Origin of the sequence: Franzmannia pantelleriensis, from assembly GCF_900102875.1 — a bacterium.
Lineage (GTDB): Bacteria > Pseudomonadota > Gammaproteobacteria > Pseudomonadales > Halomonadaceae > Franzmannia > Franzmannia pantelleriensis.
Window position 1 is genome coordinate 1 of sequence record NZ_FNGH01000017.1, and the last position, 57,671, is coordinate 57,671.

Annotated in this window: 52 protein-coding genes (1 of these 52 running past the window's edge); 35 read left to right on the top strand and 17 right to left on the bottom strand. The window is 65.3% G+C overall.

What is annotated here, in order from left to right; translation table 11 throughout:
- From BLT16_RS18105 to leuC, 5 genes are all read right to left on the bottom strand, one after another.
- The coding region (locus tag BLT16_RS18105) for a type IV pilus assembly protein FimV (RefSeq protein WP_176817272.1) at positions 1-2,013 on the bottom strand (2,013 nt) is incomplete at its 3' end.
- Positions 2,014-2,190: 177 nt separating this feature from the next.
- A complete protein-coding gene (gene asd, locus BLT16_RS18110) occupies positions 2,191-3,303 on the bottom strand; it encodes an aspartate-semialdehyde dehydrogenase (RefSeq protein WP_089660136.1) in 1,113 nt (370 codons plus the stop codon).
- 199 nt (positions 3,304-3,502) lie between these two features.
- Positions 3,503-4,582, bottom strand: coding sequence for a 3-isopropylmalate dehydrogenase (gene leuB, locus BLT16_RS18115; protein ID WP_089660138.1), 1,080 nt, complete (start codon positions 4,580-4,582; stop codon positions 3,503-3,505).
- 299 nt (positions 4,583-4,881) lie between these two features.
- A complete protein-coding gene (gene leuD, locus BLT16_RS18120; RefSeq protein ID WP_089660140.1) occupies positions 4,882-5,535 on the bottom strand; it encodes a 3-isopropylmalate dehydratase small subunit in 654 nt (217 codons plus the stop codon).
- A gap of 3 nt (positions 5,536-5,538) precedes the next feature.
- Complete coding sequence (leuC, locus tag BLT16_RS18125) at positions 5,539-6,984, bottom strand: 3-isopropylmalate dehydratase large subunit (protein ID WP_089660142.1); 1,446 nt, start codon at positions 6,982-6,984, stop codon at positions 5,539-5,541.
- 383 nt (positions 6,985-7,367) lie between these two features.
- Between leuC and BLT16_RS18130 the strand changes: the two genes are divergently transcribed.
- The 10 genes from BLT16_RS18130 to BLT16_RS18175 all read left to right on the top strand — a co-directional run bounded on the left by BLT16_RS18130 (position 7,368) and on the right by BLT16_RS18175 (position 18,768).
- Positions 7,368-8,273, top strand: coding sequence for a LysR family transcriptional regulator (locus BLT16_RS18130; RefSeq protein ID WP_089660144.1), 906 nt, complete (start codon positions 7,368-7,370; stop codon positions 8,271-8,273).
- A gap of 184 nt (positions 8,274-8,457) precedes the next feature.
- Entirely contained in the window at positions 8,458-9,612 is a 1,155-nt protein-coding gene (locus tag BLT16_RS18135) for an aromatic ring-hydroxylating oxygenase subunit alpha (protein WP_089660146.1), read from the top strand.
- Positions 9,609-10,376 carry an SDR family NAD(P)-dependent oxidoreductase gene (locus BLT16_RS18140; RefSeq protein ID WP_089660148.1) on the top strand — a complete coding sequence of 256 codons (768 nt, stop codon included), beginning with the start codon at positions 9,609-9,611 and terminating at the stop codon, positions 10,374-10,376. Before BLT16_RS18135 ends, BLT16_RS18140 begins: the two co-directional genes overlap by 4 nt.
- 43 nt (positions 10,377-10,419) lie before the next feature.
- On the top strand, positions 10,420-11,346 hold the full coding sequence (locus tag BLT16_RS18145) for an ABC transporter substrate-binding protein (protein ID WP_089660150.1): 927 nt from the start codon (positions 10,420-10,422) through the stop codon (positions 11,344-11,346).
- A gap of 26 nt (positions 11,347-11,372) precedes the next feature.
- Positions 11,373-13,037, top strand: a complete 1,665-nt coding sequence (locus tag BLT16_RS18150; RefSeq protein WP_089660151.1) for a choline dehydrogenase — start codon at positions 11,373-11,375, stop codon at positions 13,035-13,037.
- A gap of 7 nt (positions 13,038-13,044) precedes the next feature.
- Positions 13,045-13,995, top strand: coding sequence for a PDR/VanB family oxidoreductase (locus BLT16_RS18155; protein WP_089660154.1), 951 nt, complete (start codon positions 13,045-13,047; stop codon positions 13,993-13,995).
- A 12-nt stretch (positions 13,996-14,007) separates the two neighbouring features.
- Positions 14,008-15,492 (top strand): aldehyde dehydrogenase, encoded by a 1,485-nt coding sequence (locus BLT16_RS18160; RefSeq protein WP_089660156.1) that lies wholly within the window; start codon positions 14,008-14,010, stop codon positions 15,490-15,492.
- A gap of 20 nt (positions 15,493-15,512) precedes the next feature.
- Entirely contained in the window at positions 15,513-16,250 is a 738-nt protein-coding gene (locus BLT16_RS18165) for a class II aldolase/adducin family protein (RefSeq protein WP_089660158.1), read from the top strand.
- A complete protein-coding gene (locus tag BLT16_RS18170) occupies positions 16,250-17,278 on the top strand; it encodes a GlxA family transcriptional regulator (protein ID WP_089660160.1) in 1,029 nt (342 codons plus the stop codon). The genes BLT16_RS18165 and BLT16_RS18170 overlap by 1 nt, the downstream gene beginning before the upstream one ends.
- A gap of 113 nt (positions 17,279-17,391) precedes the next feature.
- Positions 17,392-18,768, top strand: coding sequence for a hypothetical protein (locus BLT16_RS18175; protein ID WP_089660162.1), 1,377 nt, complete (start codon positions 17,392-17,394; stop codon positions 18,766-18,768).
- Positions 18,769-18,776: 8 nt separating this feature from the next.
- Here BLT16_RS18175 and BLT16_RS18180 read toward each other — a convergent pair whose 3' ends face one another.
- A complete protein-coding gene (locus BLT16_RS18180; RefSeq protein WP_089660164.1) occupies positions 18,777-19,292 on the bottom strand; it encodes a zinc ribbon-containing protein in 516 nt (171 codons plus the stop codon).
- A 210-nt stretch (positions 19,293-19,502) separates the two neighbouring features.
- Between BLT16_RS18180 and leuS the strand changes: the two genes are divergently transcribed.
- The 6 genes from leuS (at position 19,503) to BLT16_RS18210 (ending at position 26,577) form a co-directional block, all read left to right on the top strand.
- Entirely contained in the window at positions 19,503-22,085 is a 2,583-nt protein-coding gene (leuS, locus tag BLT16_RS18185; protein WP_089660166.1) for a leucine--tRNA ligase, read from the top strand.
- 34 nt (positions 22,086-22,119) lie between these two features.
- Positions 22,120-22,638, top strand: coding sequence for an LPS-assembly lipoprotein LptE (locus BLT16_RS18190; protein WP_089660168.1), 519 nt, complete (start codon positions 22,120-22,122; stop codon positions 22,636-22,638).
- Between the two features lie 25 nt (positions 22,639-22,663).
- Complete coding sequence (gene holA, locus BLT16_RS18195) at positions 22,664-23,722, top strand: DNA polymerase III subunit delta (RefSeq protein WP_089660170.1); 1,059 nt, start codon at positions 22,664-22,666, stop codon at positions 23,720-23,722.
- A 63-nt stretch (positions 23,723-23,785) separates the two neighbouring features.
- The gene (locus BLT16_RS18200; RefSeq protein WP_089660172.1) at positions 23,786-24,781 is read left to right on the top strand and encodes a TRAP transporter substrate-binding protein; all 996 of its coding nucleotides are present in this window, start codon (positions 23,786-23,788) and stop codon (positions 24,779-24,781) included.
- Positions 24,782-25,321, top strand: coding sequence for a TRAP transporter small permease (locus BLT16_RS18205; RefSeq protein WP_245701762.1), 540 nt, complete (start codon positions 24,782-24,784; stop codon positions 25,319-25,321).
- Entirely contained in the window at positions 25,318-26,577 is a 1,260-nt protein-coding gene (locus BLT16_RS18210) for a TRAP transporter large permease (RefSeq protein ID WP_089660174.1), read from the top strand. Before BLT16_RS18205 ends, BLT16_RS18210 begins: the two co-directional genes overlap by 4 nt.
- Positions 26,578-26,606: 29 nt before the next feature.
- Here the strand turns inward: BLT16_RS18210 and BLT16_RS18215 are convergent, their stop codons facing one another.
- The 7 genes from BLT16_RS18215 to BLT16_RS18245 form a co-directional block, all read right to left on the bottom strand.
- Complete coding sequence (locus tag BLT16_RS18215; RefSeq protein ID WP_089660176.1) at positions 26,607-27,206, bottom strand: pyridoxamine 5'-phosphate oxidase family protein; 600 nt, start codon at positions 27,204-27,206, stop codon at positions 26,607-26,609.
- Between the two features lie 67 nt (positions 27,207-27,273).
- The gene (locus BLT16_RS18220; RefSeq protein WP_089660178.1) at positions 27,274-27,594 is read right to left on the bottom strand and encodes a cytochrome C oxidase subunit IV family protein; all 321 of its coding nucleotides are present in this window, start codon (positions 27,592-27,594) and stop codon (positions 27,274-27,276) included.
- A gap of 9 nt (positions 27,595-27,603) precedes the next feature.
- Positions 27,604-28,311: a heme-copper oxidase subunit III family protein gene (locus BLT16_RS18225; protein ID WP_089660180.1), complete on the bottom strand. Its 708-nt coding sequence runs from the start codon at positions 28,309-28,311 to the stop codon at positions 27,604-27,606.
- Positions 28,312-28,321: 10 nt separating this feature from the next.
- The gene (locus tag BLT16_RS18230; RefSeq protein ID WP_245701763.1) at positions 28,322-29,011 is read right to left on the bottom strand and encodes a cytochrome c oxidase subunit 3; all 690 of its coding nucleotides are present in this window, start codon (positions 29,009-29,011) and stop codon (positions 28,322-28,324) included.
- Positions 29,008-30,795: a cytochrome c oxidase subunit I gene (locus BLT16_RS18235; RefSeq protein WP_089660182.1), complete on the bottom strand. Its 1,788-nt coding sequence runs from the start codon at positions 30,793-30,795 to the stop codon at positions 29,008-29,010. Before BLT16_RS18235 ends, BLT16_RS18230 begins: the two co-directional genes overlap by 4 nt.
- A gap of 3 nt (positions 30,796-30,798) precedes the next feature.
- A complete protein-coding gene (locus tag BLT16_RS18240) occupies positions 30,799-32,202 on the bottom strand; it encodes a c-type cytochrome (protein WP_089660183.1) in 1,404 nt (467 codons plus the stop codon).
- Between the two features lie 156 nt (positions 32,203-32,358).
- A complete protein-coding gene (locus BLT16_RS18245; RefSeq protein WP_089660185.1) occupies positions 32,359-32,895 on the bottom strand; it encodes a DUF1269 domain-containing protein in 537 nt (178 codons plus the stop codon).
- A 291-nt stretch (positions 32,896-33,186) separates the two neighbouring features.
- On the opposite strand from BLT16_RS18245, the gene hutC reads away from it, so the two are divergent.
- On the top strand, positions 33,187-33,903 hold the full coding sequence (hutC, locus tag BLT16_RS18250) for a histidine utilization repressor (protein WP_089660187.1): 717 nt from the start codon (positions 33,187-33,189) through the stop codon (positions 33,901-33,903).
- Positions 33,904-33,975: 72 nt separating this feature from the next.
- Here hutC and BLT16_RS18255 read toward each other — a convergent pair whose 3' ends face one another.
- Positions 33,976-35,313 (bottom strand): YjiH family protein, encoded by a 1,338-nt coding sequence (locus BLT16_RS18255; RefSeq protein WP_089660189.1) that lies wholly within the window; start codon positions 35,311-35,313, stop codon positions 33,976-33,978.
- 331 nt (positions 35,314-35,644) lie between these two features.
- Between BLT16_RS18255 and hutI the strand changes: the two genes are divergently transcribed.
- From hutI to BLT16_RS18330, 15 genes are all read left to right on the top strand, one after another.
- Positions 35,645-36,865, top strand: a complete 1,221-nt coding sequence (hutI, locus tag BLT16_RS18260) for an imidazolonepropionase (protein WP_089660191.1) — start codon at positions 35,645-35,647, stop codon at positions 36,863-36,865.
- Entirely contained in the window at positions 36,858-37,802 is a 945-nt protein-coding gene (gene hutG, locus BLT16_RS18265) for a formimidoylglutamase (protein ID WP_089660193.1), read from the top strand. Before hutI ends, hutG begins: the two co-directional genes overlap by 8 nt.
- 18 nt (positions 37,803-37,820) lie before the next feature.
- Positions 37,821-39,509, top strand: coding sequence for a urocanate hydratase (gene hutU, locus BLT16_RS18270; protein WP_089660195.1), 1,689 nt, complete (start codon positions 37,821-37,823; stop codon positions 39,507-39,509).
- A 223-nt stretch (positions 39,510-39,732) separates the two neighbouring features.
- Entirely contained in the window at positions 39,733-41,280 is a 1,548-nt protein-coding gene (gene hutH, locus BLT16_RS18275; protein WP_089660196.1) for a histidine ammonia-lyase, read from the top strand.
- Between the two features lie 90 nt (positions 41,281-41,370).
- On the top strand, positions 41,371-42,717 hold the full coding sequence (locus BLT16_RS18280; protein WP_089660199.1) for a Na+/H+ antiporter family protein: 1,347 nt from the start codon (positions 41,371-41,373) through the stop codon (positions 42,715-42,717).
- A 134-nt stretch (positions 42,718-42,851) separates the two neighbouring features.
- Positions 42,852-45,605 (top strand): cation-transporting P-type ATPase, encoded by a 2,754-nt coding sequence (locus BLT16_RS18285; protein ID WP_089660200.1) that lies wholly within the window; start codon positions 42,852-42,854, stop codon positions 45,603-45,605.
- Positions 45,606-45,701: 96 nt separating this feature from the next.
- Positions 45,702-47,588, top strand: a complete 1,887-nt coding sequence (locus BLT16_RS18290; protein WP_089660202.1) for a putative bifunctional diguanylate cyclase/phosphodiesterase — start codon at positions 45,702-45,704, stop codon at positions 47,586-47,588.
- Positions 47,589-47,797: 209 nt separating this feature from the next.
- Positions 47,798-48,463: an ABC transporter permease gene (locus BLT16_RS18295; RefSeq protein ID WP_089660204.1), complete on the top strand. Its 666-nt coding sequence runs from the start codon at positions 47,798-47,800 to the stop codon at positions 48,461-48,463.
- Between the two features lie 36 nt (positions 48,464-48,499).
- Positions 48,500-49,651, top strand: a complete 1,152-nt coding sequence (locus BLT16_RS18300) for an ABC transporter ATP-binding protein (RefSeq protein ID WP_089660206.1) — start codon at positions 48,500-48,502, stop codon at positions 49,649-49,651.
- Positions 49,652-49,655: 4 nt separating this feature from the next.
- On the top strand, positions 49,656-50,387 hold the full coding sequence (locus BLT16_RS18305) for an ABC transporter permease (protein WP_089660208.1): 732 nt from the start codon (positions 49,656-49,658) through the stop codon (positions 50,385-50,387).
- A 43-nt stretch (positions 50,388-50,430) separates the two neighbouring features.
- Positions 50,431-51,312 (top strand): glycine betaine ABC transporter substrate-binding protein, encoded by an 882-nt coding sequence (locus BLT16_RS18310; protein WP_089660209.1) that lies wholly within the window; start codon positions 50,431-50,433, stop codon positions 51,310-51,312.
- A gap of 116 nt (positions 51,313-51,428) precedes the next feature.
- On the top strand, positions 51,429-52,283 hold the full coding sequence (locus BLT16_RS18315; protein WP_089660211.1) for a nitrilase-related carbon-nitrogen hydrolase: 855 nt from the start codon (positions 51,429-51,431) through the stop codon (positions 52,281-52,283).
- A 122-nt stretch (positions 52,284-52,405) separates the two neighbouring features.
- Positions 52,406-52,804, top strand: a complete 399-nt coding sequence (locus BLT16_RS18320) for a PA2779 family protein (RefSeq protein WP_089660280.1) — start codon at positions 52,406-52,408, stop codon at positions 52,802-52,804.
- A gap of 9 nt (positions 52,805-52,813) precedes the next feature.
- Positions 52,814-53,797, top strand: a complete 984-nt coding sequence (locus BLT16_RS18325; RefSeq protein WP_089660214.1) for a PA2778 family cysteine peptidase — start codon at positions 52,814-52,816, stop codon at positions 53,795-53,797.
- Positions 53,798-53,858: 61 nt separating this feature from the next.
- Entirely contained in the window at positions 53,859-54,794 is a 936-nt protein-coding gene (locus tag BLT16_RS18330) for a 2-dehydropantoate 2-reductase (protein WP_089660217.1), read from the top strand.
- A gap of 11 nt (positions 54,795-54,805) precedes the next feature.
- On the opposite strand, the gene BLT16_RS18335 is transcribed toward BLT16_RS18330, so the two are convergent.
- Positions 54,806-55,282: a YbhB/YbcL family Raf kinase inhibitor-like protein gene (locus BLT16_RS18335; RefSeq protein ID WP_089660218.1), complete on the bottom strand. Its 477-nt coding sequence runs from the start codon at positions 55,280-55,282 to the stop codon at positions 54,806-54,808.
- A gap of 68 nt (positions 55,283-55,350) precedes the next feature.
- On the bottom strand, positions 55,351-55,989 hold the full coding sequence (locus BLT16_RS18340) for a hypothetical protein (protein WP_089660220.1): 639 nt from the start codon (positions 55,987-55,989) through the stop codon (positions 55,351-55,353).
- A 70-nt stretch (positions 55,990-56,059) separates the two neighbouring features.
- On the opposite strand from BLT16_RS18340, the gene BLT16_RS18345 reads away from it, so the two are divergent.
- Positions 56,060-56,479 carry a secondary thiamine-phosphate synthase enzyme YjbQ gene (locus tag BLT16_RS18345; RefSeq protein WP_089660222.1) on the top strand — a complete coding sequence of 140 codons (420 nt, stop codon included), beginning with the start codon at positions 56,060-56,062 and terminating at the stop codon, positions 56,477-56,479.
- A gap of 8 nt (positions 56,480-56,487) precedes the next feature.
- On the opposite strand, the gene BLT16_RS18350 is transcribed toward BLT16_RS18345, so the two are convergent.
- Positions 56,488-56,844, bottom strand: coding sequence for a zinc ribbon domain-containing protein YjdM (locus tag BLT16_RS18350; protein ID WP_089660225.1), 357 nt, complete (start codon positions 56,842-56,844; stop codon positions 56,488-56,490).
- 132 nt (positions 56,845-56,976) lie between these two features.
- Between BLT16_RS18350 and BLT16_RS18355 the strand changes: the two genes are divergently transcribed.
- Positions 56,977-57,180, top strand: a complete 204-nt coding sequence (locus BLT16_RS18355; protein ID WP_089660227.1) for a putative motility protein — start codon at positions 56,977-56,979, stop codon at positions 57,178-57,180.
- A 69-nt stretch (positions 57,181-57,249) separates the two neighbouring features.
- Positions 57,250-57,671, top strand: the 5' portion of a protein-coding gene (locus BLT16_RS18360; protein WP_089660229.1) for a DsbA family oxidoreductase. 220 nt of this gene lie beyond the right edge of the window; 422 of the gene's 642 nt are visible here — the first part of the coding sequence; its start codon is at positions 57,250-57,252; the stop codon falls past the right edge of the window.

Below are 57,671 nucleotides of genomic sequence, written 5' to 3' on the forward strand. Positions count from 1 at the left end.
CTCGGGCTCGGGCTCGGGCTCGGGCTCGGGCTCGGGCTCGGGCTCGGGCTCGGGCTCGGGCTCGGGCTCGGGCTCGGGCTCGGGCTCGGGCTCGGCAGGAGGATCGACCTGCGTCGGCTCCTCGGCCATGGCGACGTCATCGAGTCGCTGGCGGCGTGCCATCAGCCGCTCGACGTCGGCCTTGAGCGCCGGATCGTCGACGCCGCGCAGTGCCTCGGCCTCGCGCTCGGCCGCCCCCCAATCGCCCTGTTCGACGTGAACCGTGAGCAGCTTGAGGCGCAGATCGTGGCGCTCGGGCTGCTCGTCGAGGCTCGTCTCGAGCAGCTCGCGGGCCTGATCATAGCGGCCGTAGGCCATGAAGATATCGGCCTCGCTGATCGCCTCAGCCTGAGGCATCGGCCGTGCAACGGGTGGCTCCTCGGGCGTTGCGCCCACCGCCGGCGCCTCGGGGGCAGCGGCTTGAACGTGACTCTGCGCATAGAGGCTGGGCATCACCGCCGCGCCGTCGACGTAGCGCTGCCCCGCCCGCGGCGCACTGCCGCCTTCGCGCCGGCGGCGCACCAGCGCCCATAGTGCCAGCAGGGCCGCCAGGGCCAAGCCGGCCACGGTCAGGCTACCGTCGCGCACTTGCTGCCACAGCGCCCCCCACCAGGGCTCGGGCTCCGGCGCGGGGCTTGCCGTCGGCGGCGTGACGCCGCCGGCACCGGCCACCTCGCTGGGCGTCCCGCCGGCACTCAGCTGCGCCAGCTGCTCGCGCATGGCCGCGAGTTCATCGCGCATCTCGCGCATCTCCTGCTGCAGCTGGTCACGCTCGACCTCGACGTTGCTGAGTGCCTGCTGGCTGGCCAGCAGCTCGTTTTCCACGCGCAGCAGGCGCTCATCCTGATCGGCGCTGCCGTGGGAGGCCTCGCCGCTGGCCGGACCATCGCCGCCGTCCTGCCCTGTCTCAGCGTCGCCGGCCACGGCCAGGCCAGCCATCTGGGCCGCGTCGTCCAGCACCATCTCCTCGACGTCAGTCGCCTGCTGCTCGGCGGCCAGCTCTTCGTCGCTGAGCAGCGTCAGCCGCGGGGTCTCCGCAGCCACTCCACTGTCGGCAACATCGGCGCTGTCGGCCGTTTCGTCAGGCTCGGTAACCTCGGCCACCGCAGCAGGCTCGACCCCAGCGTCAGTTGGGCCTGCCGCGGCCGGCGCCGACAACGCACTCGCGGCCACCGCGGCACCGCCGTCGCTCTGGCGAGCCGCCCAGGCCTGGTTCTGGGTCTGCACCAGCGCGCTGGCGTCGCTGGGGGAGCGTCGGGTGATCGCCTGGCGAGAGGGCACGTTGAGGGTCACGCCGGCGCGCATCGAGTTGATGTTTCCAGAAGGGAAAGCATCGGGGTTGGCCTCGACAAGTGCCAGCATCATCTGGTTGATGTCGATATCGTCGCCGGGGCGCAGCCGCGAGGCGATTGCCCATAGGGTATCTCCGCTTCGCACTACCGCAGGATCGCTGCTGCGACTGGCAGCCGAGGCCGTGGACGACTGGGTGGGGGGCTCAGCGGGCGGCGAGATCGGGGGCGGGGCACTGGCTGCAGTTGCCTCGACGGAAGCCCCTGCCACCAGCACCGGGCTGTCTTCGTAGCCGGGTGGGTCGAACAGCAGCGTGACCTGGCGCAGCACGCGGCCGTCAGGCCAGTCGATATCCAGCAGCAGATCGAGGAAGGGATCGCGCACCGGCTGCTCGGAGCGCATTGCCACCACCAGCTCACCGGCCTGGCGCTCGATGCTGAAGTCGATACCACGCGCCAGCAGGTCGCGGCTCAAACCGGCCTGTTCGAAGGCTGCTTCATCGGCCAGCGACACTCGCATGCGCCGGGGGTCGACGCCATCGACGTCGGTTAGCGGCAGCGTTGCACGCAGCGGTGCGCTGAGACGCGAGTGCACCTCAACCTCACCCACCCCGAGTGCCAGAAGCGGCGAGCTGGTTGCTGCCGTGAGCGTCAGTGCGATGACCAGTGGGAGCTTGCGGTTCATTTTTTTGATTGACCCTGCGATCTGGAGCAGCATTGGCGCTAACGCATCGTTTTGTCTCAGCAGAAAGCATCAGGCAGCGCCTGACAAGCCTGATTATTCAACGTATGCCAGTTTTCATCCCGCTGACAAGACGACGCCTCCCCGGAGGGAGGCGTCATGACGCACAGGAGGGAGCGCTTATTGCTCGCGCAGGATCTTGAGCATGCGCTTGAGCGGCTCGGCGGCGCCCCACAGCAGCTGGTCGCCGACGCTGAAGGCGGACAGGTATTCACCGCCCATGGCCAGCTTGCGCAGGCGTCCTACGGGCACCTGCATGGTGCCGGTCACCGCAGCTGGCGTCAGCCCATCGATGGTGGCGTCCTTGTCGTTAGCAATCACCTTCACCCATTCGTTGTGCTTGGCCAGGCGATCCTCGATCTCGTCTAGCGGCACGTCGCGCTTGAGCTTGATGGTGAACGCCTGACTGTGTGAACGCATCGCACCGATACGCACGCACAGGCCGTCGATGGGGATCGGGTTATTGTCGAGGCCGAGGATCTTGTTGGTCTCGACGCTGCCCTTCCACTCTTCCTTGCTCTGACCGTTGTCGAGTTTGGTGTCGATCCACGGCAGCAGGCTGCCGGCCAGCGGCGCGCCGAAGTTGTCGGTCGGGAAGTCGCCCGAGCGCATCGCCGCGGTGACCTTGCGGTCGATGTCGAGGATCGCACTGGACGGGTCGGCCAGCTCGTCGGCGACGCTGTCACGCAGGCTGCCCATCTGGTTGAGCAGTTCACGCATGTGCTTGGCGCCGGAGCCGGAGGCCGCCTGGTAGGTCATGGAGGTCATCCATTCGACCATGTCGGCCTCGAACAAACCGCCCAGGCCCATCAGCATCAGGCTGACGGTGCAGTTGCCGCCAACGAAGGTCTTGGCGCCATTGGCCAGTTGGGCGTCGATCACGCCACGGTTGACCGGGTCGAGGACGATGGTGGCATCGTCAGCCATGCGCAGGGTGCTGGCAGCGTCGATCCAGTAGCCTTTCCAGCCTGCCTGGCGCAGGTCCTGGTAGACCTCTTTGGTGTAGTCGCCGCCCTGGCAGGTGACCACCACGTCGAGGGCCTTGAGCTCGTTCTGGTCGAAGGCGTCCTTGAGGGGAGGCACGTCGACGCCGATGTCGGGGCCGGGCTTGCCGACCTGGGAGGTGGTGAAGAAGACCGGCTCGATGCCGTTGAAATCTCCATCATCCACCATGCGCTGCATGAGCACCGAGCCCACCATGCCGCGCCATCCGACGAAACCGACTTTCAACATGTGAAGTCCTCCAGAAATCAAATGAGGCCAATATTATACATGAATCAGCGCCGAGCGCCGAGCGCCGAGCGCCGAGCGCCGAGCGCCGAGCGCCGAGCGCCGAGCGCCGCAGGATGGTATCGCCACTTGTGACGGTATCAATCGCTAGACTGGCTGCCCGTCGCTCTAAAGCTTGGTGCTGGGCGCTTACAGCTTGGCGCTACAGGGCCTCGAACGCCGCCAGCACAGCGTCACCCATCTCGCTGGTGGAGACCTGGCGAGTGCCGGGGTAGGCGATATCGGCGGTGCGTAGGCCGTCGTCGAGCACCTTGCCCACCGCCGCTTCGATACGCTCGGCCAGGGCCGGCTCGTCCAGCGAGTAGCGCAGCATCATCGCCACCGAGAGAATCGTCGCCAGCGGGTTGGCGATGTTCTGCCCAGCAATGTCCGGGGCGCTGCCGTGGCACGGTTCGTACATGCCCTGCCCGCTCTGATTGAGCGAGGCCGAGGGCAGCATGCCGATGGAGCCAGTGAGCATCGCCGCGGCATCGGAGAGGATATCGCCGAACATGTTGCCGGTGACGATCACGTCGAACTGCTTGGGCGCACGCACCAGCTGCATGGCGGCGTTGTCGACGTACATGTGCGACAACTCGACGTCGGGATACTCCGGCGCCAGCCGCTCCATGACCTCACGCCACAGGATGGTGACCTCGAGCACGTTGGCCTTGTCGACGCTGCACAGCTTCTTGCCACGCTTCTGGGCCATCTCGAAGGCGACCCGGCCGATGCGCTCGATCTCGCTCTCGGAGTAGACGTAGGTGTTGTAGCCGACCCGCTCGCCGTCACGCTCCTCGATGCCGCGCGGCTGGCCGAAGTAGATGCCGCCGGTGAGCTCGCGCACGATCATGATGTCGAGCCCCGACACTACGTCGGGCTTGAGGCTGGAGGCCTCGGCGAGCTGCGGGTAGAGGATCGCCGGACGCAGGTTGCCGAACAGGCCGAGGTTCTTGCGCAGGCCAAGCAGGCCCTTCTCGGGGCGTTTACTTAGGTCCTCGATGGTGTCCCACTGGGGGCCACCCACGGCGCCGAGCAGAATCGCGCGGGCACCTTCGGCCTTGGCCAGGGTCTCGGCGGGCAGCGGCTCGCCGTGGGCATCATAGGCGGTGCCGCCGACCAGCGCTTCCTCGACCTCGACGTCCAGGCCGCGGGCCTGGCAGGCGGCCAGCACGCGGCTGGCCTGGGCAGTGATTTCCGGGCCGATACCGTCGCCCGGGAGAACCAGAATCTTGCGTGTCATATGTTTCTCAATCCTTGTCAGCCGCCATTTCCAAACAAATGGTGGCGGGCTGTACAGCGATAGGCCTGCGAGGAGGCGCTGTGAACCCATCCCTGGGCGCTACCTTGCGCCCTGCTGCGCTCTCGCATCCTGCTCCGCTTGCAGGACCGGGGCTGGCCATCCATGGCCAGCCCGTTCGGAGCAGTGCTCCGAACCCATGGCGCAAACCTCCTCTTCGACCTATCCCCTACGCCCTTCAATCTCATATGAGCCTGCCGCCGGATCAGCCTCGCGGCCACCAACGCAGCGGTTTTAAAGCCTCAGGCCGGGGCCTTGTCGCGGAACAGCCACGGCCGCGCGACGCGGTGCTTCTCCTCGAAGGCGCGAATGGCATCCTCGTCCTGCAGGGTGATGCCAATATCGTCGAGGCCGTTGAGCAGGCAGTGCTTGCGGAAGGCGTCGACCTCAAACTCGATGATCTCGCCTTCCGGGGTGGTCACCCGCTGGTTCTCGAGGTCGACATCGAGGCGATAGCCCTCGTTGGCCTCTACCGCCTTGAACAGCCGATCCACGGTGTCCTCGTCGAGGGGCACCAGCAGGATCCCGTTCTTGAAGGCGTTGTTGTAGAAGATGTCGGCGAAGCTCGGCGCGATCACCACCCGGAAGCCGAAGTCCTCGAGCGCCCAGGGGGCGTGCTCGCGGGAGCTGCCGCAGCCGAAGTTGCGCCGTGCCAGCAGCACGCTGGCACCCTGATAACGCGGCTGGTTGAGCACGAAATCGGGGTTGAGCGGACGCTGACTGGCATCCTGGCCCGGGTAGCCCTCATCGAGGTAGCGCAGCTCGTCGAACAGATTGACGCCGAAGCCTGTACGCTTAATCGACTTGAGAAACTGCTTGGGAATGATCAGGTCGGTATCGACGTTGGCGCGGTCCAACGGCGCAACCAGGCCCTGCTCACGTTCGAACTGTCTCATGGCTCAGGCCTCCTGTGCGGTAGGTTGGGCGTCGAGCTGACGCACGTCGACGAAGTGGCCGGCGATGGCGGCGGCGGCAGCCATCGCCGGGCTGACGAGATGGGTACGGCCGCCGTAGCCCTGGCGCCCCTCGAAGTTGCGGTTGGAGGTCGAGGCGCAGTGTTCACCGGCGCCGAGCTTGTCGGCGTTCATCGCCAGGCACATCGAGCAGCCCGGTTCGCGCCATTCGAAGCCGGCCTCGGTGAAGATCTTGTCGAGCCCTTCTGCTTCGGCCTGGCGCTTCACCAGCCCCGAGCCGGGTACCACCATGGCCAACTGGATGGAGCTCGCCACCTTCTTGCCCTTGGCGACCTTGGCCGCTTCGCGCAGGTCCTCGATGCGCGAGTTGGTGCAGGAGCCGATGAACACCTTGTCGAGGCGGATATCGGTGATCTTCTGCTTGGGCGCCAGGCCCATGTACTCCAGCGCCCGGGTGTAGCTGCGCTGGACGGTGTCGTCGGCGGCGTCCGCCGGGTCCGGCACTTCGCCGGAGATACCGGTGACCATCTCGGGGCTGGTGCCCCAGCTGACCTGGGGTTCGATGGAGGCGGCATCGATTTCCACCACCTTGTCGAAGGCGGCATCGGCGTCGGAGACGAGATTGCGCCAGTCGGCGACGGCGGCGTCCCACTGCTCGGCGGTCGGCGCGTAGGGGCGCTCGGCAAGGTAGTCGATGGTGGTGTCGTCGACGGCGATCAGACCGACCCGGGCACCGGCCTCGATGGCCATGTTGCAGACCGTCATGCGGCCTTCCATGGAGAGGCTCTGGATCGCGCTGCCGGCGAACTCGATGGCGTAGCCGGTACCGCCGGCGGTGCCGATCCTGCCGATGATCGCCAGCACCACGTCCTTGGCGGTGACGCCAGTGCCGAGCTCGCCTTCGACGCGCACCTGCATGTTTTTCATCTTCTGCGCCAGCAGGCACTGGGTGGCCAGCACGTGCTCCACTTCGGAGGTGCCGATGCCGTGGGCGAGGGCCGCGAAGGCGCCGTGGGTGGCGGTATGCGAGTCGCCGCAGACCACGGTCATGCCCGGCAGAGTGGCGCCCTGCTCCGGCCCGACGACGTGCACGATGCCCTGGCGGGCGTCATTGATCTTGAACTCCTCGATGCCGAAGGCCGCGCAGTTGTCATCCAGGGTCTGGACCTGGATCAGCGATACCGGATCCTTGATCCCAGCATTGCCCTCGGCGCGCTCGATTACCGTGGTCGGCACGTTGTGGTCCGGCGTCGCCAGGTTGGCGTCGAGCCGCCACGGCTTGCGGTTCGCCAAGCGCAGGCCCTCGAAGGCCTGGGGCGAGGTCACTTCGTGGAGCAGCTGGCGGTCGATGTAGATCAAGGCGGTGCCGTCGTCGCGCTCCTTGACCAGGTGCTGCGACCACAGCTTGTCGTAAAGGGTCTGGCCTGCCATATCGTTCTCCCGGGCTCGGGGCCCTGTTCTCATCATCTGGTCGGTCTTAGATAATGTCGCTCACGTACGGTTCTAATCTCGCGGCTTGTCGGCGACAGGCCTGCGAGGAGGCGCTGTAAATACTTCCCTGTACGCTACCGATGCCCTACTGCGCTCTCGCGTCCTGCTTCGCTTGTAGGGCCGGTGCTGCCCATCCATGGCCAGCCCGTTCGGAGCAGTACTCCGAACCCATGGCATCGAACCTCCTCTTCGGCCTGTCCCCTGCGCCGCTATACGGTGGCGCTGGGGCTTGGCGCTTATTTCGTACCAGCAGTGTCCTGCGGGTCGCCCATAAAATCAATTCATGTTATTTATGCTTTGAATTCCTCCAAGGAATACATTGCATGGACACGCAAAGCCTCCAAGCCTTCCTCGCCGTGGCCGACCATGGCTCCTTCTCGCTGGCCGGCGAGCAGCTGCATCTGACCCAGCCGGCGGTGAGCAAGCGGATCGCCAGCCTCGAGGAGCAAGTCGGTGCACGGCTGTTCGACCGTATCAACCGCCGCGTGTCGCTGACCGAGGCGGGCCACCTGCTGCTGCCGCGGGCGCGACAGATCCTGGTAATGGTCGACGACAGCCGCCGTGCGCTTTCCAATCTCAGCGGTGACGTGGCCGGCAGCCTGACCATGGGCACCAGCCACCATATCGGGCTGCATCGCCTGCCCCCACTGCTCAAGCGCTATACCCGCGCTCACCCCGAGGTGCGCCTGGACATGCGCTTCCTCGACTCCGAGCAGGCCTACCAGGAGGTGCTCGACGGCGAGCTGGAAATCGCCGTGGTGACCCTCGCCCCGGTACCTGACCCGCAGTTGATGGTGGTGCCGGTGTGGGTCGACAGGCTGCGCTTCGTGTGCGCCCACGATCACCCATTGGCGCAGAATGCCACGCCGCCGCTGACGTCACTCTCTGCCCACGATGCGGTGCTGCCCGGACCGCAGACCTTCACCCGCGGCATCGTGATCGACACCTTCGCCCGCGACGGCTTGCAGGTGAAGGTCGCGCTCTCCACCAACTACCTCGAGACGCTGAAGATGATGGTCAGCATTGGCCTGGGCTGGAGCGTGCTACCGGAGTCGCTGATCGACGATAGCCTGCACGTGCTGGATATCGCGCATCGCCCCATCGAGCGGCCGCTGGGCTACCTGGTGCACAAGAGCCGCACCCTCTCCAACGCCGCACGTTCGATGTTGGCGTTGCTGGATAACCAACGCACCGCATTCGGCCACGGCGACACGCCTAACACCTACTGATGTCGCTATTTATCAGAATTCCTTTGCGGGCAGGTACCCTGTAGTGGCGATAATTTGATTTATAACGACAAATATTCGTCTTAAATAATCAAATATCTGATAACGCAGTGTCGTAAAACCTCATGCCTCTGCGACGTAGCGGCCTAGCCTGAGGGCTACCGTTACAGCATGAGGAGCCAGACCCATGACGGACCGGATTCCGATCCAGCAGTGGGACGAACAGTCTGCCGAGACAGCCGTCACCCTGCCCTCCCGCTACTTCCACGACGCAACCATCTTTGCCGAGGAGCGCGAGCGCATCTTCATGAAGGCCTGGCACTTCGGCTGTCATGTCAACGAGCTCAGCGAAGCCGGCGCCTTCGTCGTCCGGGATATTTTCCGGCAGAGCGTGATTCTGATGCGCGACCGCCAGGGTGAGATCCACGCCTTCCACAACGTCTGCCAGCACCGCGGCAATCGCCTGCTGAACGAGACGCGCGGCGTCAACAAGGGCGTGATTCGCTGCGCCTACCACTCCTGGTGCTACGGCCAGGACGGCGCGCTACGCAGCGCCCCGCGCAGCGATCGCCTGGCCGGCTTCGACAAGCAGCAGCACGCCATCCCGGCCGTGCGCATGGAGGTCTTCGCCGACTGCGTGTTCTTCAACTTCGATCCCGATGCGGACTCGATGCAGACGCTGTTTCCCGGTGCCGACCAGGCCATGCGCGAGGCGATTCCCGATCTCGACAAGATGCAGCTGGTCGAGGAGGACGATGTCATCGTCCCCGCCAACTGGAAGGTCATCATGGACAACTCCATCGAGGGCTATCACTTCCAGCTCTCGGGGCCTTGCCACGTCGATCTTGCGTCGCTGATCGATTTCGCCGGCTATCGGCTGCGTCAGTTCGACCACTGGTGGACCTACGGCGCCCCGCCCAACCCCGACGCCATCCAGGCCTATGGCAAGCCGCTATCACGCCCCCCCGAGCCGGGTGATGGGTTCTTCAACATTGGCATCTGGCCACACAACACCTTCTATCAGTTCCCGTTCACCCAGTGCCTGGGCACCTTCATGATGATCCCGCTGGACAGCGAACGCAGCCTGCTGCGTTTCGGCTACTACAGCGCCCAGCAGCCGATCTCCGAGGTCTCCCGAGCCAGCATCGCGTGGATGAACGATGAGCTCGGCCCGGAGGACATCGACCTCAACGTCACCGTGCAGCAGGGCTTGCACTCGCTGGGCTACAACCAGGGGCGCTACATGATCGATGCCGAGCGCAGTAACGAGAGTGAGCACCTGGTGCATCACTTCCACCGTCTGGTATTCCGCGCCCTGCACCCCGAAGCGAGTCGCTTATGAGCGATGCCCCTGACGGCGAATTCCGCGGCCGTCGCGTGCTGGTCACCGGCGGCGCTCGCGGCATCGGCGCCGCCACCGCCGAGTTGCTGCTGATGCGTGGCGCACGGGTTGCCATCGGCGCACGCAGCGAGGCCTCGGTGGACGCGTTCAACGCCGAGCGTGACACCCCGGCCCTGGCGGCGGTGAGTGAACTGCGCGACCGCGCGAGCTGCCAGCGGGTGGTGGACACGGCCTGCGAGCGGCTCGGCGGCCTCGACTGCCTGATCAACTGTGCCGGGGTGTTCGAGGAGGTGCCCTTCGAAGCGGTCACGCAGCAACACTGGGACGATCACTACCAGATCAACGTTGCCGGTACCTTCTTTGCCATTCAGGCGGCGCTTCCGGCACTCGAGGCGAGTGGCGGCAACGTGGTCAACCTCGGCTCCGATGCCGGACTGATCGGCTATCCCCCCAGCAGTGTCTACTCCGGCGCCAAGGCGGCCGTGGTCAACCTGACCCGCGCCCTGGCACTGGAGCTGGCCGGGCGCATCCGCCTCAACTGCGTCTGCCCCGGCAACGTGGCCACCGAGATGATCGATCACGCCGCACAGCGCAGCCCCGATCCCGCCGGCTATCTGGCCGACGCCCATGCCCGCGCCCCGATGGGGCGCATGGCACGGCCTGGCGAGGTCGCCGAGGCGATTCTCTACCTCGCCTCGCCCCGCGCCAGCTTCACCCACGGCGCCATTCTCAGCGTCGATGGCGGGGGTGTGTGCGGCTTCTAGCATCGCCCCGCAAGACAACTGATAACACCAGGAGACCCTGACCATGCGTAGCCCATCACTGCCTACCCTCTTGTCACGCTTGACAGCCAGCGCCCTGCTGCTGGCGCCGCTCGCCGCCCAGGCCGAGACGATCCGCTTCGCCACGCCGCAGTGGCCCGGCGCAACGGTCAAGTCCGAGGTCACCCGCCAACTGGTCGAAACCCTTGGCTATGACGCCACCCTCCAGGAAGCCAGCTCCTCGATCATCCTCGGCGGCATGGCCAGCGGAGACCTGGATATCAATATGGCGCTATGGCGGCCCTCACAGGGCGGCATGCTCGACCCGCGCCTGGAAGCCGGTGAGCTGGTCGAGCTGACCGAGAATATCGAAGGTGCGCGTTTCCAGCTGGCGGTACCCGGCTACGTCTGGGAGGCTGGCGTGCGCTCGATGGCCGATCTGGCCGAGCACGGCGAACGCTTCAGCCACACCTTCTACGGTATCGAACCCGGCAACGTCGGCAACGAACTGATGCAGGAGGCCGTCGACAACGACACCTATGGGCTGAGCGACTGGCGGGTAGTGGCCTCCAGCGAGGCCGGCATGATGTCGCAGGTGGAGACCAGCATCGCCGACGACGAGTGGATCGCCTTCCTCGGCTGGGAACCGCACTGGATGAACGTCGACTTCGATATTCGCTACCTGGAAGACCCGCAGAATCTGTGGGGCGATGCCAGCTCGGTGTCTACCGTGGTCGCCGCCGATTTCGTCGAGCGCCACCCCAACCTGACCCGTCTGCTCGAGCAGATCGTGCTGCCTATCGACGTCCAGGATGCCTGGGTCTATGACTACAGCCGCCGCGACATCCCCCTCGAGGAAGTGGCCAGCCAATGGCTCGCTGACAACCCTGACGTGGTGTTGGGCTGGCTCGAAAACGTGACCAGCGCCGACGGCCAGCAGGACGCCGCCGACCGTTATCGCAATACCTACTGAATCCATCAGCGTAGCGAGACCCTGGCATGACTGACCCCGCGTCATACGACTACATCATCGTCGGCGCCGGCTCGGCCGGCTGCGTGCTGGCCGATCGGCTCAGCGCCGACGGCCGCTACCGGATACTGCTGATCGAGGCCGGTCCGCGTGACGCCTCCTGGACCATCGACATGCCCGCCGCCATGGGCGCGGCCATCGATGGCCCGCGCTTCAACTGGCACTATCATTCCGGCCCGGAGCCCTATCTGGACGATCGCTATATCGCCACCCCGCGTGGCAAGACCCTGGGCGGCTCGTCGTCGATCAACGGCATGGTCTACATTCGCGGTCACGCCCGCGACTATGACCACTGGGCCGCCAGCGGCTGCCCCGGCTGGGGGTATGCCGAGGTACTGCCCTACTTCCGCCGCGCCGAATCCCACGAGCTGGGCGGCGATGACTACCACGGCGAGGATGGACCGCTGCGAGTCAGCGCCGGTCGGCCTCATGATCCCCTGGCGTGCGCCTTCCTCAATGCCGGCGTAGAGGCCGGCTATCCCTATACCGAGGATCCCAACGGCTACTGCCAGGAAGGCATGGGGCGCGTCGATCGCACCACCTATCGCGGCCGGCGCTGGAGTACCGCCCGGGGCTATCTGGCCCGCGCCAGGTCGCGGAATAACCTCAGCGTGATCACCGGCGCCCTGGTCGAACGGGTGCTGCTCGACGCCGGTTGCGCCCGGGGCGTGAGCTATCGCGTCGCGGGCGACACGCGTCACGCCACCGCCACACGCGAGGTGATCCTCGCCGCCGGGGCCATCAACACCCCGCAACTGCTGATGCTCTCCGGGATCGGTCCCGAGGAGGCACTGGCGGCGCATGGCATCGACTGCCAACATCCTCTGCCCGGGGTCGGCCAGCGTCTCAGCGACCACCCGGACAGCGTGGTCGCCTATCGTGCCGAGCAGCCGGTCTCCATCGCCCCCTGGACGCATGCCCCGCGCAAGTGGTGGCTAGGCTTGCAGTGGTTCTGCCGCCATACCGGACTCGCGGCCAGCAATCAGTTCGATGCCGGCGCCTTCATCCGTTCCCGCGCCGGGGTCGAGCACCCCGACATCCAGCTCACCTTCATGTCGGCGGCGGTGCCGCCGGGCTCGGTGGCACCGCTGCGCGAGCACGCCTTCCAGGTGCATATCGACCTGATGCGCCCCACCAGCCTCGGCCACGTCAGGCTGCGCAGCGCCGATCCGGGCGAGGCGCCGGAGATCGTCTTCCACTACCTGGCCAGCCAACGCGACCGAGCCGATATGCGCAGCGCCGTGCGCCTGGTGCGCGAGATCATCGCCCAGCCCGCTTTCGATGGCCTGCGCGGTGAAGAGATCTCCCCCGGCGCGCATATCGACAGCGACGCCGACCTCGACGCCTGGGCGCGACGCACCACCGAGACCGGCTACCACGCCGCTGGCACCTGCAAGATGGGGCCCGCGGAGGATCCCGAGGCGGTGGTCGACCCCGAACTGCGTGTCCACGGCCTGGAGGGGCTGCGCGTGGTCGATGCCTCGATCATGCCGCGCATCGTCAGCGGCAATACCAATGCCCCCACGGTGATGATCGCCGAAAAGGCCAGCGACCTGCTGCTCGGCAAGCCCCCCTTGCCGCCCAGCGAGGCGGCGACCTGGATTCACCCCGAGTGGCAACATCGGCAACGCTGAGGTTCTCATGCACGACGCTCTATGCCTGGAAATCCGCCACCACCAAGCCCTCGGCGAACGCCTCTACCGGCTCGATCTGGCGGCAAGCGACGGGGCCACCCTGCCCCCGGCCGCGCCGGGGGCTCACCTGGCGCTCACGCTTCCCAACGGCATGACGCGCCACTATTCACTGCTCGATGGTGCCGACGACGGGATCTACCGCATCGCCGTGCTCCACGAGCGCGATTCCCGCGGTGGCTCGGCGTGGCTCGCCGAGCACGCCATGCCGGGCACTCGACTGACCGCCAGCGGCCCCCATGATCGCTTTCCCCTCGACGAGAGCGCCGCTCACCACTGCCTGGTCGGCGCCGGGATCGGCATCACCCCGCTGGTCGCCATGGCGAGGCGCCTGCACGCGCTGGGCGCCAGCCGCGAGCTGCACTATCTGGTGCGCCATCGCCGGCAGGCGCTGTTCGCCGCAGCGCTGGCACCGCTGTTTCCGCCCGGCAAGCTGCACCTGCATATCTCCAGCGAGCATGGGCGCACTCGCCTCGACACTCTCGTGAACACGCCTCGTGCCAGCACCCGCGTGTATGCCTGCGGCCCCGCCTCGCTGCTCGACGAGCTGGAGTGTCTCGCCGCCGACTGGCCGGCGGGCTGCCTGCGTCTGGAGCGCTTCCATAACGACACCGTGCCCAGCGACGCCCCTCAAGACAGCTGCGAGGTGATCCTCGAGGCCAGCGGCAGACGCTTCACGCTAGCCCCGGGCCAATCCCTGATCGACGCCCTGGAGGCGCACGGCGTGGCCCCGCCCCGCCTGTGCTGCGAAGGCGTTTGTGGTACCTGCGCCACACCGCTGCTGGATGGCGAGGTGGAGCACCTCGACGCCGTGCAGTCCAGCGCCGAGAAGGCCCTCAACGACCTGATCTATCCCTGCGTGTCGCGCCCACGCGGCCCGCGTCTCGTTCTCGATCTCTAAGTGGAGTTCCACATGCCCCACAGCCACCATGACTGGCAACGTCTCGCCGCCGAGCTGACAGCCGACGGTCGTGCCTTCATCGACGGCCAGCGCCAGGCGGCCCAGGCCGGCGACTGGCTCGACTCCCTCAATCCCATGGGCGGGCCACCCGTCGCACGCATCGCCGCCGGCACCGCCGCGGATATCGATCTTGCCGTGGCCGCTGCACGTCGCAGTTTCAGCGCCGGCGACTGGTCGCAGGCCGCGCCGACCCGGCGTCGCCAAGTCTTGCAGGCGATCGCCACGAGGCTGCGCGAGCACGCCACGACGCTGGCCCTGCTCGACTGCCTGGAAGTCGGCAAACGTATCGACGAGGCCCTCGACGATGTCGAGGAGTCCGCGCGACTGTTCGACTGGTATGCCGAGGTGCAGGACAAATGGTACGACGCCCTGGCCGCCTCGCCGCCCGGCGTGCAGGCCAGCATGCGCCATGAGCCACTGGGCGTGATCGGTGCAGTCGTGCCCTGGAACTATCCGCTGCACAACGCCTGCGTCAAGCTGGCGCCGGCGCTGGCCGCCGGCAATAGCGTGGTACTCAAACCCGCCGAGGAGTCATCGCTTTCGGCACTGCGCCTCGCCGAGCTGTGCGAAACCGCGGGTCTTCCCCAGGGCGTGGTCAATGTGGTGCCCGGGCATGGCCATCAGGCCGGCGAAGCACTGGGCCGCCACGCCGACGTCGATGCCATCGGCTTCACCGGCTCCAGCGAAATCGGCAAGCGCTTCATGGTCTATGCCGGCGAGTCCAACATGAAGCCGGTGTGGCTGGAGTGCGGCGGCAAGAGTCCGCATCTAGTGTTCGCAGACGCAGGCGATCTTGAGGAGGTCGCCGATGCCGTGGCCGGCGCTATCTTCACCAATGCCGGCCAGGTCTGCTCGGCTCATTCACGGCTGCTGGTGCAGCGCGAGCTGGCCGAGCCATTGCTCGACGCGCTCTGCCGCCGCGCCAATGCGCTGACCCTGGGCGATCCGCTCGATCCCGCCACTACCCTGGGGCCGCTGGTCAGCCAGGCCCAGTTCGACAAGGTCTGCGACTATTTGCGCCTGGGTCGCAGCGAAGCGCGGCTGGCCTGCGGAGGCGAGCCCCGCGAGGCAGACGGCGGACGGCTGTTCGTGGCGCCGACGATCTTTGCCGACGTCACCCCCGACCGACGCCTGTTCCGCGAGGAGATCTTCGGCCCGGTCTTGACGGTAACCCCCTTCGACGACGAGGAGCAGGCCGTGGCCCTGGCCAATGACAGCGAATATGGCCTGGCGGCCTCGCTGTGGACACGCGACCTGGGGCGTGCTCACCGTCTGTGCGACCGCCTGCAGGCGGGCACCGTCACGGTCAATGGCGTGGATGCCGTGAGCCTGCAGACCACCTTCGGCGGCGTTAAGCAGTCGGGCATCGGTCGCGACTACGCCCTCGCCGGTATGCAAAAATACATGGCCGTCAAGACGCGCTGGATTCAGTATTGAGTCCCCGACAGGAGATTTCCATGCAACAGCACGACGTGTCGCGCCCCATCCTCGATGCCAGTCCGCGCCAGCAGCTGGCCGCCGCCTTTCGCTGGATGGCCCGTCTCGACATGCACGAGGCCACCGCCAACCACTGCAGCCTGGCGCTGGACGAGCGACGCTTCCTGATCAACCCGCTGGGTCATCACTTCTCGGAGCTGCGCGCCAGCGACCTGCTCGAGGTGGATCGCCACGGGCAAGCGCCGGCGGACATCGACCCCACCGCCTGGGCGATTCACGGCGCCATGCATCGCCAGGGCGAACACATTGGCTGCATCCTGCATAGCCACGCACCCTATGCCACCGCGCTGTCCTGCCTGGAATCGCCCCATCTACCCCCGGTGGAGCAGAACAGCATGCGCTTCTTCGAGCGTCTCTACGTCGATCAAGGCTTCGATGGCATGGGCCTCGCCGACGAGGCCGAACGCCTCGGCGGGCTGGCCAACCGTGCCTCGGTACTGCTGCTCGGCAACCACGGCGTGGTGACCACCGGCGCCGATGTCGCCGAGGCGTTCGATCGCCTCTACTACTTCGAGCGCGCCTGCCGCACCTATCTGATCGCCCGCGGCAGCGGCCTGCCGCTCAAGCCGGTCAGCGACACGGTGGCGCGCAAGACGGCGGCACAGTGGGACGACTACATGGCCGAGGGGGCAGCCCAGCAGCACTTTGCCGCGCTGCTGCGCATCCTCGACCGTGATGCCCCCGACTATCGTCACTGATGCGTACGCCTGGCCTGCCTGATAGCGCTCCCTCGACCCCACCCTACCGGCTCAAGCTGATGCTGATGCCGGCGTTCTCCTTCGCCGGCCTGGGGACCATTCTGGATAGCCTGTTCATCGTCAACTGGCTCGCCCAGGAGCCGCGCTTCGAGTGGCAGTTGCTGGGGCTGGAGGAGAGCGTCATGGCCTCCAATGGCACGCCGCTGGCCGTCGAGCCTGAGTGGCCGGCTCCGCATACGCTGGATGAGGTGTGGGTGCTGGCCAGTTTCGCCACCAAGAGCTACCGCGACGACACGCGCCTGGCCATGTGGCTGCGCCACTGTGCCGCCGCGGGGACCAACCTCGGTGGCATCGAGGTAGGCAGCGACATGCTCGCCGCCGCCGGGGTCATGCAGGGCCATCGTGTCGCCATGCACTGGGACAACCGCGAGGGCTTTGCCGAGCGTTACCCACAGCTCGAAACCAGCAGCGAGCTCTACTGCCTCGACCGCGACCGGCTGAGCTGCGCCGGGGGCACCGCCATCGTCGACCTGATGTTCGCCTGGTTGGCGCGCCATGTGGAGCCCGCCCTGCTCGAGGAGCTGCGCAATCATCTCCTCGAACGCCGTCAACGCGACGGCGCTCGCCAGCAGCTTGCCGCCGACCCGCTCCACCATGCCGAGACGTCAGCCCAGATTCGACGGGTACTGCGTCATATGCGCCGCCATATCGAAGCGCCGCTCAGCACTGCCGAGTTGGCCAGCCATGCCGGCCTCTCGACGCGTCAACTGGAGCGACGCTTCAAGCAGGAGCTGGGGGTGACGCCGATGCGCTATTACCTGTGGCTGCGCATCAACCGTGCCCACCGGCTGCTACAGCAGACAGACCTCAGCGTGGCGTCCGTCGCCAGTGCCGCCGGTTTCGGATCCCTGGAGCATTTTTCACGCAGCTATCGCCGCTTCTTCGGCTGTGCGCCCAGCAGCGATCGCCTGCAGTCGCCCGAGGCGCCGGTACTGCCACTGCGCTACCTGCCCTACCGTCGGCGCTGACGTTCGCGGCCGCCCACCCGCGGACGGCATGCTTAGGCCCGCTTGAGCCTCGTCGACAATTTACCTAGGATGCTAACTTTCCCCTTACGCGAGGTCGCTCGCTCAGGATACTCATGTCCGCTCAGGATGCGCCGCCCGCCGCCCCCACTCGCCCCGACTCGCCCTCGCTGCGTCAGGTGATCGCCGGCGTCGCTATTCTCGCCGGGCTGATCTGGCAGATCCTGCTATTTACCGGCGCGGCCGTGACGCCGCTGCCAGTGGGCTATCTGCTGTGGTTCTCGGTCGTACTGCTGTGGCGCGACATCCCTACCCGCTCACGGCGCCAGGCCGGCGTGCTGATCGCGCTGGGCGCCGGCATGCTGCTGGCGGCCCGACTGGGCTACGCCGCCGAGGTGGCCTGGCCGTGGATTCTGGACGGCAACACCTACGTGGTGGCGATGCTGGTAGGCGTCAGCTTCATCAGCCTGATCGGCAGTCAAAGCCCCAGTCGCAGCGGCACCCATCTGACCGGCTGGCGCGGCGTGCTCAGCACCTGGTTCAGCGTTCACCTGCTGGGGTCGATCCTCAATCTCTCCACGGTATTCATGGTGGGGGACCGGCTGCGCGGGCTTAATCCACCGCCCCCTCAGCCGGCCAGCGCACCGCTTAGCCCGCCACAAATCCTGGCCCTCAATCGGGGGCTCTCCAGCGCGGCCTTCTGGTCGCCGTTCTTCGCCTCGATGGGGGTGGTGATGAGCCTGGCGCCGCAGATGAATTTCCTATGGATTCTGGCCTTCGGCCTGCCGCTGGGGGTGCTGTCGGGGCTATTCACCAGCGTGGAGCTAAATCGCCGATTCGATCTGTCCAATACCCCCGGTTTTGCCATGTCGCCGGCCAACCTGCTGATGCCGGTCGCCATGGCAAGCCTGGTGATGCTGTTTCACTACGGCCTTACACCGAGGCTGTCGATCGTCAGCATCATCACCTTTCTGCTGCCGGCCGCAGCGCTGGCAACCAACCTCCCCCAGGGGCTGCGCTGGACCCGGCGACGCATCGTCGAGCACACCCGCAGGCGGCTGCCGAGCATGCGCGGCGAGATCTCGCTGTTCTTGGCGGCGGGGCTCTTTACTCAAGGATTGTCTACGTTGATTGCCGCCGTAACCGGCGGCGAGTGGGTGCTGTTCGAGCACTTCGGTGCCGCCCAGGCCATGTTGAGCTATGCGGTGATCGTGGTCAGCGCCATCGCCGGCCTGCATCCGATCATCGGCGTCTCGACACTGGCCTCGATGCTCGACCTCGAGGGTAGCCGCTACACGCTACTGGCCTTCGTGGCACTGGCGTCATGGGGAGTGGGCACGGCGGTGGGGCCGTTATCGGGGATCAATCTCTCGCTGCAGGGGCGCTACGGCGTCAGCGGCTACCGCACCATGCGCCTCAACGCCCCGTATGCCGCGATCATGTCGCTGGCGGTGCTGGCCGGCATACTGCTGCTCGACCAACTGATCGCCTGATCGCCTGATCAGTCGGAAGCACGGGCGAAATAGCGATGCCCGCACTGGTGGCAGGGATCGATACGGGTCACCGTCTCGAGGGTGACCTGGGCATCGCAGTGCACGCAGGCCATGCGCCCGGGAGCGGCGATCTCGCCCTCGCAGTAGTCGGCCTGAGCCGCCTCGAGGTCGTCCTCGAGCCGTTCACGGTCGACGATGCTGCGATCGGCCACCGACAGCAACGCCTCGCTGACTTTGCGCGACAGCACCGTGAGGTCGATGCCCAGCCAACTTGCCACGCTATTACCACCGGCGGCGAGATAGCGGCGCATGTCCTTGAGGTCGCGCTCGACCCAGGCGCGCAGCAGCGCCAGCTCATCCTTGGTGAACTCCTCGAACTCGGCTTCGAACTCCACCGCCTCATCGAGATCCTTCTGCAGCGCGTCCCATGACAGCTCGTCGGCGCCCTCCTGAAGGCGCGCCAGCATGCGTTCGTACCCTTCGCGCAGGCGATGCTCCTGCGTTGTCTCCTTGCGATCGCTCATGGTGCACTCCTTGTTCATCACTAACCGGTCTCACGGATGCTCCGCAGCGCGTGGCCCTACCTGATGGCGCGCTGCTGGGGTATGCTTGTGCCCCATTGCCGTCATCTTCCTTTGGCTTCAATGCGCTACGACCTTTCTAGCATATTGTAGGCGCTCAGGACGATGACCCCTACTTTCGCCACTGCCAACGCAAGGTGCCTGTTGAGACCGATGGACGCACAGTACACGCCCTTTGAGATCGAACGCGACGCCCAGCAGTACTGGGACAAGAACCAGTGCTTCAAGGCGGTAGAAGACGCCAATCGCGAGAAATTCTACTGCCTGTCGATGTTCCCCTACCCCAGCGGCAAGCTGCACATGGGGCATGTGCGCAACTACACCATCGGCGACGTGGTCTCGCGCTTCCAGCGCATGCAGGGCAGAAACGTCATGCAGCCGATGGGCTGGGACGCCTTCGGCATGCCCGCGGAGAACGCCGCGATCAAGAACCAGGTGCCGCCCGCCAAGTGGACCTACGAGAACATCGACTACATGCGCGAGCAGTTGAAGGCGTTGGGTTTCGCCTACGACTGGAACCGCGAGTTCGCCACCTGCGACAGCGACTATTACCGCTGGGAGCAGTGGTTCTTCACCAAGCTGCTGGACAAGGGCCTGGTCTACAAGAAGATGTCGACGGTCAACTGGGATCCGGTCGACCAGACCGTACTGGCCAATGAGCAGGTGATCGACGGCTGCGGCTGGCGCTCGGGTGCCCCGGTGGAGCGCAAGGAGATCCCGCTGTGGTTCTTGAAGATCACCGACTACGCCGATGAGCTGCTCGCCGACCTCGACAAGGTCGAGTGGCCCGAGCAGGTCAAGACCATGCAGCGCAACTGGATCGGCAAGTCGCGTGGCGTGGAACTCAGCTTTGATATCAAGACTGCCCACGGTGCCCCGGCCGAACCGCTCGCGGTCTATACCACCCGTCCCGACACCTTGATGGGCGTCACCTACATGGCCGTGGCCGCCGACCACCCGCTGGCGAAGCAGGCCGCCGAGGGCAATCAGGCGCTGGCCGATTTCTGCGCTGAATGCGCCCGCGGCGGCACCTCCGAGGCGGAGCTGGCCACCAAGGACAAGAAAGGCATGCCCACCGGGCATGTTGCGGTCCACCCGCTGACCGGTCGCGAGGTGCCGGTCTATGTGGCCAACTTCGTGCTGATGGAGTTCGGCACCGGCGCGGTGATGGCGGTGCCCGGCCATGACCAACGCGACTGGGAGTTCGCCACCAAGTACGGCCTGCCGATCGAGGCGGTGATCGCCTACGAAAACGGCCAGGCGCCTGACCTCTCGGAGGGCGCCTACGTGGAGTACGGCGCCCTGATCAACTCCGGTGAGTTCGACGGCCTCGGCTTCGAGCCCGCGTTTGATGCCATCGCCGCCAAGCTCGACGCGCTTGGCCGCGGCGAGGTCAAGATCAATTTCCGCCTGCGTGACTGGGGCGTGGCCCGCCAGCGCTATTGGGGCGCGCCGATCCCGGTCAAGTACGGCCCCGAGGGCCAGACCGTGCCGCTCACCGACGACGAGCTGCCGGTAGCGCTGCCGATGGAAGTTACCGTCGACGCCTCCGGCTCGCCGCTCAAGAAGATGCCCGAATTCTCCGAGCTGGGCGACGGCTGGGTGCGCGAGACCGACACCTTCGACACCTTCATGGAGTCCTCCTGGTACTACGCGCGCTTCTGCAGCGCCGACAACCATGAGGCAATGCTCGACGAGCGCGCCAACTACTGGCTGCCGGTGGATCTCTACATCGGCGGCATCGAGCACGCCATCCTGCACCTGCTCTACGCACGCTTCTTCCACAAGCTGATGCGCGACTTCGGCCTGGTCGATAGCGACGAGCCCTTCCAGCAGCTGCTGACCCAGGGCATGGTGATCGCCGAAACCTTCTATCGGCTCGAAGCCAACGGCGCCAAGACCTGGTTCAACCCCGCCGATGTCGAGGTCAAGCGCGACGACAAGGGCCGCCCAATCAGCGCGGTGCTGGTCGAGGACGGCCAGCCGGTGGAGATGGGCGGCATCGAGAAGATGTCGAAGTCGAAGAACAACGGCGTCGACCCGCAGTCGATGATCGACCGCTTCGGCGCCGACACCGTACGCCTGTTCATGATGTTCGCTGCCCCGCCAGAGCAGTCACTGGAGTGGTCCGACTCCGGTGTCGAGGGAGCCCACCGCTTCCTCAAGCGGCTGTGGCGGCTGGTTCACGAGCATCTCGCCGCCGGCACGCCGGCCCAGCTCAACACCGCGTCACTGAGCGACGCCCAGCGCGACCTGCGCCGCAAGACCCATGAGACGATCAAGAAAGCCAGCGACGACATCGGCCGGCGCACCACCTTCAACACTGCCATTGCCGCGGTGATGGAGCTAACCAACGCGCTGGGTAAGTTCGATGATGCGAGCGCCGAGGGGCTCGCCGTGGCCCGCGAAGCGGTGGAGGCCAGCGTGCTGCTGCTGGCCCCCATCACCCCGCACATCTGCCATGCGCTGTGGGCGGCGCTGGGCCATGCCGAGCCGGTCATCGACGCGGCCTGGCCCGGTCTCGACGAGTCTGCACTGGCTCGCGACAGCATCGAGCTGGTGGTGCAGGTCAACGGCAAGCTGCGGGCGCGCCTAGAGGTCCCCGCCGACGCCGACAAGGCCAGCATCGAGGCCCAGGCACTGGGCAACGAGAACGTTCAGCGCCACACCGAGGGCAAGACGCTGCGCAAGGTCATCGTGGTGCCGGGCAAATTGGTCAACATCGTCGCCAACTGAGCTCGAGCCACCCTCTACGTACAAGGAGCGCCTCATGCAGCGTCGCCGCTTTCTCCATCTGTCGCTGGCTGCCGGTGCCGGCCTGGCGCTGGCCGGCTGCGGCTTTCACCTGCGCGGGCTGGACACCCCGGTGATGTCGCTCGACAGCATCGCGCTGGTGGCCGCCGACAGCGACCTGACTCCCGCGGTGCAGGCAGCGCTAGAGCGTGCCGGCACCGCAATTCGCGACGACGCGCCGCTGCGTCTCAACCTCGGCGATGAGTCGTTCCGCGAGAGCCGCCGCACCTTCGGCAGCGCTGCCAGCCGCGAAATCGAGATGACGCTGCGTGCGCCCTTCTCGGTGCAGCGCCAGCGCGACAATGCTTACCTGCTCAACCAGCAGCAGCTCGAAGTGAGCACCAACTTCAGCATCAGCGACGATAACCTGCTGGCCCAGGAGGATCTCCGCGAGGAAGCCCGCCAGGAGCTGCGAGAAGAAGCGGCGCGCCGCCTGTTAGACCGACTGCGCGCCCTCGACAGCCAGCCTGGTTCATTAGAGGCCACTGATGTGTGACGCGACTCACTTGTAAGGTGCTCACGTGAAGATCTTCCCCGACAAGCTGCCCGAGGCGATTTCCAGCAAGCTGCCGCCGGTGGTGATGGTGACCGGCGATGAGCCGCTGATCCATATGGAAGCCTGCGATGCCGTGCGCGCCGCCGCGCGCCAGCAGGGCATCGAGGAGCGCGAGGTGCTGCACGTCGAGAGCGGCTTCCAGTGGGGGCGACTCACAGAGTCTGCCGCCAGCATGTCGCTGTTCGCCTCGCGCAAGCTGATCGAGCTGCGCCTCGGCAGCCAGGCCGCCGGACAGGAAGGAGGCCGGGCGCTGGAGGCCTATGCCGAGCAGGCCAAGGGTGGCGACAACGTGCTGCTTCTCAGCGCCGGCAAGCTCGACCGCAAGCAGCAGCAGAGCAAGTGGTTCAAGGCGCTGGACAAGATCGGGCTGTTCGTCCCGGTATGGCCGGTGGACCACCAGCGACTGGGGTTCTGGATGCGCGACCGCGCCAGTCGCCACGGCCTGCAGCTCGACATGGAAGCGGCCAAGCTGCTCGGCGAGCGCACCGAAGGCAACCTGCTTGCCGCCGATCAGGCGCTGCAGAAGCTGGCGCTGCTGATGCCTCCCGGGTCTCGCCTCAACGCCGAGGCGATCGCCAGCGGTGTCGACGATAGCGCCCGCTACGATGTCTTCACGCTGAGTGACGCCTGCCTGCGCGGCGAGCGCGAGCGGGTCTCGCGGATCGTGCGTGGCCTGCGCCAGGAGGGCGTCGAGGCGCCTATCATACTGTGGGCGCTGACCCGCGAGCTGCGCATCCTGCTGTCGCTCTACCAGCATCTCGACCAGGGCCAGAGCTTCGAACACGCCTGCAAGGCCCAGAAGCCGCCGATCTTCGACAAGCGCCGCCCTGCCTACCAACAGGCGCTCAACCGACTGCCGCTCAAACGTCTGCATAAGCTGCTGCTGTTCGCCCAGCGCCTCGACCTGGCGATCAAGGGTGCCGCTCCATTGCCGCTGTGGGACGGCATCCACGACCTGGCGCTGACACTGGCCGGTGGTCGTGGGCTGCTGGCCGAATCACCACTATCGTACAAGGTAGGCTGAATTGACCCCGACAGTAGCCCTCGGGCATGCTTCAAGGGTTTGATCACAAGAAGGAAAATCATAATGAATCGCTTTGCACGCTGCACACTGGCCGCGGGTATCTCGCTGGCCGTGATCACATCCGCCCAGGCCTCCGACTTCGCCGACATGGATCCCGTGACCCTGCGCCTGGCCCATGTGGTCAACGAGCAGGATGGGTTTCATATCGCCGCAGTGAAGTTCCAGGAACTGGTCGAGGAGCGCACCCAGGGCGCCGTCAGCATCGATATCTATCCCAACGCCGCGCTGGGCGACGAACGCACCCTGCTCGAAGGCATGCAGATCGGCAGCATCGACATGGGCGTGATCACCAACGGCCCAGTGGCCAACTTCGTCGAAGAGATGGCGGTCTTCGAGCTGCCCTTTCTGTTCCCCTCGCCCGAGGCTGCCTACGACGTCCTCGACGGCCCCATCGGCCAGGAGCTGCTCGACAAGCTCGCCGACGTCAACCTCAAGGGACTTGCCTACGCCGAGCGCGGCTTCCGCAACCTGACCAACAGTCAGCGTCCGGTCAACTCTCCCGACGATCTCGACGGCCTGCGCATCCGCGTGATGGAGAACCCGGTCTACACCGATACCTTCCGCGAACTCGGCGCCAACGCCATTCCCATGGCCTGGACCGAAGCCCTGACCGCCATGCAGCAGGGCACCATCGACGGCCAGGAGAACCCGGTCAACGTCATCCACTCCTTCAATCTCGACGAGACCCAGGCTTACATGACGCTGTCGCGCCACACCTATGCCCCGGCGATCTTCGTCATGGGCATGCCGGTGTGGAATCAGTTGCCCGAGGCCGCGCATGAGGTACTGCGAGATGCCGCTCAGGAGGCCGCCGAGCATGAGCGGCGCATGAATGCCGAGATGGAGGCCGATCAACTCGCCGCACTGCGCGATGCCGGCATGGAGATCAATGACACTCCCGATCTCGAGGCCTTCCAGGCCGCCGTGGCGCCGGTTTACGACAAATACGGCGAGCAGTTTGGCGACTACCTGGAACGCATCCAGGCGGCGCTCGAGTAAGTGAATCTGCTGCGCGCCCTGCTTCCCCGGCTCCAGCGTATCGAACGGGCCGTCGACGCCGTCATCCAGCCCCTGGTGTTTGCGGGTATGGCGGCGTTGATTGCCACCATCACGCTGCAGATCGTCTCTCGCGTGCTGTTCAGCGCGGTGGGCTGGACCGAGGAAGTGTCGCGTTTCCTGCTGATCTGGATCACCTTCCTGGGTGCTACCCTGGCCTTCCAGCGCGGTCGGCATATCGCCGTGACCTTCGTCGTCGAGGCCCTGCCACGCCGCCTGCAGCGGCTGGCGCGCATTGCTGCCCTGCTGGTCGCGCTGGGTTTCATGATCACGCTGGTGGTGATCGGCTATGAGTACATGCACGCCCAGAGCTTCCAGCGCTCGGCCTCACTGCGCCTGTCGATGACCTACATCTATGCGGTGATACCGCTCACCGCGGCGCTGATGAGCTGGTATGCCCTGGTCGACCTGGTCGAAGTGCTGGTGAGGGATCCCGACGACATCGACTCGGGTAGCGTCAACGCCGAGGAACCACCCGCATGACCGGTCTGCTGTTCGCGCTGTTCTTCGTGTTCATGCTGCTCGGCGTTCCCATCGCCCTGGCCATCGGCGCCAGCACCCTCGTCGCCATGCATGCCCAGGGCGTCCCTCTGATGGTGGTCACCCAGCAGATGTTCCAGGGCATCAACTCCTTTGCGCTGGTGGCGATCCCCATGTTCATCCTGGCCGGCGACCTGATGGCCCAGGGCAAGGTCAGCGAAAAGCTGGTGGATTTTGCCGATGCGCTGTTCGGCTTCCTCAAGGGCGGACTCTCGCTGGTCTCGGTGGGCGCAGGCATGTTCTTCGCCGCCATCTCCGGTTCCGGCGCTGCCACCACCGCGGCGGTGGGATCGAGCCTGGTACCAGAGCTCAAGCGCAAGGGCTATGACCCGGCCTCTGCCGCCAGCCTGATCGCCGCCAGTGGCACCATCGGCGTGGTGATCCCTCCCTCGGTACCCATGATCATCTATGCGGTGATCGCCCAGCAGTCGGTCTCGAAGCTGTTTCTCAACGGCTTCATTCCCGGCCTGATCATGGGGCTGGGGCTCGCCGCCATTGCCATCACCCAGGCCTATCGTCGCAACTATCCCCGCGGCACGGCGCTGTCTATGGCGACTATCTGGCGGACCCTGAAGAGCGCCAGTTGGGGCCTGATGACGCCGGTGATCATCCTCGGCGGCATCTTCTCGGGAATCTTCACCCCCAGCGAGGCCGCCGTCGTGGCGGTCAACTACGCTCTGCTGGTGTCGCTGTTCGTGTATCGCGATCTGCGCCTGGCCGACGTCTATCGCATCCTGATTCGCTCGGCGATCACCACCTCGGTGATCATGCTGGTGATCGCCACTTCCGCGGTATTGAGTTGGACGCTGTCCAGCTGGCAGGTGCCTGGCGCCATCGCTCAGGCGGTACTGTCACTGTCCACCGATCCCTACGTGATCATGCTGCTGATCGTGGCGGTCATCCTGCTCACCGGGGTGTTCATCGAAACCGCCAGCGCACTGATCATTCTCACCCCGGTATTGCTGCCGCTGGTCACCCAGCTCGGCATCGACCCGATCCACTTCGGCATCATCATCGTCATGGGCCTGGCGATCGGCATGATCACGCCACCGGTGGCGATCAACCTCTATGTCGCCTCCTCGGTTACCCAATTGCCGCTGGAGCGCATCACACGAGCGATCCTGCCCTACCTGCTGGGACTCATCTGCGTGCTGGTGCTGGTGGTCTACGTACCGATTCTCATGGGCTGGTCGGGATGACTCTCCGCCATGCCGCGGTGATGGGGACCTCATAGCTCGTCCCGGTAACGCGCCAGCATCGCTTCCTGGCTCTCGGGTTCGCCGCTCCCGCCGGCTTGATCCTGGATCATCTTACCCATGCTCGGCAGCTCCGAACGTTCGCGGCGACTGTCATCGGCCCACAGGCGCGAGCGCATCAGTGCCTTGGCACAGTGCAGGTAGGCCTCCTCCACCGTCACCCGAATCACCACCCGCGGCTCACGACGCTCACCTTCCACCTGTGCCAGCAGCGCCTCGTCCACCGAGACCTCCGCCGCGCCGTTGATACGCAGGCTCTCATCGACCCCAGGGATCAAAAACAGCAGCCCGACGCGTCCGCTGAGGATGATATTGCTAAGCGTGTCGAGGCGATTGTTGCCCGGTGAATCGGGAATCAGCAGCGTGGTGTCATCGACGACCTTGACGAAGCCTGGCGCACCACCCCGCGGCGAGGCATCGTGCTGGGCGCCATCGCCGCTAGCCAGGACCACGAATGGCGACAGCGCGATGAAGCGTCGGCAATGCTTATCCAGGTGGTCGAGTTGCTTTTGTAGGGCACGCGGCTTGGCAGGCGGGTAGAGCGCGCGCAGTTCCTCGATGGAGCGGATCATCGTTGTCTCTCTGACTGGTTGAACGATGCCCAGTGTCGCACGCCTCGATGACGACGTCGTGTCGCTGTCATCCGGCCAGATTAGCGAGCCGTGACACGAGCGTGTAGTTGGCCTCCATCGCCATCAGCACGGCCAGGAACAGCAGTACCGCCGGTGGTACCAGCACGGTATAGATGAGCGACAGCCGCTCCCACGCCATATGCATGAAAAAGGCCACGATCAGGCCGGCCTTTAGCAGCATGAACAGGGTGATCAGGCCCCACTTGGGCAGCCCCTCGATTCCTGAAATATCGACCAGATAGGAGAGCACGCTGAGCACGAACAGCCAGAGCCATACTTTCAAGTAGACGCGTAGCTCAGGCTGATGATGGCTGTTGTGTTGATCCATGCCGACCCCCTACCACAGATAGAAGAACGCGAAGATAAAGACCCACACCAGGTCGACGAAGTGCCAGTAGAGCCCCAGGCTCTCGACCATTCCGTAGTTGCCCTTGCGCCCGGTGAGAAAGCCGGGGCGCTGCCCGTCCAGCGAGCCGCGCATCACCTTGACCGCCATGATCACGATGAAGATCACGCCGATGGTGACATGGGTGCCGTGAAAGCCGGTGATCAGGAAGAACACCGCACCGAACTGCGCCGCCCCCCAGGGGTTCTCCCAGGGTCGTACGCCCTCACCGATCAGAATCGCCCACTCGAAGGCCTGCATGCCGACGAAGCTGGCCCCCAGCAGTGCCGTGATCAGCAGCAGCACAGCGGTCTTGCGACGGTCGTTGGCATAGCCGTACTTCACCGCCAGCGCCATGGTGCCGCTGCTGCTGATCAGGATGAAGGTCATGATGGCGATCAGCAGCAGCGGTATCGACTGCCCGGCGATGGTCAGCGCGAATACCTCACTGGCATCCGGCCAGGGCTCCACCGTCGACATGCGCAGCACCATGTAGCCGACCAGGAAACAGGCGAAGATGAACACGTCGCTGAGAATGAACAGCCACATCATCGCCTTGCCCCAGGGCACGTTGAACACGCGCCGCTCCGCCGACCAGTCGTGGATAAAGCCGGGTGCGCCCTGGCGGGGCGACGAGACGTTGGGTTCGTTAGACGCCATGCTCATGCCCTCATGTCATCAGCAGCAGGGCAAACAGAATGCCCCACACCACCAGCAGGAAGTGCCAGTACAGCGCACACAGCTCGACGCTCTGTCGAACGGCAGCGGGCGTGGCGCCCTGCTGCAGGCGAAACAGGCTACGCGACCAGGCGAACAGCCCTCCCAACAGGTGCACGGCGTGCAGTGCCGTCAACAGGAAGAAAAACGCATTGGCCGGATTCGCCGCCAGCGTGATGCCGCCACTCTGAAGCTGCCACCAGGCCAGCGCCTGGCCGAGAATGAAGGCGATGGTAAAGCCGCCCCCCACCAGCAGCCCGCGCCACAGTCGTGGCAACTGATCGCGTCGCGCGGCCTGCCAGGCCAGCTGCAGCGCCACGCTGCCCAGCACCAGGCAGGCCGTGTTCCACCACAGCAGCCCGGGCACCGCCAGCGGCCGCCAATCGTGGGCCATCTCCTGGCGCATCAGGTAGGCGCTGACGGTCAACGCGAACAGCGAGGTGGCCACTGCCAGGAACACCGCCAATCCCACCCGGGGCGCAGTCGCCGCCGCCGGCAGTTGGCCGCCGCCCAGACCCTGCCGTTGGCCGCTACCCGCGGCCTGTGCCTCCCAGGGGCGCACGCCTACCGAGTGGCTGAACAGCCAACCACCGAACACGGCCATCAGCACTGCCAGGAAGACCAGGGATACCGTCATGCTCATGACCGCCTCCCGGGTACTGTGTCATCGGCCTCGACCGCCTCGGGCGGCATGTTCTGAGGGAGAAAATCGTGTTTGGCGCCGGGTACGCCGTAGTCATAGGCCCAGCGATAGACTACCGGCAGCTCGGCGCCGAAGTTGCCATGCCGCGGCGGGGTGTGCTCGGTCTGCCACTCCAGGGTGGTGGCCTGCCAGGGGTTGGGGCCCGCCTCACGGCCGTGGAAATAGCTACGCACCAGGTTGTAGAAGAACACCAGCTGCACCAGCGCGACGATGATCGCTGCCACGCTCATGAAGGCGTTGAGGGCCTGCATCGAGTCGGGAATATAGGACGTCTCGCCATAGCCATAGTAGCGCCGCGGCACCCCGGCAAACCCCATGAAGTGCATCGGGTAGAAGATCGCGTAGGTGCCCAGGAAGGTGACCCAGAAGTGGATCTTGCCCAGGGTGTCATCCAACATCCGGCCGGTGATCTTGGGATACCAGTGGTAGATCGCCCCGAACACCACCAGCACCGGGGCTACCGCCATCACCATATGGAAATGGCCGACCACGAAGTAGGTGTCCGCCAGTGGCACGTCGACGGTGACATTGCCCAGGAACAGGCCACTGAGCCCACCGTTGACGAAGGTGAAGATGAAGCCGATGGCGAACAGCATCGGCACCGTCATACGGATGTTGCCGCGCCACAGGGTGAGCACCCAGTTGTAGACCTTGATCGCGGTGGGCACGGCAATGATCAGCGTGGTGGTGGCGAACAGGAAGCCGAAGTAAGGGTTCATCCCGCTGATGAACATGTGGTGAGCCCAGACCACGAAGCTCAGCACCGCGATGATGATGATCGCCCACACCATCATGCGGTAGCCGAAGATGTTCTTGCGCGCGTGGGTGGCGAGGATATCGGAGACGATGCCGAACGCCGGCAGCGCGACGATGTAGACCTCGGGATGCCCGAAGAACCAGAACAGGTGCTGATAGAGCAAGGGGCTGCCGCCCTCGTGGGCAGACGGCTCGCCGAGATTGAGCATCTCCGGCATGAAGAAGCTGGTACCCAACAGCATGTCGCAGAGCATCATCAGGATCGCCACCAGCAGCGCCGGAAAAGCCAGCAGCGCCATCACCGTGGCCATGAAGATGCCCCAGATGGTCAGCGGCAGTCGCATCAGCGTCATGCCCCGGGTGCGCGCCTGGAGTACCGTGACCACGTAGTTGAGCCCGCCCATGGTGAAACCGGCAATGAATACTGACAGCGAGGCGAACATCAGCAGGATACCGCCGTCGATGCCCGGCGTGCCGGGGCTGATCGCCTGGGGAGGGTAGAGCGTCCAGCCGGCGCCGGTGGCGCCCCCCGGCACGAAGAAACTGGCCATCAGAATCAACACCGCGGCCAGATAAAACCAGTAGCTGAGCATGTTGAGATAGGGAAAGGCCATGTCCCGGGCACCGCACATCAGCGGGATCAGGTAGTTGCCGAAGGCGCCCAGGAACAGTGCGGTGAGCAGGTAGACCACCATGATCATGCCGTGCATGGTGACGTACTGCAGGTAGCTGGCCGGATCGATCAGCGAGAAGGTGTTGGGAAAACCCAGTTGCAGGCGCATCAGAATCGACAGCACCAGCGCCACCAGGCCGATGGCGATGGCCGTCACGCCGTACTGGATGGCGATCACCTTGGCGTCCTGGCTCCACACGTACTTGCCAAGAAACGTCTTGGGGTGCACCAGCTCCATATTGTCGAATTCGCCCGCTGCCGCATGCTGCACGCTGTGCTGTCCATGTTCAGCCATCGCTTACTCCTCCCCGTCGCGGGCATTAGCCGCCGCGACCGCCATGGCGGGTTGCGGCAGTGTGGCGATATAGGCCACCACGTCGCTGACCGCACGGTCGTCGACCAGCACCTGGGCCATCTCGATCATCTGGTTGCCGTAGGGATCCTCGCGGTGGCGCCCGCGAATCCCTTGCCGGAAGTTCTGCAACTGGCGCTCCAGGTACCAGTCCGGCATGCCCGCCAGGCGCGGGCCGTTGGTGGCGCGGATGCCCTGCCCCTGCTGGCCATGGCAGTTGGCGCAGGTGCGATAGCGGCGTGCGCCGCGCTCGGGGTCGCCGGCATCGAGGGTGGCCTGAAGCGGCCGCTCGGGCAGGGTTTCGATATAGGCCGCCACGTCGGCTATCGCCTGGCGGTCGGGCAGCATGCTGGCGAAGGGACGCATCTGCTGACCGAGGACATCATCCTCATGGGTACCACGAGCCCCGCTGCGGAACAGCTCGAGCTGACGCTCCAGATACCAGGCATCGAGCCCCGCCAGCTTGGGTGCATTGAGGGCCTGATTGCCCTGTCCTTCGGCACCATGGCAAGCGGCACAGCTGGTATACCGCGACTCCCCCGCCTCGAGGTTGCCAGGGTCGCGGGCGGCAATCTCGGCGTAGGTGAGCTGATCATCGAGCCAGGCGTCGAACGTCGCCTGCTCGACTACCTCGACTCGCCCACGCATGGCGAAATGCGCGATGCCACAAAGCTGGGCGCAGACGATTTCGTACTCGCCGAGTTCAGTGGGCGTGAACCAGAAGTACGAGGTCTGGCCCGGCACCATGTCCATCTTGGCCCGGAAATTGGCCACCTTGACGTTGTGCAGCACGTCCTTGGAGCGCAGCACCATCTTCACCGGCCGATCGACCGGCAGCAGCAGGTGTGGCGCAGTGATCAGGATGTCATCCTGGCCTGCCGGGTCGTCGATCAGCCCGAAGGGGTTGTGCTCATCGATGAACCGGTTATGCGCCGAGCCGAATCGGCCGTCTTCCCCCGGAAAACGGAAGCTCCAATGCCACTGCTGCCCCACCACCTCGACCTCATGGGCATCCTCCGGGGGTGACACGAACGCTGCCCACACCACCAAGCCAGGGGCCAGCAGGCCGGCGATACCCAGCGTGGTCAGGCCGGTCAGCCACAGCTCCAGCGACTTGTTCTCAGGATCGTACTGGGAGCGGCGGCGCTGGTTGTACCGATAGCGAACGATCACATAGGCCAGGAACAGGTTCACCGCCAGGAATACCGCGCCGGTGACCCACAGGGTGATCTGGATGGTGTCGTCGATCGCTCCCCAGTTGGAGGCCAGCGGGGTGAGATACCAGGGGCTGAAAAAGAAGAACAGCACCGAACCAACCGCCAACACGATCACTGCAATCGCCATTGCCATCGGCAGCCCCCCTTCCCTACGACCATCTATTGTTAGTCAGACATCGCACTTATTTATTCAATGTCTGATATCAATGCACGACCGGCGTCGTACTCTTTTCATTCATATGAAAAGTTGCTACTAAAACTCATCAAATAGCATATCGAGTATGGGCACTTAAATGCCGGTACCGCAGTGGTGGCGTCGCTCTTCTGCCGTGACCTTGTCGATGATCACCTCGGGATGGTGGCGGTGAATCGCCGAGTAGACCTTCGACTCCTGCTCGTTGGCGACATCGACCATCATCAGGAAAGCACCGCGCTCGATATCTTCCTCATACTTGTCGATTTTCACATCGTGAACCGATACGCCGATCATGGTGCTGGTCCAGACACCGAACAGGCCGCCGAAGATGCCCATGCCGGCAATTACCACGCTGATACCGATGTCCCCGAAGCCCCCACCCAGCACGTAGTAGACCAGTACCCCGAGGGCACAGCCGAGTGGGATGCCGTACAACAAGCCGCGCACAGCAGCATGCCCCACGTCGGAGGTCTGGCGCAGGGTAGCGTTGTTGACGCCACGCTCCTGGAGGTGCACCCAATCCCGTCCGGTAACATGCACTTCGTTACGGGATAAACCCAGCTCATCCAGCTCATGGGCGATATTGACCGTGGTATCCAGGTCGGGAGTGAGAAAATAGAGGCGCTGCATATGATGCCCTCCTCAATCAGGTGCGGGCGACTCAACGCGACATCAGGCACCGTAAACTAGTGCAGTCGCTTACTTGATAATTCATCCCTAAACCATCACATCGTCATTAACGACCCGCTTAGTTGGGTTTGTCCTTATCAAGGTTGTCTATCTTTTGTTTTCGAGCAAGTTTCTTTTATGTCGATTAAGACTAAGGCGATGCGGGTGACTCATCTCCTGGGGTGTAACCACCGCCCGGGGTAGGTAAACTGCTGACTGACAGATCACCCGATACAGGACCCAGCGCCGACCATGGGCAGCTCACCCCCGCTCTACCTGCAGATTCAGCAGCACCTGCTGGAGAAGATCCACAGCGGCGTCTGGCCGACGCACTACCAGATTCCCCCCGAGGAGCAGCTGGCCCGCGACTTCGGCGTCAGCCGCATGACCGCTAACAAGGCGATCCGCGACCTGGTTCAGCAGGGCTACCTGACTCGCCAGCCGGGGCTGGGTACTTTCGTCACTGATCGCAAAGCCGAGTCATCGTTGGTCGAGGTCCACAACATTGCCGAGGAAGTACGCAGCCGCGGGCACCAATATGCCAATCGAGTGCTGACCAGCGAAGCCATTGCCGCCGACGATGAGGTGGCGCTGCGCCTCGGCGTGCGCCTCGCCACCCGGGTCTTCCACACCCTGATCGTGCACTGTGAAAACGACGTGCCGATCCAGCTCGAGGACCGCTACGTCAATCCACGCTGGGTGCCCGACTACCTGACCACCGATTTTTCCCGACAAACCCCCAACGAGGTGCTGGTCGCGGCCTGCCCGATCACCGATATCGAACATGTGGTAGAGGCGGTGCTGGTGGATGCCGCCACCGCCGACCATCTCGACACCGATACCCAGCGCCCCTGCCTGAGCATGATTCGGCGTACCTGGTCCGGCGAGCACCTGATCAGCTACGCCCGGCTGATTCATCCCGGCGAGCGCTACAAGCTGCGCTCCTCGGTGCACCGCAACGGCTCGTGACCTGGCGCAGCCTCTAACGCAGTTCGGCCGGGCTTATGCCCGACCAAATCGTCACCCGGCAGCGTCGACGGATCAGCCTGCGGAGAGCGCCAGGACCAGATATCCTGCCGGCACCGCCAGCAGCAGGCTCAGCGCCACGCGCATGAACCACACCACCACGATGCGTGTCACCGACAGCGGAATGCTGGTGGAAAGAATGCAGGGAATCGACGCCGAGAAGAACAGCACCGACGACACCGATACCACCCCGGCGGCGAAGCGCGCCACGAACTCGGCCTCGGCCATCAGTAGCGCCGGCAGGAACATCTCGGCCAGCCCCGCCGCAGAGGCCTGGGCCAGCGCCGCACCGTCCTCTAGCCCCCAGATCGCCACGAACGGATAAAACAGCCAGCCCAACCACTCGAACAGCGGCGTGTACTTGGCCAGCAGCAGCCCCAGCAGACCTACCGACATGATCGACGGCAGGATGCTGATCGCCATCACCAGCCCCTCACGCACGTTGAGCGCCACGCTGCGGTGCAGGCCCGGCGCCTGCTCGGCGACGCCGAGCCCGGTGCGCCAGGCGGTAGAGAGCCGCTTGCCGGGCAGTGCCTCGGGCTCGCCATCGGGCTTGCCGTCATCCATCCGCGACAGCGGCGGCAAGCGCACGGTCACCGCGGTGACGATGAAGGTGATGGCCAGGGTCAGCCAGAAGTACAGGTTCCAGACGCTCATCAGATCCAGGGTGCGCGCCACGATGATCATGAAGGTCGCCGACACCGTGGAAAAGCCAGTGGCAATGATTGCCGCCTCGCGCGCCGAGTACTGCCCAGCCTGATAGACCCGGTTAGTGATCAGCAGGCCGATGGAGTAGCTGCCGACGAAAGACGCTACCGCATCGATGGCGCTGCGTCCCGGCGTACGCCAGATGGGACGCATGATCGGCTGCAGCAGTACACCGATCAGCTCCAGCAGCCCGTAGCTGATCAGCAGCGCCAGAAATACCGCGCCAATCGGTACGATCAGTCCTACCGGAATCACCAGCCGCTCGAACAGAAACGGCAGCATATCCGGCTCATGCAGGAAGCCAGGGCCCCAGCCGGTCATGGCCATCAGCGCCGCGGCCACCCCGGCGATCTTGAGCACGCTGAAGATGCGCTCGGTGAGGCTACGGTTCCAGTATCCCTTGATCAGTGGGTAGGCGGCACCGGCGATGATCAGCGCCAGGGCGTAGAAGCCACTTAGCTCACCCAACAGCGTGCGCGCGCCGGTGACCATATGGTCGAGCAGGATGGTGGTATTGCCGGCGATGGTGACCGGCACGAAGAAGATCAAGATGCCCAGCGCACTGGGCAAAAACAGTTTGAGCACGGTAGCGGGCCGGGCGGCCCCAGCGTGGCGCTGATCGGCCGTCGAATGGTGATGTGGCATGGGGAGTGCCTCCCTCTGGTTGTCTGATTAGGCAGTAAGGGGAAATCGCATGGGCGGCAATGACACCGTCAATATGTATATACAATAGATAGCCCAACCTCGCCAATCCCGCCTGGCCTCCAGCGACTATACTTTGGTCTTACCAAGACTCGAGAGAGCCATTACCCTGCGTCCGAAATGGCAAATATATTCGATTAAAATCAATGTATTATAAACTTAACGGCAATCTTGAACGCCACCCTGCGAGGAGAGGTACCAACACCGCACTTGACGCCGCTTCCGGGCTCGGCTAAATGTATATACAAATACAGCATCCCATCAGGAGGCCAACATGCCAGCGCACCCGACCAACGCCCTGCTGTGGCGCGACGTCACGCTCTTCGACGGCCATCGCACCCACCCCGAGCCAATGGCGGTAATTGTCGAGGGCAAGCGTATCGCCCAGGTGATGCCAATGGCCCAGGCGGACGATGCACGGCTTGCCGCGTGCCGCGAAATGGCCCGCGGCGGTGTCATGACCCCCGGCCTGGTGGACTGCCATACCCACCTGGTCTTCGGCGGCTCGCGAGCCGATGAGTTTGAGCAGCGCCTCGAAGGGGTCAGCTATGAGGAGATCGCCCGCCGCGGCGGCGGCATCCTCAGCACCGTCAACGCCACCCGCGCGGCCAGCGAGGATGAACTCTTCGCCGCCGCGCTGCCGCGCCTAGAAGCACTGATGGCCGAGGGCGTGACCACAGTGGAGATCAAGTCCGGCTACGGCCTCAACGTGGATGATGAGCTGAAGATGCTGCGCGTGGCGCGTCGCCTGGGCGAGGCGCTGCCGGTGCGAGTGGTCACCACCCTGCTCGGCGCCCACGCCCTGCCACCGGAGTACAAGCACGATAGCGACGGCTATATCCGCCTGGTCTGCGAGGAGATGATCCCCGCCGCCGTCGCCGAGGGCCTGGCCGACGCCGTCGACGTGTTCTGCGAGAAGATCGCCTTCTCGGTGGCCCAGTGCGAGCGGGTCTTCGCCGCCGCCAAGGCCCATGGCCTGCCGATCAAGGCCCACGCCGAGCAGCTCTCCAACCTCGGCGGCAGCGCCGCCGCGGCGCGCTTCGGCGCCCTCTCCACCGACCATATCGAATACCTCGACGAGGCCGGCGTGGCCGCGCTGCGCGAGGCCGGTAGCGTCGCCGTGCTGCTGCCTGGAGCCTTCCATACCCTGCGCGAGACCCAGCTGCCGCCCATCGAGGCACTGCGCCGCGCCGGGGTACCCATGGCCGTGGCCACCGACGCCAACCCGGGCAGCTCACCGATCTTTGACCCGACGCTGATGCTCAACTTTGCCTGCACCCTGTTCCGCCTCACGCCTCAGGAAGCGCTGGCCGGGATGACTGCCCACGGTGCCCAGGCGCTGGGACTCGCCGCACAAGGCCTCGGCCGCATCCAGGCCGACGCCCCGGCGGATCTGTGCCTGTGGGACGCCGACACCCCGGCGGCCCTCGCCTATGCCGTGCAGCCGGGACGCCTGCGCCAGCGGATCTTTAACGGAGCGCTTGGTCATGACTAATCCCATCGATATGTCGGCCTGGGCCGGCCGCGAGGACCCCGAGGCCGACAGCCTGCGTTGGCATCAAGCGATCCAGCCACTGATGCCGGACAGCCCACCTGGCGTGGCCCTGCTGGGTTTCGCCTGCGATGCCGGCGTGGCACGCAACAAGGGGCGTATCGGCGCCGCCAAGGGGCCTCGTGCACTACGCCGCGCCCTGGCGTCACTGGCCTGGCACCGCCAGGCGCCGGCCTATGACGCCGGCGACGTGACCTGCCACGGCGATACCGACATGGAAGCCGCCCAGGCACGACTCGCCGAGCGGCTAGCTGCCCTGATCGCGGCAGGCCAGCGCCCCATTGCCCTCGGCGGCGGGCACGAGATCGCCTTTGCCAGCTGGTCCGGGCTGGCCCGCCACCTCGACGCCAGCGGCGAAGACAAGCCGCGGGTCGGCATCATCAATCTCGATGCCCACCTCGACCTGCGCTACCCGGCGCATGTGCGCTCCTCCGGCACGCCTTTCGCGCAGATCGCCGAGGCCTGCGAAGCACGCGGCTGGCCGTTCCGCTATGCCTGCCTGGGGGTGAGCCGCGCCGCCAATACCCGGGCGCTGTTCAACCGCGCTCGGGAACTGGGCGTGCTGGTGCGCGAAGACCGTGAGATCGATGCCAAGAGGCTGGATGCCGTGGTCAGGGACCTGCAGCGCTTTATGGCGCGCTGCGACCACCTCTACCTGACCATCGACCTCGACGTGCTGCCCGCCGCCGAAGCTCCCGGGGTCAGCGCCCCGGCAGCCCGCGGCGTATCGCTAGCCCTGCTCGAGCCGCTGATCGAGGAAGTGCGCGACAGCGGCAAGCTGCGCCTCGCGGACCTCGCCGAGCTCAACCCCGACCACGATATCGACGAGCGCACCGCCCGCGTGGCGGCGCGCCTGATCCATCAACTGACACTGGACTGACGTCCCCAGGAGCCCAACATGAACAGCCATCAGCCCCTAGACCCGCGCCACGACGCCAGCCGTCGGATCGCCGCCCCCACCGGCAGCGAACTGAGCTGCAAGAGCTGGCTCACCGAAGCCCCCATGCGCATGCTGATGAACAACCTTCATCCGGATGTGGCCGAGCGCCCCGAGGACCTGGTGGTCTACGGCGGCATCGGCCGCGCCGCCCGCGACTGGCAGTGCTACGACACCATCGTCGCGACCCTCCAGCGCCTCGAAGACAACCAGTCGCTGCTGATCCAGTCCGGCAAGCCGGTGGGGGTGTTCGAGACCCACAAGGACGCCCCGCGGGTGCTGATCGCCAACTCCAACCTGGTGCCGGCCTGGGCCAACTGGGAGCACTTCAACGAGCTGGATAAGCAGGGCCTGATGATGTATGGCCAGATGACCGCCGGCTCGTGGATCTATATCGGCTCCCAGGGCATCGTCCAGGGCACCTACGAAACCTTCGTCGAAGCCGGGCGCCAGCACTATGACGGCAAGTTGGCCGGCCGCTGGATCCTCACCGCCGGCCTCGGCGGCATGGGTGGCGCCCAGCCGCTGGCGGCGACCCTGGCCGGGGCCTGCTCGCTGAACATCGAGTGCCAGCAGACCAGCATCGACTTCCGCCTGCGCACCCGCTACCTCGACGAGCAGGCCGACGACCTCGACGACGCACTTGCGCGCATCGAGCGCTACACCGCCGAGGGCAAAGCGGTTTCCATCGGCCTGTGTGCCAACGCCGCCGATATCCTGCCGGAGCTGGCCAAGCGTGGCGTGAAACCCGACATGGTCACCGACCAGACCAGCGCCCACGACCCGCTGCACGGCTACCTGCCCGCCGGCTGGAGCTGGGACGAATACGTGGCCCGCGGCAAGCGCGAGCCCGCCGCGGTGGTCAAGGCCGCCAAGCAGTCCATGGCGGTGCACGTGCAGGCCATGCTCGACTTCCAGAAGATGGGCGTGCCGACCTTCGACTACGGCAACAATATCCGCCAGATGGCCCAGGAAGAGGGCGTGGATAACGCCTTCGACTTCCCCGGTTTCGTGCCGGCCTATATCCGCCCGCTGTTCTGCCAGGGCATCGGCCCGTTCCGTTGGGTGGCGCTCTCCGGCGACCCGGAGGACATCTATAAGACCGACCAGAAGGTCAAGGAGCTGATCCCCGACGACCCGCACCTGCACAACTGGTTGGATATGGCCCGTGAGCGGATCTCGTTCCAGGGGCTGCCGGCACGGATCTGCTGGGTCGGCCTCAAGGATCGCGCCCGCCTCGGCCAGGCCTTCAACGAGATGGTCGCCAATGGCGAACTCAAGGCGCCCATCGTGATCGGCCGCGACCACCTCGACTCCGGCTCGGTGGCCAGCCCCAACCGCGAGACCGAAGCGATGATGGACGGCTCCGACGCCGTCTCCGACTGGCCGCTGCTCAACGCCCTGCTCAACACCGCCGGCGGCGCCACCTGGGTCTCGCTGCACCACGGCGGCGGCGTCGGCATGGGCTATTCACAGCACGCCGGGGTGGTGATCGTCGCCGACGGCAGCGATGACGCCCACGCCCGCCTCGGCCGAGTGCTGCGCAACGACCCGGGCACCGGGGTGATGCGCCACGCCGACGCCGGCTACGATATCGCCAAGCAGTCCGCCCGCGACAACGGCCTCGACCTGCCGATGCTGGATAAGTAAGCGCGCCTCGACGTGCGACGCGATGAGCGCCGGGGATAAGGCGAAGCGAGGGTTTTTTGCCATGGATGGCAAAAGTAGCGCCCAGGGATGGGTTTACAGCGCCCTCGCGGAGGCTTGTTACCGGCAAAGCTCATCGCTTCAGCTGCCAACGCCTGATGCGCTGAGCACCGGAACAGCTCCTAACCAGTCAGCAAAGAACGCACCTTTAAAAGAGATTCACCGCATGCCACATCTCGAGATCCAACCCGGCAAGATGACCCTGGCCCAGGCTCGCCAGGTCTTCGAGGCGCCCATCCAGGTGAGCCTGCCCGAAAGCGCCAATGCCGCGATGCAGCAAGGCGTCGACTGCGTCAACCAGGTGGTTGCCGAAGACCGCACCGTCTACGGCATCAACACCGGCTTCGGCCTGCTGGCCCAGACCCGCATCGCCCATGAGCACCTCGAAGACCTACAGCGCTCGCTGGTGCTGTCGCATGCCACCGGCGTCGGCGAGCCCATGGACGACGCCCTGGTGCGGCTGATCATGGTGCTCAAGGTCAACAGCCTGGCCCGCGGCTACTCCGGCATTCGCCGCGAGGTGCTGGATGGCCTGATCGCCTTGATCAACGCCGAGGTCTACCCGCATATCCCGCTCAAGGGCTCGGTGGGTGCCTCCGGCGACCTGGCCCCACTTGCGCATATGAGCGTGGTACTGCTCGGTGAAGGCAAGGCCCGCCATAACGGTGAATGGCTGCCCGCCCGCCAGGCGCTTGAGATTGCCGAGCTGCAGCCGATCGCGCTGGCCCCCAAGGAGGGCCTGGCGCTGCTCAACGGCACCCAGGTCTCCAGCGCCTATGCGCTGAAGGGGCTATTCGACGCCGAAGACCTCTACGCCGCCGCCACGGTCTGCGGTGCGCTGACCGTCGAGGCCACGCTCAGCTCGCGCTCGCCCTTCGACCCGCGCATACACGAGGTCCGCGGCCAGCAGGGCCAGATCGATGCCGCCGCCGCCTACCGCCACCTGCTCGGCGAACGCAGCGCGATCAGCGACACCCATATCGATTGCGACAAGGTGCAGGACCCTTACTCGCTGCGCTGCCAGCCCCAGGTGATGGGGGCCTGCCTGACTCAGCTGCGCCAGGCCGCCGAGGTGCTGGCCGTCGAGGTCAATGCGGTGTCCGACAACCCGCTGGTATTCGCCGAAGCAGGCGACATCATCTCCGGCGGCAACTTCCACGCCGAGCCGGTGGCCATGGCCGCCGACAACCTGGCACTGGCCATCGCCGAGATCGGCTCGCTGACCGAGCGGCGCGTCTCGCTGATGATGGACAAGCATATGTCGCAGCTGCCACCGTTCCTGGTCGAGAACGGCGGCATCAACTCCGGCTTCATGATCGCCCAGGTGACGGCGGCGGCCCTGGCCAGCGAGAACAAGGCGCTGGCGCACCCGCACAGCGTCGACAGCCTGCCCACTTCGGCCAACCAGGAGGACCACGTTTCCATGGCGCCGGCGGCCGGCAAACGGCTATGGGAGATGGCCGACAACGTGCGCGGGATACTCGCCATCGAGTGGCTAGCGGCCTGTCAGGGCCTCGACTTCCGGGTCCAGGACGGCGAGCGGCTGACCAGCACCGCGGCGCTGGAGCAGGCCCGCAGCAGCCTGCGCGAACGCGTCGCCTACTATGCCAAGGATCGCTTCTTCGGCCCCGACATCGAGGCCGCCAGCGAGCTGCTGGCAGCGCGCACCTTGAGCCCGCTGGTGCCCGCCGGTATGCTGCCCAGCGCTCGCTGAGGCAGCCGGCGCTGGCGCCCGTTTACCCCCGCGGCGCGCAGCCGCGGGGGCATCACCACCCCTGCATTAATCCAACCACAAGAGTGCTACATGAATGCCATCGTGCTGGCCATCCTGGTGATGGTCTCCCTGAGTCTTGCCCGGGTTTCCGTGGTCTTCGCGCTGATCGTCGCCACCCTTGTCGGCGGGCTGTTCGCCGGCATGCCGCTGGGCGAGATCCTCGACGCCTTCAACGACGGGCTGGGTAACGGCGCTACCATCGCCCTCTCCTACGCCGTGCTCGGCGCCTTCGCCGTAGCGCTGTCGCGCTCGGGGATCACCGAGCTGCTGGCCAACCGTGCCATCGCCGGCCTCAACCTCGACAGCGACGGTGCCAATCGTCGCCTGGTGGCCTACACCCTGTTGGCGGCGCTGCTTGCCGCCGCGGTCAGTTCGCAGAACCTGATCCCGGTGCATATCGCCTTCATCCCGGTGCTGGTGCCGCCGTTGCTCAAGCTGATGAACCATCTAAACCTCGACCGCCGGGTGGCGGCCTGCGTAATCACCTTCGGCATCACCGCACCCTATATGCTGCTGCCGGTGGGCTTTGGGGCGATCTTCCTCAACGATATTCTGCTCGCCAACCTAAATGAGAGCGGTGCCGAACTGGGCCTCGAGGTGACCCGTGGCATGGTGCCGATGGCAATGGTCATTCCCATCGGCGGCATGGCACTGGGCTTGGCCGTGGCGGTACTGTTCAGCTACCGCAAGGGGCGCCGCTACGAAGACCGTGACCTGGCCCACGGCGACGAGACGCCCGCCGAAGCGGCACGCCATCTGGCGCCCTGGCAGAAGGCCGTGCTGGCCGCCTCGCTGGTCGGCACGGTGGCCGTACAGCTGCTGACCGGCTCGATGGTACTGGGGGGGATCTTCGGCTTCGCCCTGCTGTCGGTGAGCGGGGTCTTCCGCTGGCACGAACAGGACGGCATTTTCACCGAAGGCATGCGCATGATGGCGCTGGTCGGCTTCATCATGATCTCGGCGGCGGGCTTCGCCAGCGTGATGCAGGCCAGCGGCGAGGTCGAAGGCCTGGTGGCCGGCTCCGCCGAATTGATCGGCGATAACAAGGGACTGGCCGCGCTGGTCATGCTGCTGGTGGGGCTATTCATCACCATGGGCATCGGCTCGTCATTCTCGACCATCCCCATCATCGCCTCGCTCTACGTACCGCTGGCGCTGGGCTTCGGCTTCTCGCCGATGGCCACCATCGCGCTGGTGGGCACCGCCGCGGCCCTGGGTGATGCCGGCTCGCCGGCCTCGGACTCTACGCTGGGCCCTACCGCCGGACTCAACGCCGACGGCCAGCACGATCATATCTGGGACACCGTAGTGCCGACCTTCCTGCACTACAATATTCCGCTGATCGCCTTTGGCTGGATCGCCGCCATGATCCTGTAGCGTGCATCACGCGAGCCCCAGTTGCGGCCACTTCACCGTGCGGGTCATCGATGGCTGGCTTGATATGGATCACTGCAGCGCAGCATTGTCTATGCTACACCTGCGTATCATCGATTCCCGACAAGGAGGCCAGGATGCCTGACCAGCCGTCGTCCCGTTCTGCTAGTGAAGCCAACACCGCCTGGCACGCGCTTTCTGCTGCCGATGCACTGAACGAGCTCGATAGCCAGGCCGAGGGGCTCAGCGACGCCGAGGCCGAGCAACGCCTCGTGCGCTATGGCCGCAACCGGCTGCAGCAGTCCGAGGGGCGCCCTTGGTGGCGGCGTCTGCTCGAACAGTTCAACAACATCCTGATGATGATCCTGCTGGTGGCGGCGGTCGCCAGCCTGGGACTCGGTCATACCCTCGACGCCGCAGCAATCGTTGGCGTTGTGGTCATCATCGCGCTGATCGGCTTCGTCCAGGAAGGCAAGGCCGAGCAGGCGCTGGACAGTATCCGCAACATGCTCTCGCCCCAGGCCAAGGTATTGCGCAACGGCCAGCGTCAGACCATCGACGCCGAGGCGCTGGTGCCCGGGGATATCGTGATGGTCGAGAGCGGCGACCGGGTGCCCGCCGATCTGCGCCTGATCGAGGCCAAGCGGCTACGTACCGAGGAAGCGGCACTGACCGGTGAATCAACCCCAGTCGACAAGCAGCTCGAGCCGGTCGAGAGCGACAGTGAGCTCGGCGATCGCACCGCCATGGCCTACGCCAGCACCATCGTCGTCCAGGGCACCGCGCGGGGGCTGGTGGTGGAAACCGGCACGCGCAGCGAAATCGGCCGCATTTCGGAAATGCTGCGCGGCGTTGAGCAGCTCAAGACCCCGCTGCTGCGCCAGATCGACCGCGCCGGCCGGGTGCTGGCCATGTTCATCCTCGGCGCGGCGCTGTTCACCGGGCTCTTCGGCATGCTGGTCCACGACCAGCCGCTGGGCGAGATGTTCATGGCCGCGGTGGGCCTGGCGGTGGCCGCCATTCCCGAGGGGCTGCCGGCCATCGTCACCATTGGCCTCGCGCTCGGCGTGCAGGCCATGGCCAAGCGCAACGCCATCATCCGCCGGCTGCCGGCGGTGGAAACCCTGGGCTCGATTTCGACGATCTTCTCCGACAAGACCGGCACACTGACCCGCAACGAGATGACCGCCCAGGCGATCTGGCTACCCGAAGGCGAGATCCGCATCGACGGCGTCGGCTTCGACCCTGAAGGCGCGTTTCACCGCGTGGACCACGACCAAGCCAGCGAGGCTGGTCTCGATCTCGATGAGCAGCCGGCACTGCGTCACTTCCTCAAGGTGGGGGTACTGTGCAACGACGCCGAGTTGGCCAAGGAAAATGGCCGCTGGGTGATCCACGGCGATCCCACCGAAGGTGCGCTGGTGGTCGCCGCGGCCAAGGCCGGCCTCGACGCCCGCGAGCTGCGCGGTGACCACGACCGACACGATGCCATCCCCTTCGAGTCCGAGCGCAAGTACATGGCCACCCTGCACGAGCTCGACGATGAACCGCGGCTATTGGTCAAGGGTGCACCGGACCGCTTGCTGGAGATGTGCCACCGTCAGCGCGGTGCTGACGGTGACAGTGTCGAACTCGACGTGGAGGCCTGGGAGAACCGCATCCACGCGCTATCCGCCCGCGGCCTGCGGGTACTGGCGCTGGCCGAGAAGACACTGCATGCCGTCGATGAACTGGCCGATGAGCACGCCGAGGAGGAGCTGGTGCTGCTGGGGCTGGTGGGGCTGCTCGACCCACCCCGCGACGAGGCGATTCGCGCCGTCAAGCAGTGCCTGGCGGCCGGCATCCGCCCGGTCATGGTCACCGGCGACCACGCCGTAACCGCCCGCGCCATCGCCCAGCAGCTGGGCTTTGCCCACACGGAGCGAGCGCTGACCGGCCGCGAGGTCGAGGCGATGTCGGACGCCGAGCTGGAGGACTGTATCCTCGAGGTCGACGTTTTCGCCCGCGCCGCCCCCGAACACAAGCTGCGCCTGGTCAAGGCGATGCAGGCCCGCGGTGGCATCTGTGCGATGACCGGCGACGGCGTCAATGACGGCCCGGCGCTAAAGCGCGCCGATGTTGGCGTGGCGATGGGCATTCAGGGCACCGAGGCGGCCAAGGAGGCCGCCGAGATGGTGCTCGCCGACGATAACTTTGCCACCATCGCCGGTGCCATCGAGGAGGGTCGCAAAGTCTACGACAATATTCGCAAGACCATTACCTTCCTGCTGCCCACCAACGGCGGCCAGGGCCTGGCGATCATGCTCGCGGTGCTGGCCGGCACCCTGCTACCGGTCACCCCACTGCAGGCGCTGTGGGTCAATATGGTGGTGGCGGTGACCTTGGGTCTGGCGCTGGCCTTCGAGGACGCCGAGCCGGATATCATGCAACGCCAGCCGCGGGATGCCGACGCTGCTCTGCTCGATATGTTCCTGCTGTGGCGGGTGGTGTTCGTCTCGGTCCTGCTGCTGATCGGCGTGTTCGGCATGTTCAGCTGGATCCTCAGCCAGGGCGGCAGCGAGGCGCTGGCGCGCAGCGGAGCGGTCAATATTCTGGTCACCGGCAGCGCCGCTTACCTGATCAACAGCCGCTATCTGATCAACAGCTCACTCTCCTGGGAAGGTGTCTTCGGCAGCCGGCCGGTATGGATCGCCATCGCCCTGGTGATGCTGCTGCAGCTGGCCTGGACCTACCTGCCGTTCATGCAGGTGATCTTCGGCAGCGCCGCGCTGGGGGTGGACCACTGGTTGATGATCGTCGCTGCCAGTGCAGCACTGTTCCTGATTGTCGAGCTGGAGAAATGGGTGCTGCGCCGTCGCGAGCAACACACTCAACCGGCTGAAGCGAGTTGACCACCGTTCGGTGACAGAAGTGCTACTGTTAGAATAACGAAACGCTTATAGACTTCAGCGATCGCGACAACAACAGAGCAGGGAGAGTCAGCGTCAATGAGCGCTAACGCGACGGACCGAGAAGTCACCCGACGCGGCAACATCATCCAGGCAATGCACTTTGCCACCGACCGGCTGCTACACGCTGGCAATGGCAGTGACGCCTTGAATGCGGTGCTGGCGCGCCTAGGTGACGCCATGGGCGTTAGTCGGGTGTACGTGTTCGATCTAGAGCGTGATGCACAGCTGGGCTGGCTGGCCAGCCAGCGTCTGGAATGGGTGTCTGACGGCGTAGCCCTGGAGATAGATAATGCCACGCTGCCGTATAGGTCGCTCGAGGCGCTCGGAGACGGCCGCTGGACACGCCATTTCGAGCAGGGCCAGGCGATCGCTGGGCGGGTTCGCGACATGCCAGCCTCAGAGCAGGCCTTGCTCTCCCCGCAGGGAATCTTGTCGCTAGCGGTCATGCCGATCCATGTCGACGATACCCTGTGGGGCTTCATCGCCCTTGACGACACCCAAACGGAGCGCGAGTGGTCAGACATCGAGCTCGACGCGCTGCAGATGGTCGGCGACGTACTCGGCGCCGGCATGGCCACTCGCCATGTTCGCCAACGGCTCAACGAGCTGGCCTACTACGACTCTCTCACCGGTCTACCCAATCGCACGCTGTTTCTTGAGCGTGCTAGCCACGCCCAGCATCGCGCCAAGCGTTTTGGACGCAACCTGGCGGTGCTGCTGCTCGACCTCGACCGCTTCAAGGTGATCAACGAGACCCTCGGTCATCGCCACGGCGACGACCTGCTTCGCCAGGTCAGCCAGCGACTGCTGAAAGGGCTGCGTGCCAGCGATACCGTAGCCCGTTTGGGCGGTGACGAGTTCGCGATCCTGCTCGAGGATCTGGTGATACCCCAGGATGCCATGATCATTGCCGGCAAACTGCTCAGCCATTTCAAGCGGCCCTTTGCCCTCGGCGACCAGACGCCGTTCGTGACCACCAGCCTGGGCATCAGCGTGTATCCCAGCGACGCTCACGACATCGGCGAACTGCTCGAGTACGCCGAGGCCGCGATGTATCGTGCCAAAGCTCGCGGCCGCAATTGCTTCGACTTCTACACCACCGAGCTGACGGCCGCCGCCCAGGCACAGTTAATGCTCGAAACCGAGCTACGCTATGCGCTGGAACGCAACGAGTTCGTGGTCCATTACCAGCCGATCGTGGCCACCACCAGCGGTGGCATCGTCGGCGCCGAGGCGCTAGTGCGCTGGCAGCACCCCGTTCGCGGTCTCATCGCGCCTGGGCTGTTTCTGGATGCCGCCGAGAATAGCGGTTTGATCGGCGAGATCAGCCAGTGGGTGCTGGAACATGCCTGTGCCCAGCTCGTAGCCTGGCAGTCTCAAGGCCTGCACCTCGAGCGGCTGGCGGTCAATCTGGCCGGCGCCCAGATCGACAGCGGTCGGCTGGTAACATCAGTCAATCATGTGCTGAACTGCAGCGGGCTGAGCCCACAGCGGCTCGAGCTCGAGGTCACCGAGACCTTCATCATGCAACACGCCAAGCGTGCCATCGATGCGCTTGGCCAGCTCAAGAAGCAGGGCATCAGCCTGTCCATTGACGACTTCGGCACCGGTTACTCGTCGCTCAGCTACCTCAAACGGTTGCCGATTCACAAGCTCAAGATCGACCGCAGCTTCGTGCACGACATCCCCGGCGATGCCAACGACGCCGCCATTGCCAGTGCGATCATTGCCTTGGCCCACAGCATGGGCCTGACGGTGACCGCCGAAGGCGTCGAGACTCCCGAGCAACTCGGCTTCCTGCGCGTCGAGGGCTGTGACGAGATCCAGGGCTACCTGATCAGCCACCCACTGCCAGCCGAGGACTTCGCCCGCCTGCTCACGGGCCCGGCACCACTGGCCCCCGCCCCACCGCCGGCGGTCTAGCAGCATTATTCATGATTGCAATTTGAAATCGTTATTCATTTTCAAAACAAATAGATACCCGCCTTTGCTAGACTCATGTCATCCCGACGCGATCTGCCCTGCCTCGAGTTAGACGACTCATCAGTGAGCCGCTACATGCTGCGTGTGTGATGACATCAGGGACATCCATCGCATCGACCTGCGTCGCCCCCCACAGGAGGAACCGCCGCGTGGAGCTTATTCAATACGCGTTCGACAATATCGACCTGCTGGCCAGCCGGACCCTCGAACATATCGCCCTGGTCGGCGTAGCCGTAGGCCTGGCGACTCTCACCGGCGTCCCCATCGGCATCGCCATCACCCGCAACGAACGCCTGGCGCGCAGCGTGCTCTACGCCGCCTCGATCATCATCACCATCCCGTCCATCGCCCTGTTCGGCATCATGATCCCGATTCTTTCGCTGATTGGCCACGGCATCGGCTATGTGCCAGCAGTGATCGCGGTACTGCTCTATTCGCAGCTACCGATCATCCGTAACACCTATACCGCCATCAACAACGTCAATCCGGCGCTTCGCGAGGCCGCCCGCGGCATCGGCATGAGCCCCAACCAGCGCCTGCGCATGGTCGAAATCCCACTGGCAGTGCCGGTGATCATGGCCGGCGTACGCACCGCCGTGGTGCTCAACATCGGGGTGATGGCGATTGCCGCCTATATCGGCGCCGGCGGCCTGGGTACCTTTATCAGCCGAGGCATCTCGCAGTCCGACCCGCGCCAGCTGATCGTAGGTGCAGTGGCCGTGAGCCTGCTGGCGATCATCGTCGACTACTCTCTGCTGGCGCTGCAGAAGCGCCTGACGCCCAAGGGGATGGAGCGCGCGGCGTCCACCGCCTGAGCCCCTGCGCCACTGCCACCAGACAAGGATAACCGCATGATTCGACTCGACAGCCTGACCAAGGTCTTCGATACGCCCAAGGGAGCGGTGGTCGCCGCCGATCATATCAGCATGGAAGTGCCCGCCGGAGAGATCTGCATCCTGCTTGGCCCCTCCGGCTGCGGCAAGACCACCACGCTGAAGATGATCAACCGCATCGTGCGGCCGACCTCGGGCAAGGTGTTCATCAACGGCGATGACACTACCGGCATGGACACCCAGACCCTGCGCCGCAACATCGGCTACGTGATCCAGCAGATCGGGCTGTTCCCCAACATGACCATCGAGGAGAACATCACCGTGGTGCCGCGCCTGCTGGGCTGGGACAAGGCCCGTTACCGCGAACGCGCCCGTGAGTTGATGGCGATGATCGCCCTGGAGCCCGACGCCTTTCTCAAGCGCTACCCCAGCGAACTCTCCGGCGGCCAGCAGCAGCGTATCGGCGTGGCCCGCGCACTGGCCGCCGATCCGCCCGTCATGCTGATGGACGAACCCTTCGGTGCCATCGACCCGATCAACCGCGCGGTGATTCAGGATGAGTTCCTGAAGATGCAGCAGGCGCTTAACAAGACCATCATGTTCGTCAGCCACGACATCGACGAGGCGATCAAGATGGGCGATCGCATCGCGATCTTCCGCGAGGGGCGACTGGTGCAGTACGACACCCCGGACGACCTGCTCACCGCCCCCAAGGATGCCTTTGTCGAATCCTTCCTCGGCGAGGATCGCGCGCTGAAGCGCCTCAACCTGGTCAAGGTACGCGAGATCGTCTCCGATGAAATCGGCAGCGTCACCCCAAGCGACACCCTGGAAACCGCCCTGGCGCGCATCGACGACTTCGGCTACTCCAACGCCATCCTGATGGTCAATGACAAGCGCCAGCCGGCCGGCATCGTCAGCCGCTCGGTAGCCCGCACCACCAAGGGTTACTGTCGCGATCACTTCCAGAGCGTGCCCGCCGCGGTGCATCTCGACGACGACCTGCGCAAGGTCGCCTCGCTGATGTTCGCCCACGACATCACCTGGCTACCCTGCGTGGATGACGACGGCCGTGTCTGCGGCCAGATCACCCAGCGCGCCATCACCAGCCACCTGGGCTCGCGCTATCGCGCACGTCAGGCCGCCGACGCCACCGCTGCGAAGGAGTGAGCCGATGCCCATCCAGAGCATGAAAGGAGCCCTGCGCGCGCTGCTGCTGGTAGCGGTCTTCGCCGCCGGGGTGTGGAGCCACTCGAGCGGTTTGATCGATGACTTTCTGTGGCATCTGCCCGACGTCCAGTACCTTGCCGTTGAACACCTGTGGCTGACCGCAATCTCCGGCAGCCTGGCAATCGGCGTGGCGATTCCACTCGGCATTCTGCTGTCGCGGCCCTCGATGGCACGCTGGGCGGAAAGCCTGATGCAGGTGCTCAACGTCGGCACCACCATCCCCACGCTGGCGGTACTGGCCCTGTCGATGAGCTTTCTGGGCATCGGCACCGTGCCGGCCATATTCGGGCTGTTCGTTGCCACCCTGCTGCCTATCGCCCGCAACACCTACGCCGGTCTCAAGGGCGTATCGCCGGCGCTGATGGAGGCCGCCGCCGGCATCGGCATGTCACCGACACAGCGGCTGTTTCGGGTCGAACTGCCCAACGCCCTGTATGTGATCTTCGCCGGGATTCGCACGGCGCTTGCCATCAATATCGGCACCGTACCGCTGGCATTTTTGATCGGTGCCGGTGGCCTCGGCGAGCTGATCTTCACCGGTATCGATCTCTACGACCCGGTGATGATGCTGTCCGGAGCCATTCCCACGGCGCTGCTGGCGATCCTCGTCGACGCACTGATCGCCACCATCGCTTTCTTTATCGTGCCGCGGGGCGTCAACCCTGCACGCCAATGACAACATCGCTAACGACAACATCCCTGATGCAAGGAGAACGACCATGAAACAGTTCGTCTCAATCCTCTCTGGCCTGGCCCTGGCAGCCGCCAGTACCGCTGCAACCGCTGCCGACCTGTCGGTGGGTGGCAAGAACTTCACCGAGCAGCAGATCATCGCCAGCATGACCAGCCAGTACCTGGAAGCGCTCGGCTACGACGTCGACAACCGCGCTGGAATGGGGTCGGCGGTGCTGCGTCAGGCCCAGGAGAACGGCCAGATCGACCTCTACTGGGAGTACACCGGCACCTCGCTGATCACCTATAACGACATCAGCGAGCGCCTGGATCCCGAAGAGACCTACGCCCGGGTCAAGGAGCTCGATGCCGAGGTCGGCCTGGTGTGGCTCGAGCCGTCTGATGCCAACAACACCTACGGCCTGGCAATGCGCGAGGACGACGCCGAGGAGCGCGGCATCGTGACCATTTCCGACCTGGCCGCGGCGATCAACGACGGCGAGGCGCTGACCCTGGCCTCCAACGCCGAGTTCTATGCCCGCGATGACGGCCTGCGCCCGCTGCAGGAGATGTATGAGTTCGAGTTCGGTCGCCGCAACGTCAGCCGTATGGACACCGGCCTCACCTACCCGGCGCTGCGCGACGGCGAGGTCGACGTCTCGGTGGTGTTCGCCACCGACGGACGTATTCCGGCCTTTGACCTGCGCGTGCTGGAGGACGACCTCGAATACTTCCCGGCCTACGCCCTGACCCCGGTCATCCGCGAGGAAACCCTCGAAGCGTTCCCCGAGCTCGAAGAGCAGCTCAACGCCCTGTCGGCGCTGCTCGACGATGAAACCATGGCCGAACTCAACGCCCGCGTCGACGTCGAGCGCGAGACCATCGAGCGCGTCGCCGAAGCCTTCCTCGAAGAGCACGACCTGCTGTAGGGCTGCCCTTCAGCTCGCTGCCCAGGGCTGGCACACTGTCGCCATGCCTACCAAGAGGCCGCCTGCGGGCGGCCTCTTTGGGTCGTGCACCGTCGGTTCCATCTGAGTGACCTCTCATGCTCAATCACGATCATCTCCACGTTGCCGCCGCCCAGCTCGACTGCCGCCTCGGCGATATCGACGCCAACCTCGCCCGCCACCGCCCGCTGATCGATGCGGCACGCACCAGCGGCTGCGAGCTGCTGGTGTTTCCCGAGCTGTCGCTGACCGGCTATGGCCTCGGGCCGGGCGTGCTGGAGGTTGCCATGCACGCCAGCGACCCGCGCCTGACCGAGCTGGCCCAGGCCTGCGGCGGGATGCGTACCCTGGTGGGGTTCGTCGAGGAGGCAAGCCCCGGCGAGTGCTATAACGCCATGGCCGTGCTCCATGACGGCGCAGTGCAGGCGGTACACCGCAAGCTCAACCTGCCCAGTTACGGCGGCCTGGAGGAGGGCAAGTGGTTCACTCCCGGACGCCAGCTGACCACCTTCAACGTGCGCGGTGGATGGACGGCCAGCACGCTGATCTGCGCCGATCTGTGGAATCCGGCGCTGGTGCACGCTGCGCTGCTGGGTCGCCCGGAGGTACTCTGCGCGCCGATCAACTCGGCCAGCGGCATCGTCAGCCAGGCGTTCTCCAACGAGCACAACTGGACCACCAATCTTCAGTTCTATGCCATGACCTACGGCACCCCGATGATCATGGCCAATCGCCTTGGCATGGAGCATGGCAGCCACTTCTGGGGCGGTTCGCGGATTCTCGGCCCGCGTGGCGAAACACTGAGCGCCGCCGGGGACGATGAAGCCCTGCTCCAGGCCCGGCTCTCACGACGCGCGATTGCCGAGGCACGCTTCGAGTTGCCCACCCATCGCGATGCCGACACGCCGCTGATTCGCCAGCTGCTTGACAAAGAGTTGACAAAAAATGCATGAAAATCATCGCTATCTCACTCTATACTGAAACAGCATCGCCGTATGCATGGATGCCAAGACGCAAGACTCAAGGATCATCAAGAAGCCGGAAGCCACTCCCAAAAGAAAGGAACCACCCCATGATGAAGAAGCTCTCTCGAGTCCTCAGCCCGCTGTTGATCGCCTTTCTGGTACTCGGCAGCTTTTCGGTAGCCGCCGCGCCACAACCCGCGCCCTCCGGTTCGCTGGTCTCCACTCAGGATGCCCTGAGCGCCGACCAGGTCAGCGCCGACCGCGAGCGCATCAACGAGATGCTGTCGCGCCAGGACGTGCAGGATCAGTTGGTCGCCCAGGGTGTCGATCCGGCCGACGTCGAAGCTCGCGTTGCCGCGCTGTCCGACGCCGAAGTGCGCCAGATGGCCGAACAGCTCGACGACCTGCCGGCCGGTGCCAGCGTGGTCGGGGCACTGGTCTTCATCTTCGTACTGCTGCTGGTCACCGATCTGCTCGGCCTGACCAACGTCTTCCCGTTCACGCGTTGAGGCAATCGCATGTCTCATCTGCTTGAACGGCATGCGCCGCGACAGCAGTCAGAACGGCAAGCATGGAACGCCCGCACAGCGGGCGTTCTGCTGTTGATGGCTGCCTTTCTGCTGCTCAGCGGCTGCGCCACCAGCCCGCGCCTGGCCAGTCCCGGTGACATGGGAATTGCCGAGCGCACCTACATCGATGGCGTGCCCTTCCATGCCCAGCGCGACTACCAGTGCGGCCCGGCCTCGCTGGCCATGGTGCTCAACCATTCCGATGTCGATGTCAGCGTTGACACCCTGATTCCCCAAGTCTTCCTGCCCAACCGCGACGGCAGCGTACAGCCCGAGATGCAAGCCACCGTGCGCCGCTACGACCGCGTCAGCTTCGTGCTCGACGGCAACTTCTCGTCGCTGCTCAAAGAGCTCGACGCCGGTCATCCGGTGGTGGTGATGCAGAACCTGTCGCTACCGCTTTGGCCAATGTGGCACTACGCGGTAGCCATCGGCTACGACCTCGACGAACAGCTGATGACGCTGCACAGCGGCGAAGAAGCCAACCGCCAGGAATCGTTCCGTCGCTTCGATGCCACCTGGGCACGCAGCGAGCGCTGGTCGATGGTCGCGCTTCCCCCCGGCGAGCTGCCGGTGAGTGTCGGGCCACGCCGGGCCATGGACGCGATCGCCTCCTTCGAACAGGCCAACGATGCCGAGGCCGCGCTGCCCGCCTGGCACGCCGTGACCGAGCGCTGGCCGCAGGACGCCATGGCCTGGTTCGCGCTGGGTAATGCCGAATACAGCGTCGGGCACCCCGAGGCCGCCGCCGAGGCCTTTCAGCATGCCACTGACCAGCAGCCAGACATGGCTGTGGCCTGGCTCAACCTGGGCCTGACCCTCGAAGGTCTTGCGCGACGCGATGAGGCGCGCCTGGCGTTGCAGCAGGCCGCTGCCCTGCCCAGCCGCTGGCAGGACGACGCCGATCAGGCCCTGCGCCGCTTCAGCGACTAACCTTTCCTACACCCTTCAGCCACGCTCCCCCGCAAGCGAGCGTGCCACTCAGGAGATTCCCATGCGCATCGCGATCTACGGCACCGGTGGCGTTGGTGGCTACTTCGGCGGCCGTCTGGCCGCCGCTGGCGAGGATGTCACCTTCATTGCCCGCGGTGACCATCTCGCTGCCATCCAGCGCGATGGCCTCAAGGTCCAAAGCATCCACGGCGACTTTCAGGTCGTTCCGGCCCAAGCCAGTGACGACCCGGCAAGCGTCGGGCCGGTCGACTTGGTAGTCGTTGCCGTCAAGGCCTGGCAGGTCGCCGATGCCGCAGCGGCCATGGCGCCGCTGCTGGGACCCGAGACCTGCGTGCTGCCGCTGGAGAACGGCGTCGAGGCCGCCGACCAGCTGGCACGAGAGGTCGGAGCTGACAGGGTCATCGGCGGGCTGTGCGGCATCCTCGCCTGGCGCGAGGCACCGGGTGTGATACGTCATGCCGGCATCGACCCCTTCATTCGCCTGGGCGAGCTCGATAATCGCAAGAGCAAGCGTGTCGCCACCATCCGCGAATGCCTGGCAAGTGCCGATGGCATGACCGCCGAAATCGCCGAGGATATTCAGGTAGCGATCTGGAGCAAGTTCCTGTTCATCTGCGCCATGAGCGGTATCGGCAGCATTGCGCGGGCACCGATTGGCATAACCCGGCGTCTGCCCGACAGCCGTGCACTGATCGAGTCGATCCTCGAGGAGATCTACCAGGTGGGGTTGGCCAAGGGCGTCGCCCTCCCCGACGATGCCGTGGCAAGGGCCATGAAATTCATCGACGCGCTGCCGGAAAAGAGCACCGCCTCGATGCAGCGCGATATCACCGCGGGACGGCCGTCGGAGCTGGAATCACAGAACGGTGCCGTGGTGCGACTGGGGATCGAGCTCGGCGTGGCCACCCCGGTCAACCGGGTGATCCACGCCGCGCTGCTACCCCAGGAGCTGGCGGCCCGTGAGGCCGCCGACTAGCTGCGTGCCACTCAGTCGCGCTGGTAGGTACCCACCAGGCGGTTCATGCCCAGCAGGTGTGGCTCGACTTTCTCCAGCAGCTGGCTGAGGGTCAAGCCGGCGGGCAGGTCGAGTTCGGCATCCAGCGCCAGCACCCAGAAGTAGTAGAGATGCAGGCCGTGCCCTTCCGGGGGCATCGGTCCCATGTAGCCGCTACCACCGCCGTCGTGGACCCCGGTCGTGCCAGTGTTCGTGGCCTCCTCGAGCGAAGTGACCGAGCCCGGCAGGTTATACAGCACCCAGTGCACGAAACCGTACTGCCCCTCCTTGACCAGCGGTGCATCCGGGTCATGGCAGATGACCGCATAGCCCTTGGTGCCCTCCGGCGCCCCCGACCAGCTGAGCGCTGGCGAGACGTTGTCGCTTTCACCGGTATGCTTGCTGGGGATCTTGCCATGAGCGGCAAAGGCCGCACTCTCTACCTGCATGGTCGACAGAGCGAATGCCATCGTGGGCGTCCTCCTTGGTCTGGCGTGGATGTCACGGTGACTCAGCATCGAAGAAGCCGGCGCAGCTGTCAACGCTGCGCCCCCGACTCGGCAGGCGCCGCCCATCGCTGCTGCAACAGGCGCTCGGCGCGTCGTAGGCGCCTGTCGAGATAGTCTCGCGTGTGCTGCTGGCCGGGCGTCTCGTCGTGGGCCCAGACGCGCAGCGTGGCAACGAACAGCGCGGTCAAGCCGACCTCCTCGAGCTGCGCGCGACGCGTGCCGTAGCGTGCCTCGAGCATCGCCGCCTCGCGCAACCACTGAATCGTTCGCGAGAGGTCGAAGACCATCGGCACCCAGGTGTGCAGGTGCGGCAGGTGGGCCTTGCTGCGCAGCATCTCTACGCTGACCCGACGATGCGAAGCCAGCGCATCGAACCAGGCCAGCAGGCAGTGCTCGATGCGGTTACGCGCTGCCCAGGCAGCGAAACCGGCAGGCTTGTCGGCCAGCATGGCGCGCCAGCCACGCAGGAACCAGGCGTCGGCCACGGCGTCGAGATCGCGGTAGTGGTCGAGCACCGCGGTCGCCGGCACGTCCAGTGCCGCAGCCACTCGGGTCAGCTCGACGCCTTCCCAGCCCTCGTCTTCTGCCATCGCCAGCGCCTCAACCAGAATCCGCTCAGCAAGCGAATCGGCGGGTAGCGCATCACGGTAAACGGGCGTCATTGCCATCGGAGTCCTCCTGACGCGAGGTTGCCTGTGCTATTACCATAGGCCCCATCCCACACCGGAGGAAACTACCATGTGGCACCAAACGGAGATTCGTCTGGCCGCAAGATCCCGCGGCTTTCACCTGATTACCGACGAGGTGGTCGCAGGCGTAGCGGCACTTGGCGAGTGTGAGATTGGCCTGCTGCACCTGCAGCTGCTGCACACCTCGGCCTCGTTGACGCTCAACGAAAACGCCGACCCCGATGTGCGCCATGACATGGACGCGTTCATCCGCCGCCTGGTGCCCGGCGACCTGCCCTACTTCCGGCATACCCTGGAGGGCCCGGACGACATGCCCGCCCATGTGGCGGCCAGCCTGTTCGGCACCCAGCTGACCCTCGCGGTGCGCGGCGGGCGCCTGGCTACCGGCACCTGGCAGGGAATCTGGCTGGGCGAGCATCGCGACCACGGCGGTCCGCGCCGCCTTATTGCCACCCTCAACGGCGCGTAGGCGTTGCCTCAGACCTTTTTGACAAAGGCCGAGGTGAGCTTCAGCGGGCCGATGCCTTCCACCTTGCAGTCCAGGTTGTGGCCGCCCTCGGCATCGCCCTCGATCAGGCGAATGCTCTTGACCTTGGTTCCCACCTTGATCACCGAGGAGGAGCCCTTGACCTTGAGGTCCTTGATCACCGTCACGCTGTCGCCGTCGGCCAGCAAGTTGCCGTTGGCATCGCGGGCCTCCAGGACATCCTCGACTCCCTCAGCCGCTTCATCGTCGGGCGTCCATTCATGGCCGCACTCGGGGCACAGGTACTGAATGCCGTCATGATAGGTAAATTCGGACCCACAGGCCGGGCAGTTGGGCAGCGCGCTCATGGCAGGCTCCTGATCAGGGGATTGAAGGCCCGCAAGCCTACACCGCCGGGCGGGCAGGCTCCACTACCGCCTTTGCAAGCCGGCTTCCAGGCTGCTAGGTTGGCGCTGTACATATACCACAGGAGGTAGCGGATGGATCCCGCCGTCAATAGCGCCGTCAGCGAGTCGTTAGTCCTGCAGCAGGCCCAGGCCGCCCAGCAAGCGCAAATGCAGGTATTCCGCGAAGCGCTGGATACGCAGCAACAGCAGGTCACCGCGCTGATGGAATCCGCGTCGGCCGAGCCTCAACTGGCCAGCGAAGGCCATATCGGCACCTTGATCAACACCACTGCCTGAGGCGACCGACGTCCACCATCACCCACGAGCCCCGGTATCGCCGGCGGCTCGTTTTCGTACGAGCCCATCATGAACCATGCGCCCGTTAGCCTCGATGTCTTCAGCGACTTTGTATGCCCGTTCTGCTACCTGGAGGAGCCCGAACTCGATGCTTTGAACGCGCGGTTTAGTGACCAGTTGACGATCCGCTGGCGCGCTTTCGAACTGCGCCCGACGCCGGCACCGACGCTCGATCCCGACGGCGACTACCTGCACGACATCTGGGGCCGTGCCGTCTACCCCATGGCCAGGGAGCGCGGCATGACGCTGCGCCTGCCTCGCATCCAGCCACGCTCACGGCTGGCGCATGAGGCCACTGCCTGGGCCGAAGCAAGATCCCGCGAGGCCGGCGCTGCCCTTCGTCACGCGCTGTTCCGCGGCTTCTTCGAAGACAGCCTCGACCTCGCCGACAATGAGGCACTGTGTCACACCGCCGTCACCCTGGGCCTCTC

Excerpts from the sequence above, each read along its gene's own strand:
- BLT16_RS18230 (WP_245701763.1), bottom strand. The coding sequence starts at position 29,011 with ATGAGCATGACGGTATCCCTGGTCTTCCTGGCAGTGCTGATGGCCGTG.
- BLT16_RS18160 (WP_089660156.1), top strand. The coding sequence starts at position 14,008 with ATGCCCCACAGCCACCATGACTGGCAACGTCTCGCCGCCGAGCTGACA.
- BLT16_RS18140 (WP_089660148.1), top strand. The coding sequence starts at position 9,609 with ATGAGCGATGCCCCTGACGGCGAATTCCGCGGCCGTCGCGTGCTGGTC.
- BLT16_RS18300 (WP_089660206.1), top strand. The coding sequence starts at position 48,500 with ATGATTCGACTCGACAGCCTGACCAAGGTCTTCGATACGCCCAAGGGA.
- leuC (WP_089660142.1), bottom strand. The coding sequence starts at position 6,984 with ATGGCAGGCCAGACCCTTTACGACAAGCTGTGGTCGCAGCACCTGGTC.
- BLT16_RS18280 (WP_089660199.1), top strand. The coding sequence starts at position 41,371 with ATGAATGCCATCGTGCTGGCCATCCTGGTGATGGTCTCCCTGAGTCTT.
- BLT16_RS18345 (WP_089660222.1), top strand. The coding sequence starts at position 56,060 with ATGTGGCACCAAACGGAGATTCGTCTGGCCGCAAGATCCCGCGGCTTT.
- hutC (WP_089660187.1), top strand. The coding sequence starts at position 33,187 with ATGGGCAGCTCACCCCCGCTCTACCTGCAGATTCAGCAGCACCTGCTG.
- BLT16_RS18135 (WP_089660146.1), top strand. The coding sequence starts at position 8,458 with ATGACGGACCGGATTCCGATCCAGCAGTGGGACGAACAGTCTGCCGAG.
- BLT16_RS18220 (WP_089660178.1), bottom strand. The coding sequence starts at position 27,594 with ATGGATCAACACAACAGCCATCATCAGCCTGAGCTACGCGTCTACTTG.
- BLT16_RS18215 (WP_089660176.1), bottom strand. The coding sequence starts at position 27,206 with ATGATCCGCTCCATCGAGGAACTGCGCGCGCTCTACCCGCCTGCCAAG.
- BLT16_RS18315 (WP_089660211.1), top strand. The coding sequence starts at position 51,429 with ATGCTCAATCACGATCATCTCCACGTTGCCGCCGCCCAGCTCGACTGC.
- BLT16_RS18305 (WP_089660208.1), top strand. The coding sequence starts at position 49,656 with ATGCCCATCCAGAGCATGAAAGGAGCCCTGCGCGCGCTGCTGCTGGTA.
- hutG (WP_089660193.1), top strand. The coding sequence starts at position 36,858 with ATGACTAATCCCATCGATATGTCGGCCTGGGCCGGCCGCGAGGACCCC.
- hutH (WP_089660196.1), top strand. The coding sequence starts at position 39,733 with ATGCCACATCTCGAGATCCAACCCGGCAAGATGACCCTGGCCCAGGCT.
- BLT16_RS18320 (WP_089660280.1), top strand. The coding sequence starts at position 52,406 with ATGAAGAAGCTCTCTCGAGTCCTCAGCCCGCTGTTGATCGCCTTTCTG.
- BLT16_RS18210 (WP_089660174.1), top strand. The coding sequence starts at position 25,318 with ATGACCGGTCTGCTGTTCGCGCTGTTCTTCGTGTTCATGCTGCTCGGC.
- BLT16_RS18235 (WP_089660182.1), bottom strand. The coding sequence starts at position 30,795 with ATGGCTGAACATGGACAGCACAGCGTGCAGCATGCGGCAGCGGGCGAA.
- BLT16_RS18225 (WP_089660180.1), bottom strand. The coding sequence starts at position 28,311 with ATGGCGTCTAACGAACCCAACGTCTCGTCGCCCCGCCAGGGCGCACCC.
- BLT16_RS18240 (WP_089660183.1), bottom strand. The coding sequence starts at position 32,202 with ATGGCAATGGCGATTGCAGTGATCGTGTTGGCGGTTGGTTCGGTGCTG.
- BLT16_RS18175 (WP_089660162.1), top strand. The coding sequence starts at position 17,392 with ATGTCCGCTCAGGATGCGCCGCCCGCCGCCCCCACTCGCCCCGACTCG.
- BLT16_RS18170 (WP_089660160.1), top strand. The coding sequence starts at position 16,250 with ATGCGTACGCCTGGCCTGCCTGATAGCGCTCCCTCGACCCCACCCTAC.
- BLT16_RS18190 (WP_089660168.1), top strand. The coding sequence starts at position 22,120 with ATGCAGCGTCGCCGCTTTCTCCATCTGTCGCTGGCTGCCGGTGCCGGC.
- leuS (WP_089660166.1), top strand. The coding sequence starts at position 19,503 with ATGGACGCACAGTACACGCCCTTTGAGATCGAACGCGACGCCCAGCAG.
- BLT16_RS18325 (WP_089660214.1), top strand. The coding sequence starts at position 52,814 with ATGTCTCATCTGCTTGAACGGCATGCGCCGCGACAGCAGTCAGAACGG.
- hutU (WP_089660195.1), top strand. The coding sequence starts at position 37,821 with ATGAACAGCCATCAGCCCCTAGACCCGCGCCACGACGCCAGCCGTCGG.
- BLT16_RS18330 (WP_089660217.1), top strand. The coding sequence starts at position 53,859 with ATGCGCATCGCGATCTACGGCACCGGTGGCGTTGGTGGCTACTTCGGC.
- BLT16_RS18355 (WP_089660227.1), top strand. The coding sequence starts at position 56,977 with ATGGATCCCGCCGTCAATAGCGCCGTCAGCGAGTCGTTAGTCCTGCAG.
- leuB (WP_089660138.1), bottom strand. The coding sequence starts at position 4,582 with ATGACACGCAAGATTCTGGTTCTCCCGGGCGACGGTATCGGCCCGGAA.
- BLT16_RS18155 (WP_089660154.1), top strand. The coding sequence starts at position 13,045 with ATGCACGACGCTCTATGCCTGGAAATCCGCCACCACCAAGCCCTCGGC.
- BLT16_RS18350 (WP_089660225.1), bottom strand. The coding sequence starts at position 56,844 with ATGAGCGCGCTGCCCAACTGCCCGGCCTGTGGGTCCGAATTTACCTAT.
- asd (WP_089660136.1), bottom strand. The coding sequence starts at position 3,303 with ATGTTGAAAGTCGGTTTCGTCGGATGGCGCGGCATGGTGGGCTCGGTG.
- BLT16_RS18130 (WP_089660144.1), top strand. The coding sequence starts at position 7,368 with ATGGACACGCAAAGCCTCCAAGCCTTCCTCGCCGTGGCCGACCATGGC.
- BLT16_RS18200 (WP_089660172.1), top strand. The coding sequence starts at position 23,786 with ATGAATCGCTTTGCACGCTGCACACTGGCCGCGGGTATCTCGCTGGCC.
- BLT16_RS18245 (WP_089660185.1), bottom strand. The coding sequence starts at position 32,895 with ATGCAGCGCCTCTATTTTCTCACTCCCGACCTGGATACCACGGTCAAT.
- leuD (WP_089660140.1), bottom strand. The coding sequence starts at position 5,535 with ATGAGACAGTTCGAACGTGAGCAGGGCCTGGTTGCGCCGTTGGACCGC.
- BLT16_RS18310 (WP_089660209.1), top strand. The coding sequence starts at position 50,431 with ATGAAACAGTTCGTCTCAATCCTCTCTGGCCTGGCCCTGGCAGCCGCC.
- BLT16_RS18290 (WP_089660202.1), top strand. The coding sequence starts at position 45,702 with ATGAGCGCTAACGCGACGGACCGAGAAGTCACCCGACGCGGCAACATC.
- BLT16_RS18340 (WP_089660220.1), bottom strand. The coding sequence starts at position 55,989 with ATGGCAATGACGCCCGTTTACCGTGATGCGCTACCCGCCGATTCGCTT.
- BLT16_RS18145 (WP_089660150.1), top strand. The coding sequence starts at position 10,420 with ATGCGTAGCCCATCACTGCCTACCCTCTTGTCACGCTTGACAGCCAGC.
- BLT16_RS18285 (WP_089660200.1), top strand. The coding sequence starts at position 42,852 with ATGCCTGACCAGCCGTCGTCCCGTTCTGCTAGTGAAGCCAACACCGCC.
- BLT16_RS18335 (WP_089660218.1), bottom strand. The coding sequence starts at position 55,282 with ATGGCATTCGCTCTGTCGACCATGCAGGTAGAGAGTGCGGCCTTTGCC.
- hutI (WP_089660191.1), top strand. The coding sequence starts at position 35,645 with ATGCCAGCGCACCCGACCAACGCCCTGCTGTGGCGCGACGTCACGCTC.
- BLT16_RS18180 (WP_089660164.1), bottom strand. The coding sequence starts at position 19,292 with ATGAGCGATCGCAAGGAGACAACGCAGGAGCATCGCCTGCGCGAAGGG.
- BLT16_RS18150 (WP_089660151.1), top strand. The coding sequence starts at position 11,373 with ATGACTGACCCCGCGTCATACGACTACATCATCGTCGGCGCCGGCTCG.
- BLT16_RS18165 (WP_089660158.1), top strand. The coding sequence starts at position 15,513 with ATGCAACAGCACGACGTGTCGCGCCCCATCCTCGATGCCAGTCCGCGC.
- BLT16_RS18255 (WP_089660189.1), bottom strand. The coding sequence starts at position 35,313 with ATGCCACATCACCATTCGACGGCCGATCAGCGCCACGCTGGGGCCGCC.